Consider the following 57671-nt stretch of genomic DNA (forward strand, 5'->3'; position numbering starts at 1 on the left):
GAATGGTTAAAAGACCAGACAAGTAAGTTGGGTGTATTCAGTCAGCAGATGCCTGTTTTACATAAGTTTACCCGTCAAATGGTAGCGCTTTTGGATAGTGAGCCTACAGATGCATTTGCAGAACAGTTAAACACATTGATTGGTCATTACTTTGATAAGCTTAAAATGCTTATGAAAGGTGCCAAGGAGCGAAGAAAGCTGTTTGAGGGAATTTTGAATATCCTTTCTTCAATGGAGGCCTACCTGTATGATGCTGATAGCACCCGAATAGAGGCAAAACAGAAGCTTGAAGCAATTACACATGAGAATATCTTCTATTATGTGATTGCAGTATTGCACCACCCTGACTATCAAAGAATCTTTGCAAAGGAGTTAGTGGCTGTAGTGCCTCGTATTCCAATGCTGAAAGATTTTTGGAAATGGGCTGAAGCAGGTAAGTCATTGGCTGCTTTGTATCTGAACAAAGAAGGAGTACGACCTTATCCACTCCAAATTGAAGATGATATCAAAGGTGTTAGAGGTTTTAGGATCAAAGACAAAAAAGTACAGCTAGGAGATGGGGTACTGATCAGTGAGTTGCCAGAAGAAGTTTGGGATTTTAACTTTGGGGCTTCGAATATGTTAGAAAACCTGTTATTGCAATACCGTGAAAGAAAGCCTTTGGACAAGAGCTTGGCAACGTTTTATCAGGATAAACTGACAGAGCAGCGGCGCCATGAAATTGTGAGGTCTGTACAGCAGGTGTGCCAGTTACAGCAGGAGATCAAAAAGATATTGCCTGTTACCCTGTTTGAGGAAAAGAATAAAACCATTACGCTGAAGCGTAGAAAGGTTGGATAACAAAAAAGGAATGGAAATTATTACTTCCATTCCTTTTTTATTGGCTAATACAATGGTTGCTTAAGCCGCATTAGCTACTTCTTTTTCTTTTTCCTCTGTTTTACCAAACAGGGAGATTGCAGTCATTACAATGGCTGCTGTGAGTCCTAGTAATAGCATTGCTGCAGAAGGTTGTGCCAACCAGCTAAGTGACTCTTTTGCTGCACCTGTACCTCCTAAGCCTGGAGCCCTCATTCCTGAAAGTAACCAGAAAATGGAATAACCGAAGCCGCCCAATCCCAAGCATGCTGCACAAATTGCTCTATAAATTGAAGCAACACTCAGGAATGCCAAGACAGCTATAACAGCCAATGAGGCTGCACCAATCGCACCTCCATGCAAGTGAGCACGTTTGAAGTACGCCCAACTCTTACTTACAACGGCATTCATTTTAGCCTCATCTCCTTGGTATTGCTCTGTAAGAGCAGCTTTTCCTTCACTTTTAAGATAACCCTTCAAGTCATCTTCCATTGCGCCAAAAACACCGCCCATTCCAAATCCGAACAGAATGGTAAGCATACTCATCAGAATTCCTATTCTGACCTCTTTAAGTTTGTTGGTGATATGTGTTTGCATTGAGAATATTAGATTAGTTTTTTAATTGGTTATAAAAATTGGAAACTCAGATTTAGGATGAGTAGTTCATGTGTGGAAATTTACAAGCATCAGGAACTGATACTTCCACATGACCTTTTACTTTAGCCTGACACATCAGACGCTCATTTTCTTGAAGCCTACCCATTTCTCTGAAACGGATTTCAGCTTCTGATAGAGATGCAAAATTATCAGCGCCATCTTCAATAGTAGCTTTGCAGGAAGTACACCTCCCATTCCCACCGCAAGCATACATCCAGTCGATCATTTCTTCCTGAATGGCTTGAAGCGCATTTTCGTGCTGTTCAGCGACATTTACTTGTTTGTTATCTAAGTTCTTGATCAGTATTGATGGCATTGTTTGTCAATGTTTATAGGCTGATAAAAAGAATGAATTCAAGAAAATATAGCATTTATTGCAAGTTTGAACCCAAAAGTACAAAACATGACCCTATGTTTGCATACTATTTTGAGTATGTTTAGCATTAATAGAATAGAAACAAGTTGAAAAATTGAATTAAATTCTTTCAGAATTCCTATTTCATGGCACAGAGTATGTCTAGAATAGGATATAAGAGACTTGACTAATCACGAATTTTCCTATAATTGAACTTTAGGTAATTATCAGTAAGTTAGGCTTTTGAATTGCTGAAGTAAAATGCCAGTAGGTGTTCGAATCATGTAACCAGCCTATGATTTTTTACATAAAGAAGTAATTGTCGTATTATATTAACTGTTTGGAGAGCAATTAAACAGCATAAGTCTATGAACTTAAGACCAGATCTGACATCGATTAATCAATATGCAGATAAGTTTGCAAACACTGTTTGCGAACAGTTTTTTCAATCAAATTCAGAAATCACAGGGAAGCAGATTCTGGAGCTTACCGCTGCAGAACAGGTTAACCTGTTTGTTGTCAGAAGGATTTTTGAAACATGGCAGCAGGAAGCTGTTCGTATTCAAAGTCCATATTTCAACTTTGCAGATCCAGCAGTGAAGAAGGCATTCAGCCAGCTGATGAACGAACTTTCAAGAAACATTAGCATCAGTCGTGAACATTTTCAGCCTTTGCTGAAAGATGCTGTGCAGGATACATTAATGCTTTTAGTATCTCCTGCTGACTTCTATGCTACCTTCTTGAAAAACCAAGGTGAGGAAATCCCTGTAAAGCAGTACTTGAAGCCTCTGTTTTTGTATATCAAGCTTTATGGCCATATCTCAACAGCGATTATGTCTGAGATTGAAATGAGTACTGACAGAAATATTTCACTGGCAGCAGCATTGAAAATTGCTGCGCGTCATTGCCATACAGAAGTGGAAATTGCTGATGAGGTAATTGGACAGCTGAGTAGGGTAGTGTCTTTGGCTTTGCATACTATGTTTATTCAGGATGAAAGCTATGATGGAGTAGATCAAACTTCATCTACTGAAGAGGTACCATCAGCTTTGAACTTTGGTGCCAACTTTTTTGAAGCAGACGACCAGCCGGCTCCTAGTAAGCCAGTATCAGCTCCTGCACCTCAACAACCTGTGCAGCCTGTAAAAAAAGAGGAGACTGAAGAACATGATATCATAGATGAGTCTTTCCATCAGGTAGCGATTGACCCTCATGAGGAGCAAATCGTTCGCCAGTGGGCCAATGAAGTTTCCAGTGAGAATGACCATCAGGAGAGACGTACTGTTAGTCGTGAGGAGCCTAAAGAGGAATTCCCTTTTAAGGAGCCTGAGTATAAGTCGCCAGAATATGGCGCTCCATCGTTTGGTGAAAGAACAGCCGAAAAGCCTGAGCCAACAAAAGAATATACGCCAAGCTACCAGCAGGAAGAGTATGTTCCTGAAGTGCAACAGCCTGTTGCTGATCCAACACCAGAGGTAGATGAGAGCCAATTGCCACTTCATGAGCGTTTGTCAAGAAATTCATCTGTTCAGGAAAATAGGCCGTTGACCTTGCTGGAAAAGATTAGACAGGGACAGCAACCAAACCGTAAGGATTTTGCTAAATCAATTCCGCTGAACAAGAAGATTCTTTTCCAAACTGAACTGTTCGGTGGTAACCAACACGAATTGGATCATGCTATTCAGGTAATCAGTGAAAGTGAAGATTACCACTCAGCCTTGCAATTGCTGAAAGTTAACTATGCTAGAAAATATGCTTGGGATTTTACATCAGAAGCAACCGTAGAGTTTTTCGCTTTGGTAGATGAACAATTCTAATACAATAGATATTTAAATATGAAAGCCCTTGGAGCATCGCTTCAAGGGCTTTTTTATAGTAAAATAATTACAATGCTTACTTAGGTTGTGTAACAGGTAACATGATTTCGAAAACAGTATATGAGTTCGGGTTTTCAGTAGTTCTCAGTTGAGACTCTACTGCAATGATACCATGATGTTGCTGTACGATACCATATGAAATGGAGAGTCCTAGCCCTGTTCCTTCTCCTACATCTTTGGTCGTAAAGAAAGGCTCGAAAACCTTGTCTAGAATGGAACGGGGTATTCCCTGACCATTATCCTTGAACCTGATGCAAACTTTCTGGGCTCTGGAATTGTATAAAGTACTGATATAGATATGCCCATTTTCATCCTCAAGCGCCTGAATTGCATTATTGACAATATTCATAAATACCTGATTCAGTTTACCAGGTAAGCACTCGATTTTAGGTAAGTCGCCGTAATCTTTTTCAACCGTAATATTCTTTTTCCTGATTTTGTTGTTGAGGATGGTCAGGGTAGACTCAAGCCCTTCGTGAATGTCAGCAAGCTTAAAATCCTCTTCATCCATTCTTGAGAAGTTACGTAGCCCTTGTACGATATTCTTGGTTCGCTCAGCACCTTCCTCTATTCCTTTAATCAGGTCACTTAACTCTTGGATAATGACTTCCAGTTCAATTTTCTGAGAAAATGATTCAATGTCGGCTAGCTGTTGGTTGATGTTGCCATTGCTATCCAATGCTTTTACTCGGTTGATCAATTGAATCAAGTCATCCATATCTTCCTTCAGCGGTGTGATATTGGAGCTGACAAAGTTGATAGGGTTGTTGATCTCATGGGCGATACCGGCTGTCAATTGACCTAGAGAAGCCATCTTTTCAGAGTTGATCAACTGAGCTTGGGTTTGCTTCAGGTCTTTCAATACCTGATGCAAATGTTCATTGGTCATTTGAAGGCTTTCGGATTGTTGCCTTAGCTCTTCTTCTGATGTCTGAATCTCATTATAGGCATACTGCAATTCCTGTTTATCCTTTTCCCGTTCGCTTAACATCTTGTTAGCCATTTGAGATAAGGAGCGGAAATCATCATAAAACAATCTTTCCTCGTCAATTTTGACATGGTCCTTTGATGCCTTTTCAAAGAAGCGGGCAAACTCATTCAAACTTCTGCTGACGTTGTCGGTTACTCGCTTAATTTGCCACCATAATACAGCTATCAAAGCAATGGCAACCAGCACAATCTTTATGATATCTTTACTGACATTATTATTGAGTTCCTTTTTCTTTTCAGCGATGGCTACATCAAGTACATCGGTGTAAACACCGGCACCTACAACCCAATTCCATTCAGGAAAAATATTGATATAGGAAATTTTATTGACCAGTTCTTTCTGCTTAGGTCTTTGATACTTGTAGTAATAGAAAGATCCTTTGGAAAGCGACTTGGTATCTGCTATCAGCGTCTCATTACCATGATCGTCAAAGACAACAAAATTAGAGATGTCAATTGGGTTGTTGATCAGCACCCTGTTTTCTTGAAGGATAGAGTGGTTTCCCTCGTGTACAAAGATATAACCATCATCACCAAAGGAGATGGAAGCTAAACGTTCTAGGATACTGTGTTTGAGGTCGTGCTGTACATCGTCAAGGTATTCTCCTGTAATGATAAGTAAGTCGAGTGGTTCAAAATATTTGACAAATGAATATTTAGGGAAAACCTTGTCAGGGGCAGAGTTTGGCTTTTTCCAAAGGTAGCTGTGAAAGCCTTCTCCTTTTTCCTTGCCAATGCGAATCATTTCATCAATAAGGGCAAGTCCCTCTTTTGTGTGCACTTTGAATGTACTGGTCTCATTCAGCTCAGGGATGGTCTTGTTCAGGATGATTTCTTTGCTTGTACGTGCCAATACATAGTAGCCTCGTCCTTCGCTGAATTGAACAGAGGAGAGAGAGGTTTTGACAATATTTCTTAGCTCGTCGTCACTTTTCTTGCCATGATATTCCTTGTAAACATTATCCACAAGGTTATAGGCAATTTCAACCCGCTTTTGGAGTACAGCCCTTAGGTATTCAATATTTCGTTTTTGCTGATCTTTGATGTAGGCAATGGTATTGTCAACCTCTTCTTTGACCAACTTTTTTTGTCTTTCAACTAGATCGTATTGGAGTTGACCTGTTTCGTGCTGGAAGTTTCTAATTTCATTGATACTCCACATACCGACAATCAGTAAGATTGCAATACTTACAAGTGAAATCACTGGAATAAATACAGCACGGGTAAGTGTTTCTCCTTTTTTATTTCCTCTATCTATACTCATAGTTTGTTTGTCTTGCATCAGGTAGAGCAAATGGTCATGAAACGGGTGGGCATAAGTAGGAAATATTCGCAAAATGCCTTAATCAATTTAACCATTTATCCCTTAAAAGTACGTTGATGCTCTTCTGATTCTTGCTGTTTCGGCATATTTCCAAGTACTATAAAACTATTATGGACTTGACTTACAAAGTAGTTTGTAACTATACCAACCGAAGAACTGCTAACAAAATTATGTAAATATTATATAAATAATAGGGAATGTTTAAATAAGGATTGTGAAATAAAGAACTGTGTTGGAGGTGGATTTGTTGAAGCAACGTAAAAGCTGTACTTTTGCAGGCTATTATGGCTGAGGACATTCTCTGACAAAACGATATTACTTTGAAAGCGAGAACACTTAAGAAAAATAAAGTGAACATTATCACGCTCGGTTGTTCCAAAAACCTGGTGGATTCCGAAGTGATCATGACACAGCTGAAAGGCAACGATATTGAGGTAACACACGAAGCAGAAGATGATTCTGCCAATATTGTCCTGATTAATACCTGCGGTTTTATTGACAGCGCCAAACAAGAGTCTATTGATACGATTTTACGTTATGCACAAGCCAAGACAGAAGGCCTAGTGGATAAGGTATATGTTTCTGGTTGTTTGTCTGAGCGTTACAAGGAAGATCTGGTAAAAGATATTCCAGAGGTGGATGCATTTTTTGGCACAAGAGAAGTTCCAAACTTGCTGAAGGCACTGAATGCTGACTATAAGAAAGAGCTTTTGGGTGAGCGTCTGATTACTACAGACTCTCATTATGCTTACCTGAAAATTGCAGAAGGATGTGATAGACCATGTTCATTCTGTGCTATTCCATTGATGCGTGGTAAGCACGTTTCCACGCCGATCGAGACATTGGTTTCTCAGGCTGAAAACTTGGCTGCTAAAGGTGTGAAAGAGCTTTTGCTGATTGCACAGGATTCAACATACTATGGACTGGATCTTTATGGTAAGCGAAACCTTGCTGAGTTGCTTGAAAAGCTTTCTGAAGTGGAAGGAATTGAGTGGATCAGACTGCACTATGCATTCCCGACAGGGTTCCCTGAAGACATTTTGGATGTAATGGCTGAAAAGCCAAACATTTGTGCCTACTTGGATATTCCGTTGCAGCACGGTTCTACAAACATGTTGAAAATCATGCGCCGTGGTACTACCCGTGAGAAAACGGAAGCGCTGATTCACAAGATCCGTGAAAAGGTTCCAAATATTGCCATTCGTACGACACTTATCACTGGTCACCCTGGTGAGACAGAAGAGGACTTTGAAGAGATGTTGAGCTTTGTAGAGCGCATGAGATTTGAGCGTCTGGGTGTATTTACTTACTCTCATGAGGATAATACGCATGCGGGTACTATGGAAGACAATGTCCCTGAGGAAGTGAAGCAGGAGCGTGCCAATATGGTGATGGACTTGCAGGAAGGCATTTCAAGAGAGATTAACGAAGAGAAAATCGGGACAATACAGAAGGTTTTGTTTGACAGAATCGAAAGTGGCTACTATGTGGGGCGTACAGAGTTTGACTCTCCAGAGGTAGACAACGAAGTACTGGTACCTATTGAGGAGAATACTTATATCAGAATCGGTGATTTTGCTAACGTAAAAATTACAGATGCCTCGGAATTTGACCTTTATGGTGAACTTGTGGATTGATTCAATACTTGATATAAAAGTAAAAAGGGTTCTGGTTTAATTTCAGAACCCTTTTTTTATACCAGTTGGTTACACTCTCTTGTAAAATACATCCCCAGTAAGCTTAGTCTGATATTAGCAGGATAGAGGATCTCAGGTTCCTGCTCTGTAAGCCATTTGGATTGGTCAATCTTAGGTCTTGCATATTCAAGCAAGCCTAAACGGTGAATATTTTCCAAGGCGATTTCTGCATCCTGATAGGACATGTGCAATTCATTGACATACACTTGAAGAAAGAAAGCTTTATTGAAAAACGTACGTTCGTTGTTGAACTGAATGAAAGAGTCTTCAAACAGGAAGTCAAGCATCTTCAATTCTTCATAGGAAAGCTGTCTCAATAGCTCCATAAAAGTGTAATGACTCTTGATCTGATTGGTAGCAGTAACCGCATTGGCTAGTAGTACTGCCCATTTTTCCTGTACCCTTTCATCATATTCAAAGCTGCAATGTTCCAAGAACGCATTAAGCGTTTTCAGTTGAATTTTTCTGAGAGGTATCCCAAACTCTCTAATCAATTGCATGGTCCGTGTCAGAACGGTTTCCTGATTGTCTTCACGCCACTGAGCAAAAGAGTGAAATGTTCTTGAAGGAGCTTCAACGATGTTCTGAATAAAAATTAGTGACTGACTGCTTGGCATCGTATTATACAATTTGAATCCTAATGGAGGATAATTCCTGCAAACATAAACCTTTCTGAAGTATAATCAATTGAATGGTTTTGAAGTTTAAACTAAAACATTATATTGTGATAAATGACAATATTACACTTATCTACTGTAAATATTAAGATATGGAGCAAATAATAGGAATAACCCTCATCAGCATGCCTTTTATCTTTGCGGGAAGCCTTCTGTGGTTTATGGCTTCAGGAGGAAAAAAAGTAGAAGTCAAGCCAGTTCCAGTAAGGGTGAATGAAAATAACCCTTATCGTAAGTAATAATATTATAAAGCAGAATCTAACTGACTGCATACTAATCATACAGTTTTACAAGTCTGCCAACATCAAAAGCGAGCGTGAGACATTCACAGCTCGCTTTTTTTGTGTTTATTCAGCCAGAATTTTCTCAGTAATGGCTTTCATGACTTCAAACTTTCGATACCCAATTGTAATGGCATATAAAGTGTCGTTATGCATAAGGGCAATAGTCGGGAAACTTTTTACACCAATTTTCTCAACCCATAGAAACTCATCACGTGTTTCTTTTCTGATTTCATCCGAATTGAATAATGCGGAGAACTGTTCAAAGTCGACGCCATACTTCTCAACGATGGATTTATAGGTGGATAAGTCGTTGGTATCTTTTCCTTCAGCATAAAAAGCTTTCTGAACATCCTTGAAGAAAGAAAAAGACTGCTCTTCATTGAACATTCTGAAGGTGACAACCGCTCTGCAGGGCTTTTCTGTATCATAGACAAAGCTCTTCTCCGTGTTGAGTAGTTCAAAGTCAAAAGGCATTCCTGAAGATTCATGAACATGTACCCAGTGTTTTTTGACTTGCTGCTTGAGTGGTTGTCCCATTGGGGTAGTTTCGCCTCTTCTGAGTCCTCCTAAAGCTATTTTGAAGTCAAACTGGTCGCCAAAGTAATCCTTCAGCTTTTTTATTTCAGGGATGATACCATAACACCACGAGCACAGAGGGTCCCCAATATATAGTAAAGTGTTGTTTGCTATCATTTTTATCTCGTTTTGGTCAGACAGTTACCTATTAAAACAATTACAGTTACATCTTGTTCAATTTGCTATTCCTCAAAAGAGTTGTCGCCAGCAACTACAGCAGTGTCCTGAAGGTACTTATCCAGTATATTGTAAAGGTGGTCACGGATATTTGCCGCTTCATTGGCTAATGGAATCCCTTCCAGATACTGATGCAATGCCAATACAGTAGAACGGGGGATGTGCATTCGGTGTACCTTATGACCTTCCACCATACTGATGTTGAATTTGCTTTGATAAAGCTCAATGAAAAGCTGATGGTCAATACGGTCAGGCATTTCATAACGGTAGTGCGTAACGAAGTTAAGCAGCAAATTCTGAAGGAAACGGAACTCTGTAGCCGAAAGTTTGAGAAGCAGTTTTTTCATACGGATGTCAGTCGAATCTAATTTCAGACTCAAAAATAGAATAGGCAATTGTAAACAGTGTGGAAATGGCAAATAAAAAGCCTTGAAGAAACTGAACTCCTCAAGGCAATGTCTATCTAGTTTTGCTTTTCCAGCTTAGAATGGAATTCTTTCAGCAATCAATAAGATTGAGATACTGCCAGTCGCACCACTGATTAACATATTCCAGTCTCTTTCTGTCAGCCTAGCCAAGCCTACCAAGACAAAGTTGGCAAGGATTACAACCAAAACGATGGCAATTTGTCCCAGTTCCAAACCGATATTGAATGAAAGAAGTGGGAAAAGGATGCTTTCATTCTTGTCAATCATTGGTGAGAGGAAGTTGGAAAAGCCCAATCCGTGAATTAGTCCGAACAGTACCGTAATGATATAGCGGAGCTTGTTGCTTTGAGATCTCTGAATACTTCTGCCATAGGTATTGGCAGATGGAGAATTGTGGAAAATATTGCCAATGCCTGTCAGAAGGATCGTAACAGGAATCAAAAACTCTACCCATGCAGTATTAACCTGAACAAACTTAAGGGATGCCAATGCCAATGTGATGGAATGTCCTAGTGTAAAGGCTGTAACCAGAATCAGGATTTTCTTAGTATCTGTAAAATTGAAGACCGCCATCAATGCCATGATGAACAGAATATGGTCATATCCATTGACGTCTGTGATATGCTCAAGGCCAAGTTGAATGTAGATGCTAAGGGATGACATGTAGAGTTTTTGGAAAAGTGATAAATAATATTAAAATAATTAAATGCAATATAGTTAAAAATAGGTGTTACATCCTCTCTGAGTTTTGAAAAAAGGTTAATAAAGTTAGTGTTGGCAGATCAAAAAAAGAGAGAAACCAAAGGTGGCTTCTCTCCAAATTATTGAATTCAATACATTTAGCTTTTGGGAAACTTATAATATCAATCTCTTAGTTTATCCAGCAGCATGTTCAGCTGTTTAGCTTCCTCTTCTGAAAGGTTGTTGTAAATCCCAATCAGTGCTTGATACTGCTTGTCTACTGTTTCGAGAAGATCGAGACCAGCCTGTGAAATAATCACATCTACCAGTCTTCTGTCTGTTTTACAAGTTTCTCTTTCTACGAGTCCTTTTTTGCTAAGTCTGTCCACAAGTCGGGAAGTGTCAGACATCTTGTCAATCATTCTGTCCCGAATGATTGAAGTACTGATAGGGGAAGGGTATTGCCCTTTAAGAATACGCAGGATATTGAATTGCTGAAGTGTGATGTCAAACTGATTGAAGTAATCTTTCAGTTTGCCCATAGCCCAACCATGTGTGAAAGTCAGGTTTACACTGAGTTTTTGCCATTCATCCTTGAATTCTTTTTGCTTTATCTCCTTAGCAATTTCCATATCATCAAATCATTAAAAATAAAAAAGTAAGTGTAAGTAGTTGTTTCATATTTCTGGCAATCCGCTTGCGGAGAAAAATCCGAAGTTTGTTGACAATGAAGTTCTAATTAAAATACAAAGATTTGGTAAAGAATGTTTGCGAAGTGTCAACAAATGGCGTTGGAACAGTTATTCCTGCTCATCTGCATCCTTAACGATATAGACATCTTCTCCCGATCTTTTGAATAGGTATTTCTCTCTGGCAAACTTCTCAAGTTTGTCAGGGTCACTCGAAAGTTCTTTCATATTCTTCTCCAGTGCTTTGATCTCTTCTTCGTAATAGACCTTTTGTTCCTGAAGCCCCTTTTCTCGTTCTTTTAGGCGATTGATACTAAGCAGGTTGTTGTTGTCAAAAAAGGAAACCCATACTATGAAAAAAGTGCCAGTTATAACATAGATATTCTTCAAGTATTTGACATAAGGAGGTATTGGTTTGTTGCGTTTCATTTTCATTCTTAAAATGGGTTTCTGTGAAACAATTCAGACCTCCGGCTTTAAGGTTACCGGAGGTCTGTATTTTATACCATTGCTTCCGGTTACGGTTTAGATACCTGCTCCAGTTTTGAAAGTGACAGGTATTTGGTATGTATTGTTTTCTTGATCGACATCAGCCATACGACCTGAAGGATCTATTGTAGCTGACTTGACCGCTTTTCCTTTTACTTCAATTGTATAATGAGGGTGCGTCCAAGGCCAGTCTTCTTTTACTGTTCTGTTGATGCTTTCGTCCTCATTGGCTTTTTCGCCACGCATGATTTGCAGTGGGATATAGAACATTTCTGAGCTACCGTCTTCATACTCTACCAATAGGTCGATAGGCATTGGCATTTTACCTACTCTTTCAAGTGTGATGTAAGTATCATTTCCTTTGATATTCACATTTTTGATACCATAATCAATTGTTTTGGTTGTATAAACGAAGTACTCGTTGTACCAATCCAGTTCCAAGCCTGAAACTCTCTCCATGATGCGGATAAAGTCATTTGGATTAGGGTGCTTAAACTTCCATTCAGCATAATAACGCTTCATGCCTTCGTCAAAAGCTTTTTGACCAACTACGTAGCTCAATTGGTGCAAGTAAACAGCGCCTTTAGAGTAAGCAGCGATACCATAGTTACGGTTGGTATTGTAGTGGTCTGCATGTGTGCTTAGTGGTTCTTCCTCACCAGAGTCAACCAGATAGAAATAGTTTCTGTAAGAACCTGCATGAGTATCTTCTCCCATATCCAGCACATAACGGTCTACCTCATTGCCAACATAAGAGTTGAAACCCTCGTCCATCCATTCATGAAGACTCTCGTTTGTAGCAAGGATAAACTGGAACCAGCTGTGGATCAGTTCGTGTGTAGATACACCAACAAGGCTGTTGATATTACGCTGACCTGTAATCAAAGTCATCATACCGTACTCCATACCGCCGTCACCGCCTTGTACAAAGCTGTAAACATCATATGGGTAGTTACCAAGACGTGTATTCAGGTAAGCAAATACTTTGTCCATAAAACCAGGAAGCTGTTCCCACTCTTTGTCAATCCCTTGGTCTTTCTTCCAGAAGAAGTGCATTTCAGGACCGTTGGTAGCTTTTACCACCTTGTGGTTGTACTCAGGGTCTGCTGCCCAAGAGAAATCGTGCACGTTTGGTGCTTTGAAGTGCCATGTAAGCTTACCGTTTTTAGGAGAGCTTTCAGCATCACCATTGTATCCGTGGCCTACTTCTTTTGCATTTTGGATATAACCAGTTGAAGCTACTACATAGTCAGCGTTCATTGTCAGTTTCACATCGTAGTCACCCCAAGGAGAGTAGAACTCTCTACCAACGTAAGGGTCTGCATGCCATCCTTGGTAATCGTACTCAGCCAGTTTAGGGTACCATTGTGTCATTGAGTAAGCTACACCTTCGCTGCTGTTACGACCTGAACGACGAATCTGAACAGGTACCTGACCTTCAAATTCCATATTGAATGTTACTTTGCTATTCGGCATGATTGGCTTGTTCAACGTAACTTCCAGTACTGTACCTACTACTTGATACTGAATCGCCTTGCCATTTTGCTTAAGTGAAACGATTTTCTGGTAGCCAATTTCTTCAGGACTTAGCTTAGAAATTCTGTCACCAACTCTTCTGTCTGGATCTTTGATTGTTCTTGAACGAACATCCATCATACTGTTAGGCTGGAATGCATTGAAGTACAGGTGGTAGAATACCCTACTCAATGTGTCAGGAGAGTTGTTGGTATATACAATCTCTTGTTTTCCTGTGAAACGGTGTGTGTTTACATCCATATCCACTTCCATTGTGTAGTCAGCACGTTGCTGCCATCTGTCTGGTTGTGCGAATGCAACACTTACGATCAGTAAGGAGACAAGCGTAAAAAATGTTTTTCTCATGATTTATTTTTAATTGTTCCTGAAAAATTGACTAGCCACTTCCTGAATGAAACAGCAAGGTTTGGTTTAACTTGATTTAGTATCAGAAAATCAAAAATAAATAAAATTGTATGGAGGATAAATCCAAAACATAAGAAAGGTGAAAAAAATGGTTGTACGGATGGATAGCAGGATGAATAGCAAGACAGGATTGACAATAAAAAAAGGTTTTAGAAAACATTGAGTGTCTTCTAAAACCTTTTTTGCAAACAGTGTAAGCGCATCTTTTCCGAAGACCAGAAGCGAACTTATACCGTTACTTTATTTTTGTGACGCGAACAGCATTCATTCCTTTCAAACCTTTTTCAAGTTCGAAAGAAACTATATCTCCTTCGTCAATTTGGTCTATCAAGCCATTGACATGAACGAAATATTTTTCTTTTGTATCGCGCTCTTTGATAAATCCGAATCCTTTGTTGTGGTTGAAAAATTCAACCCTACCTGTCATTGTCGGGTCTTCGTCTTCTTCAGACTTTTGAGGAACGCCAATAGAGATTGATTCTGGATCAATTTCTTCTTTCTGAGATGGATCTGGCGGAGTGTCAACGATATTTCCATATTCGTCTACATATGCCATCATGCTCTCCAAGCTACCACCTTGTGAGTTGGCTTTGCGCTCTTCGCGTTTCTTTTCTTTTTCCTGACGTTTTTTCTGACGTTTTTTTTCTTTTTCTTTCTTGCTAAATGTTTCTTGAGATCTGCCCATGCAGTAAATGTTTAATTAAAAATTAATGAATAGATGAGAATGCAGCATCGCACTGCAATAGATTGAATACCTAAAATAGGAAAGGAACTTGGCAGGAATATCCGAAGGGGTTTGACCTGAGAAGTGCTTACTTGTTGGTACCTTATTTAGCAAAGGTACAATAATTAATTGGAACGACTCAATTTCCATCGTTTTTTACTGTTAAGAGACATCATTTTAGGTTTTTTGAAGTGCTTTGCTCTTGATTTTTTGCCGAAAGACTGATTAAACCAAGTATGGGACCCACCGCAAGGAAGACATATAGAAATTTTGCGTCAATAGTTTCATGGAGCAAACTGATCAGTTGTATGCTGACAATTGTAATGGCAAACCCAAGGCAGTTGACAATTGTAAGGGCGGTGCCTTTAGAGGACGCAGTGGCATTTTGAGCAACCAAGGTCGAAAACAGTGGTGAATCTGCAATGACGACTAGTCCCCAGAAAATAAGGAATGAGATTAGGACTGCACTTGAGTTCATGTAAAAGATAACAGGAGAGGTCAAGCAGCATAGGCAAGATAAAAGTAAGGCGTAAAATGCGGTTTTCTTAACTCCGACAGATTCAGAAATATATCCCCCAACCATACACGCCAGACCTCCCAACCCTATAATCAGAAAGGAAAGCAAAGGTATATTTAAAGCGCTTTCTGGGTGGACTTTTTGAAACGACTGAAGCATTACAGGAACAAACGCCCAAAATGCATATAACTCCCACATGTGTCCAAAATATCCAAATGCAGCAGATTGGAAGGGTTTGCTATTGAACACCTTGAAGAGTAAGGATAAATCTAGTTGCTGACTGCCAGACCTATAGGGACCATCAGGGACGAATAGTAACATCAGAACTCCACCCATGGCAGCTATTGCAGAGGTAAAGAATATGACAAATCGCCAAGGTAGGTCACCTGTAAAGTTTTTGAGTAGGTGAGGGAAGGCTGTTCCAAGTACTAATGCCCCGACCAAAAAACCTAACGACTTACCTAAGCCTTTTTGGAAATAATCGGCTGCTATTTTCATTCCTACTGGGTATATGCCCGCTAATGTAAAGCCCGTTAGAAACCGGATAATGAACAGGCTGCCAAAACTGTTTCCATCCCAAATAACGCCCAAGTTGAATATAGCTCCCAAGATAGCACAAACAAAGAACACCCGGGACGGAGAAAATCGATCAGCAATCGTCAAAAAGGCAAATACCAAGGTGCCTGAAATAAAGCCAAACTGTACAGCAGAAGTCAGATGTCCCAAGGCTTGGCTATCTAAGCCAAAGCTTTTCGATAAGTCGGTCATTACCCCATTTCCTGCAAACCAAAGGGAGGTACAACAGAATTGGGCTATCACAATTAAGGGTAATATCCATTTACGGTCTTTCATGGGAGCAGGAGTTTTCAACAAATACATATTGGGTCAATCTAATAATAATCCTATTGATGGTTTGTCAATAAGTAGCCACTTATTGGCAAATGAGATGGATTTAATCCCTTATTATATGTAAATAGCAGTTCAAGCTTTTTAACGTATATATTTTTTCGTTAGCTAAAATATAATAAATCCAATCAAAGAATTGTTTTCGATATTTTTCAATCAGCAAGTCAGCTGTGACTTTATTGAAAGCTATACATGTAGGAAAGTACAAAAACTATCAACCAAACAGACAATCAATGGATCAAGACAGAATCAAAAGCTTCAAAGAAGCACTGAGTGCCTCTCCCGATAACGAATACCTCAAGGTCATTCTGATTCAGGAGCTGATAAAGGAAGCCCAATACGACGAAGCTATCTCCATGCTGATTACACTGATTTCAAAAGATGAAACCAATTGGAAATACAAGTTGTGGCTGGGGAAATGCTACTTGGAGAAAGGTGACGTGAGTATTGCTTCAGTGATCTTGGAGGAATTGCTTCAACAGTATTCTGAAGAGGCGGAAGTATGGGTATTGCAAGCCAAACTCTATCTAAAAGAAGACGACTTGGTTAAAGCATCAAAAGCATATCAGCACGCTAAATCACTCAATGAGCAGGTAAGTGATAAAGCGTTGGAAGAAGCAGTTAAGATGCCTCAACACGGAGAAGCGGTTTCTGACAAATCTTTTGGGGAAGAAATTGAGGAAACGATTCTGTCCTCAGGAAAAGAGGGTAAAGTGACTTTTGAGCATGTAGGAGGAATGGAAAAGGAGAAGGAGGAAATCAGGGTCAAGATTATTCATCCACTGAAACATGGTGATTTGTATGCGGCTTATGGTAAGAAAATAGGCGGCGGAATTCTTCTTTATGGACCTCCAGGTTGTGGTAAGACGCATTTGGCAAGGGCAACAGCAGGAGAAATCAATGCCAACTTCCTTTCTGTAGGATTGAATGATATCCTTGACATGTACATCGGTAACAGTGAAAGAAACCTGCATAGGTATTTTGAAGAGGCAAGGGCTATGGCTCCTTGTGTACTGTTTTTTGATGAAGTAGATGCTTTGGGTGCAAGCAGAAGCGACTTGAAAACCTCAGCTGGTAGGAATTTGATCAATCAGTTTTTGTCTGAGTTGGATGGTGTACAGACCAATAATGATGGTGTCCTGATTTTAGGGGCAACAAATGCGCCTTGGCATCTGGATGCTGCATTTAGAAGACCAGGCAGGTTTGATCGAATTATTTTCGTGTCACCACCTGATGCGGCTGCAAGGGAAGACATTCTGAAGGTATCTCTGACAGGGAAGCCCGTAGGAGATATTGACTATGGCAAGATTGCCAAGAAAACAGATAACTATTCAGGTGCTGATATCGCTGCCTTGATTGATTTAGCTGTAGAAGATAAGATCAGAGAGGCGATGAAGTCGGGTGTACCTGACCCGCTGTCAACCAAAGACCTGTTAAGCCAACTGAAACAGGTGAAGCCATCTACTAAAGAGTGGTTTGTAACCGCCCGAAACTATGCGTTGTATGCCAATGAGTCGGGTATTTATGATGATATTTTACAGTACTTGAAGATTAAGAAATAAATAACCCATGGATGCTGCACAGAACCTGAAATACGCTCTTGTTTTAATAGAGCAGAACAAATTCAAAGAAGCAGAAAAGGAAGCAAGAGAAGCGATCTCAATAGAACCAGAGAATGTAGAGGCAATGCAGTTGCTGATACGGGCATTAGTAGGACAGGACAGAATTGTAGAAGCGCTGGAAGTGTCAGAAACAGCAGTGAGAACAGACCCAATGGATAGTTTCTCATTGTACCTGAAAGCAATTTGCCTTACAGCAGACCATCGTGAAAAGGAGGCCTTGAAAACGTTGGAGAATGCAATAGCCATTACGCCTTACTTTTCCCAGCTTTTTTCATTGAAAGCAGAGTTGTTGTATCAAAAAGCAGATTTTGAAGGTAGTCTGGAAGCTGCCAATAAAGGGCTGTCATTGGATGCAAGCTGTGTGGACTGTCTTAACTTCAGGGCTAGGGCGCTACATAAGTTAGACAGGCATGATGAGAGTTTTGAAACGGTGAAGGAAGCACTGAGTGAAGACCCTGAAAACAGCTTTACATTTATCAATATTGGTTACAACCAGTTGGAAAAAAGGCAGTATGCTGAAGCGCTTAAAAGTTTTGAGGAAGCTCTAAAGCTGGATCCTGAGTCAGAAATGGCTAAGAGGGGGATGAAAAATGCCATCAAAGCCCAGAATATATTCTATAGTTGGTGGCTGAGCTTTTCCTTTTGGCTCTCTAACCTCAAGCCCAGTGTAAGTTGGGGGATTCTGATTGGAGCCTATTTTCTGATGCTGATAATCAATCGAAATAAGGAGCATTTGACTTTTATAGAGCCTTTGCCTACAATCCTGGTTACGACCTATATGATATTTGCATTGGTTACTTGGCTGATATCACCTATCTCAAATTTGATGTTAAGGTTTCATCCAAGCGGGAAGTATCTATTGAGTGAAAAAGAAGTGAAACTATCCAATTGGACGGCTGTCTTGATAGTTATTGCTTTCGTTGGAGCAGTAGTTTGGGGGCTTTCTGCCAGTGCCTATTTCTATAATATTGGTTTTATACATATGTGCTGTGCCATTGCTTTTATCAAAGTGGTAGGGGATTTGACCATTGATGGCGCAGAGAGAAGAAACCGAAAGATCAGGCGGGCAGCAACAGTGTTAGGTATCTTGGTAGGGATAGTTAGCTTTTGTACTTTTCTGCTCCCAGCGTATGGTGGGCTAATATTTGACAAGGTAGCTTGGGTTTTTCTAGGATATCAGTTTTATAGTGGTTACCTGGATTGAGAAGTATTGAAATACTAAGATTCATAACCTAACTAAGCTTTTCCCGTTTAGATAGAGGCTAAGAATTAAAGTTTATGTTGTCAGGTATTGAGAATTGCTATGACAACTATTTTTTATCATAAATCAAAATACTATGACCCAAAAACCATCAAATGCATTCATAGCGGCTTCTTGGGCTGCACTTGTGATTGGTATGGTAGGCTATCTTGTAGGATTGTGGAGAGCAGAAATGGAACTGAATGAAAAAGGCTATTATTTTATAGTGCTTATGTTTGGTTTGTTTGCTGTAGTCTCAGTCCAAAAAAGTGTTAGGGATAAAATGGAAGGAATTCCTGTAACTGAAATATACTATGGTATCAGTTGGTTTTCGACCATTATTTCCATTGGATTACTGATAGTCGGATTATGGAACGCTACGTTATTGCCAAGTGAAAAAGGGTTTTATGCTTTTTCATTTTTGCTGTCGTTGTTTGGAGCCATAGCCGTACAAAAAAATACTCGGGACAGTGCTCAGTTACAGACTAAGCAGAAGGAAGACAAGATTACTTTTGAGTAAAATTGTTTTGAAACGCTCAGATCATATAACAGGAACGGAAGCTTATGGCTTCCGTTTTTTTGTGGGTCGAAATGAGGCTTTTGATATAACGAAATTGGTGTTTTGGAACCCCAAATAGGTTGGCTGTAGCATTGGTATATTAAGAATGTGTAAAAATTATATTTTCAGGTGATTTTGGTATGGTATTTTATATGTTAAATCAGCTACATGCTATAGCAAATAACAATCTAAAAGCTTAGAGATTACTACCTTACTTGTTTTATTGTATTGGACTAAACAAATGTAGGAGACTGTAATAAATTGTGTCAAAATAATAAGCTGTAGCAGTATATCATAGCTAAACTAACCATTGAAGGTTCATTATGGACATCACGAAAACACTTTACACACAAGTAGCTGATAGTGACCAACCTTTTCCTTACTGTCAAGTTCATTTCTGGAAGCAAAAATCACAGATGGACTTTATCTGGAAAGGAAAGGATATCTCTACTACTGAGATGAGGGAAGGACAATACCTTAGCCTTGAAGTCATGAATGGTCAGCATTTTCAATTTATGTTAATTGACTTAGCTGAATTCAATTGTAATTGGGTTTCAGAGTTGGAGTGGATTAAGGAAATGTGGTTTCCAGAACTGTCCAAAACAGGAGTGAAAAAAGTTGGCGTAGTAATGCCTGAAAACCTATTCAGTCAGATTGCTACTGAGCAATTTGCAGCAAGCTTTAAAAGCGTGTTTCCTGAGGTACAGTTATCCCTGTTTACATCTCGTATAAAAGCAGGACTGTGGTTAGTCTGAATTTCATTAAACAGGATTGCCAATTTTTTCATAAAGCGCCATTACGCTTTCCTTTATTTCTTTGTTGCTTGCATACAAAGCCCCTTTGTGGTTCATAAAGGTCGAGTCTCTTCGATTTAGTTCTAATTGCTCACCGAACATATCAGAAACTTCAGCATTTGCTTCTTTAAAAATGCAGGCAGAGGCAGCAAAATCCCATAAACTGCCACCACCTTCAGTAGGTTTGGGTAGTTTGAAATAGCAGGATGGAGCATATTCTAAAACCCAGCAGGCATTCATGGCAGCACCACCTTGTACTATGATGTTTGTATATTCGTATCCGAATGAACGACCTATCTGTGCTATACCCTCTTTATATACATCATACAGTTTGTGTTGAAGGAACCCTTTGTCTGTTACAAACGTGAAAGTATCTGTAGAGACATTGTGGGAACGCCAAGGAAGAGCATTGCGAAAAGCGCCATTACCTTTGATAGCATGAAAGAGTGTCTGACTATTAGGGTCGTAGATAACACCAATCATTGGAGTGCCTTCTTTGGAAACCAAAGCAATGGATACTGAGTAGCCAGCTACGGACTCTGTAAATGGTAAAGTACCGTCTAGAGGATCGATACACCAGAAAAAGTCTTTTTCGAGTCTGGATAAGTTGTCCTCACTTTCTTCCGTCAGTAAAGCCAAATCATATTGCTCACAGGTAGGATGCAGAACTTGAAGGATAAGCTCCTGACTTAAACGGTCAACCTCTGTGACGACTTGTGCGGCAAGGCTTTCTCCAGTTGTTTTCCTTTCTACTTTGAGCTGCTCACGAGAGTAGTTTGCAATAAAGTGACCTGCTTGAAAAGCGGCAGAGATTGCACATTGGCATAGCAAAAAAAGGTCTCTGTTGGTAAGTCTCATGATTTGGTGATTTATGCATTCAACTTTTCAATAACTTCTTGGGCGATTTGCTCGCTGTAACTGTTTATTTTCCAATGACCGGGACTCCAACCTTTCAAGAAGCGGTGAAAATCCGTCCAAGCAAACGGAAACATTTCATGCCAGTTACTTTCAAGGTCAGTAAAATTGATATTTATTCCTTTTGCCTTGATGGCACTTCTGAGTTGACGAAAATAATAATCCAGCAGTTTGCCTTCCATTGCCTCGCATTCATCCTCATTCAGACAGCTCCCGATAAAATAAGCAACGTCTTTCATTCCACAGCCTCCTCCTACATACTGGAAGTCCACAGCCGCAACATGTTTACCGTCTTGTGAAAAACAGAAGTTGGCAAGCTTGGCATCCCCATGTACAATTGTCTGAAAAGGAGATTCTCGAAGTACCTGATCTATGTGTGAAGCATTCGCTTTCAACTTTGAATCAGTCAAAGCTTGCAGTTCATCAGGTCGGGTATCCAGATGCCAATAGGTGCCTGTTTCCCAAAGGTTATCCGGTCTTTTTCCCATAAATGTGGCGTGGAAATAAGCTAGCCATTTGAGGCATGCTGCAATCTCATCCCAGCCAACAGCATGTTTTCTTGCAGGAAACCCCGCAGCATCCAAATCTTCCAATACGATCAATACTTCATCGCCCTGAGCTTCAAAAGCAAGACAATTAGGTATTTTGCAGTCATTGTCACAGAGGCTACTCCATTGCTGATACCAGGCCGTTTCAACCTGATAGGATTTAAGTTTTCGGTTATGGGAAATGTTGGTATTCCAACCACGAGGATGGTTATGTTCATTTGGGAGTTTGACGTGTTTTACCACAATACTATTGGTGGTAGCTCCTTCCAGTCCGTACCTGATAATTTGTCCATATCCACTCCATAATTGCTGTATCACTTCAATTTCAAAAAGATCAGTGGCACCAGTAGCCTTCAGAATAGTATTTTTAAAGTGATTGTTCATTATTAGCATTAATATGGTGGATAGAATTTACCGTTATGGATGACAAATATAGTAAATCGGACTGAACTGAAATTCTCTACTTTTCAGTATCAAGTCGATACTTTGTGTAAAGGATGATTATCTTTATCAATACAAAATCGATTTTAGGTAAAGACATCATTATATGGAAAAGCAGCTAGCAGAATTGCAGGAAGTAATTCCAAAGGCGGGTAAGCTTAATGAAAAAGTATCTCGCAGCGAAGTAGGGTGGCATGTAGACCATTCTTTAAAAGTATTGAACAACATCTGTTTGGAGTTAAAGAAATCTTCGCCAGAAGATTATAAGCCTAGTTTCAGTTTCAAAAAGTTATTAGTGCTTACACTGGGAAAAATACCAAGGGGTATTGCGAAAGCTCCCAAGGGGGTGCGTCCGCCAATGGAAATCAAAGAAGAGGAACTTTATATTCAGTTAGAAAATGCAAAGTCATTGTTAGATGAGATTAAGAGGCTTCCTGAAAAAAGTAATTTCGAACATCCTTATTTTGGAAGGCTTGACCTGAAAACATCAATCAAGTTTATGAGAATACATACAGAGCATCATCTTAAAATTATAAGAGATATTCTGACAAACTGATAGCGTTATTTTCTTGGAGGTATTTGTTTGGATTAGACAAAAAGGAAGCGGGAGTGAATTTTCTAAAAATTGATTATTTGGTGCATGGCAACCAAAAGCAGCAAGATGCATTTCGTGAGTTACAGAGTTTACGACTGTTTGAAGTACTGAAACCATATCATCCACTTTTGGCAGGGACCATCCCAATTAATATTGATATAAAGGATAGTGACCTAGATATCATATGTCAATGTAAAGAACATCAAAAGTTGATAGGACTGGTTACTGATACTTATGGTGAAATGCGTGGGTTTGAAGTAAATCAAAGAGTCAGGGATGGTATAGATTGTACGGTTATTAGGTTTTATGGTAAGCAATTTCTAATTGAAATATTTGCTCAGGATATTCCTTCCGAAGAGCAGCATGCTTTTCGTCATATGCTGATCGAAGACCAAATCTTAAAGATGAAGGGCGAGGATTTCAGACAGGAAGTTTTAAAACTAAAAGAAAGAGGTATTAAAACAGAGCCTGCATTTGTACAGCTTTTAGGGCTAAAGGGGGATCCTTACAAAGCATTGTTAGCTTGGAAAGTTGATTAAATATTTAGAAAAAAAAATCATTGTATGGTAGCATTTTTACATACGTCATCATCGCATATCAAACGATTTGACCTATTGCTTTCCCAAAATAATATTCAAACACCGGTTACACACTTTGTGAATGAGGAATTACTTCAATCGGCGCTTACAGATGGGAAAGTTGATCTTGAAGGGTTTCATGATCAGATAAACAGAATTAAGGAAAAAGGCTTTTTATCCATTGTTTGTACCTGCTCAACTTATGGGGTGGAGGCAGACAAGCTCGAAGGAGTAGAGAGAATTGACAGACCTGCGGTAGAATACCTGCTGCAGAATTATAAGAAAATAGTTGTTGCTTTTACTGCGAATGCTACTAAAGTTTCAACTTTGACACTTTTTAAGGAGGTTTCAGATTCATTAGGGATGGTCAGTCATATAGAATTTTGTGATTGCTCTGCTGCTTGGGCTCATTTTGAAAATGGTAATATGGAAGCATATGAACTTGCTATTGCAGATTTTATCAAGTCAGTAGCAGAGGAGGCTGATGCTGTATTTTTGGCTCAAGCATCAATGGAAGGTGCCAAGAAATACCTTACTACATTAAATATCGAAATCGTATCCAGTGCACTTTTGGGAGTACGGTATTTCTTGAAATAATTTTTTCTTTCAAATATTTAACATTACAGGAAACAAAATAATGTAATAAATTAAATGAAAGAAATAGTGAATGGAGGGGAGAGTGGAAATATTGAAAAGCCTCCGTTCAACGCTAAGCTAAACGGAGGCTCCTATTAGTTTTGATTATGCAATTGTCTTGATCAAGCCACCTTCGGCCTTGATACTTGACCCATTGATAGCGGCACTCAAAGGAGATGCAATAAAAGTGACTACATTGGCAATTTCCTGAGGCTTGATAAATCGTTGTAAAAGTGAGTCAGGCTCTGTTTCCTTAAAGAATTCTAAAACAAACTGCTCTTCAGTTTTACCTTGTACAGCAGCACTTTCCTTAAGCCACGCACTGACACCTTCTGTCATGGTTGGGCCGGGTAGTACGGAATTTACCGTAATGTCTTTGCCACTTCCTTTGGTAAGGTTAGCAAGTCCTCTCCCAATTACCAATTGAGCTCCTTTGGTCATAGAATAGTGCACCATACTTTCAAGACCTCTCATACCAGCTTCACTGGAGATATTGATAATTCTACCAAAATCACTGTCCAGCATTTTTGGGAAAAAATGACGACATAACCTGACTGTACTCAGTACATTCACTTCAAAAAAAGTTTTCCACTCTTGATCAGAAATCTCTTCAAAAGGTTTAGGGTTAAAAATCCCCATGTTATTGATCAGAATATCAAGTTTGCCAATTTTTTCAATTTCTTGAATAATCCGGTTAGCATCCACTTCATTTGACAAGTCTCCTTCTATGGCAAAAGCTTGTCCGAACTGAGAAAGTTCAGAGACTACCTCATCAGTATTATTTCGTCCATTGACTATTACTTTTGCGCCCTCTTTCAATAGCGTAATAGCGATCGCTTTTCCTATACCTTTGGTAGAGCCGCTTATAAAAGCGAGTTTACCATTCAATTGTAAGTCCATCTGAGAAACCTGGTTTAGAGAAGAGAATAATAAATGTACTGACTTCTTAACAGCCCTAACTTCTTGATAGTTTGAAAACGCAGCCATGCTGACTAAAATCAATTACCATCCCCAAGTTCCAGTACCACCTTTGAAAGGTCCCACAATGTCTTTTGTAATCCAGCCACCATAGAAGTCTCCTTCTTGTGCCCTTACCACTTCATCATTAACAGTGCATTTATCCATCATTGAAGGGTAAACGGCAACATGATTCTTGATCGTTTCAAATCCTTTGTTAGGATTAGGGTAGTACCAAGCTGCGTTCCGTATTTCAATACTTTCTCCCTGAATATGGTAATAGTGAGCAATGCCCTTGAATTCACAGTTTGAAGTTTTGTCGCTAGGGATCAGTATACCCGTTTTGAAATCTTCCACAGGAATATAGTATACAGGTGGATGGCTGGTTTCCAATACACGCCATGAACGGTTTGTATTGGCAATTTCCATTCCGTCAAAAAAGATTTTGATGTGTTTACTGACCCTTTCAGCAATAGGTGGACGAGGATAGTCCCAAACAGATTCTTGTCCAGCTTTTGGCTTGATTATTTTCATAAAGTATTAAAAAGCTGTTTATGAGAAATGTTTATAAAAATAAAGACCACCCTGAGTGGGTGGTCTGTTAAATACTAATGTGTTGATAGAGTTTATTGAGGAGAGGTGCCAGAGCAGATTGTAAGTTCGCAGAACGCAAACTGACTTTCTACACTTGTGTCATAGATTACAATGATATGTGCGCCTTCAGGAAGAGTACCAATAGATTCGTTTTCGAATACAGTTTGTTCGCCTTCAGTAGCTTCTCCTACATATTCTACAACATTGCCAATTAATATGATCTCATCTGATATTGGATCTCGATAACCAAGTTGGAATTGAAGTGTACTTGGAACATCACCTAAAAATGTTTCTTCAACATTATCAATGATATTAATTTTTAAAGTAACCTCATCATTGCTGTTACCTTCGCCTAAATCTATGATAACAGTTCCTTGATCTTCAAAATCATCATTAGAAGTTAACTTTTCACCTTCTTCCCCTACCAGTTCTTCAAAAACTTGGGTAGCAGTTAAAAGGTTATCTTTAATTGCCGGGAAGTTGGAACCAAATGGATTTGGAACCTCGTCATTGAGCCAATCATTTGTATTGACTCCATTAGTGAGGTTGTATAAAGGTAAGAAGTTATACCCATAGAAAGTAATTCCGCTCTCAACAACTTCTTCTATTGAAGTACCTGGGGTCAAGTATGTTCTACATTCTTCTTCTGATGTTGGGGTACAAATCAGTTCTCCTCCAAAGTGAACGGTAGGTACGGTTGCTTCTTCTTCATATTCACCATAACCAACTCCACCCAGTAGCTGTATCAGTTCTTCGTCAAAATAGTCAGCCCAAGTTGCTTCACCATCTCTGATATCACAGATCTGATCATAAGTAATGGAGAATTCAATCATTTGACTTTCAGTAGGCGTAATATTTTCCAGTTCAGAGAGTGGTTGCCCAGCCTCTTCGGCTACTTCAAACAATTCGATTTGAACTGTAAAGACTCCACCACAGTTACTTCCGTTATGAAATGCTAAGCAGAGGTAATCAGGGTTTCCATTACGGTTAACCAGTTGAGTAGAGGTTCCTTGCCAAGTGGCCCCATTACCTTCCTGAACCGCCCAAACTCTATCTCTAAAGATTACTTCTTCCCCACCACAAAGTACTCTACCTCTCATACTTGCCAGCTTGTGTTCATAACCTTCACAGTAGTTGGTGTAGAAGTAAAGTCTTTTTACCGAAACAGGTACATTGTTGGCAAAAAGGTAACCAAACTGACTAAGCATATCAGCATCATTGATACACAATACTTCAAGGTGCCAGTTCATTTTGGAGTTTTCTCTTACAACAAATGTATAATAGTCTTCTGAGCCATCAGACCCGTTTACAAAATCAGCATAAGCACCTGAGATAGGCAATGATGCTTTAATGATGTCTTGATCGGTTTGAAGACCTCCATTGTCACCGTTCTCTTCATAAATGATAAAACAAGTAAGAACATACTCTTCAGGTATCAGGGAAAGTCCTTCAACATAGAACTTCTGGATTTCGCCATCTGTGACTTCACTTGCCACAACAGGAAGCCAAACAGGGTCTAGGGCTACTCCGTCTGACTCCAAGACAATATAGGCCCAATACTCTGCATCAACCTGCAAGTCACATTCTCCAAATGTTTCCCTTACGCCATTGCCAACGATATTTCCATTGTTATTGATAATTTCGTCTGCAGCAACCCTTGCATTGGATAACATTGAGGTTGAGAATGAAAAGTCAATGGCTACTTTGTTTGAGTTGGGTGATTTAGACGGGGAGGCAATGTCATCTTCATTGTTCTGGCATCCAGAAAATACTACTAATAAGACTGTTAGTAGTAATAATAGATTAGAAATTTTTTTCATGGTTTTTAGCTAATTGAAAATGAGTTAAAATAAACTTACTTGTTAGGTGTTTTTTTGACTAAAAGGGGTGTTTTTATTTAGTCAAAAGGATTGAAAAGAAAGTAATGTATCAGTAAAAGTATCTGGTTAAACAGCCTTGAGAAGGGCTTTTTTTTGATTTTTGGGTGGGGTTATTTCCAAAAACTTTTATTTGAAACATTACGTTTCTAGCTTGATTTTTAATAATAATTTAGGGTTAAACAAAATGTAATTATTCGCTTTGTTATTAGTTTGTGATGTGAAGATACTGAAAGAAATTTAGTGTGTCTGTGTAAAAAAACGACAAAATATTATTTGTTTAGATGTTGATTTTATTTCTATATATGTCGTTTTTTCTTGTATATAAGGATGTGTGTTAGCCTCATAAGTTTAACAACAAAAGCCACTGGTATAGTGGCTTTTGTTGTTGATGAACATTAGTTTATTTATTGTGGTGTTGGGCAAATAGTTAGACCACAGAATGCGAAGCGTGTTTGACCTTGTCCTGTATCAGAAATGAAAACCAAGGTACTGTTAGCCATAGCCGGTACTGTGAAATTATCATAGACTGTGTAATCTCTGGTAACAGTATAATCTCTGAATGACATAGGCACAAGTGTAATAAACCCTGTTGTATTATCTCTATATCCTAAAGCAAAGCTTTGATATCCAGATGTATTTGAGAATAGATTGATCTCCAAAGAAACCTCTCTTGCAATATCTGTTGGTATTTGAGTGTCAAAGGCCAGTGTAGTGTAGTTTGCACTATACCCTTGATCTATTGGGTACTTCCCATCTACAGGCTCATCAAATACCATTGAAGCCATGATTGACATATCATATAGAGGGTCTTTATCTGCACCTGGAGGGCCATCGTAGCCTTCATTGTATAAGGTTTCAAAGTATAATTCCATATTGTCACCAGCATCATCATCATTTAGGCGCAAATCAACACTGTTAGCGTATTGTGTCTGTAAGCCTCCATAGATGTTGTTAATCATCATCATCATCGTCATCATCATCATCATCATCATCATCGTCATCATCGTCATCATCATCATCGTCATCATCATCGTCATCATCATCATCATCATCATCATCATCATCGTCATCATCATCGTCATCATCATCATCATCATCATCATCATCATCATCGTCATCATCATCATCATCGTCATCATCATCATCGTCATCATCATCGTCATCATCATCATCATCATCATCATCGTCATCGTCATCGTCATCATCATCGTCATCATCATCGTCATCATCATCATCGTCATCATCATCATCGTCATCATCACCTTGGCCATTACAGTTTAGGTCATAACCAAAATGCACTGTAGGAATCGTTACATCCTCCTCATATTCTCCAAATCCAACACCACCTAGTAATGCAATCTCATCAGAGCTTAAGATTCCTTCAAGTAACAGGTAATCAGCTAACAAAAGGTTGCCACTTCTAATATCACAAACCTGATCGTAAGTAATTGAGAATTCAATAACTTGATCCATAGTAGGTGTTATGTTATTCAGATCTGAGAAAGGTTGACCTGCTGTCTCTGCAATATCAAAAAGCTGGATTTGAACAGTAAAAGTCTCACATCCACTTCCATTATGAAATGGTAGGCAAAGGTAATCAGGATTGTTATTTCTGTTTACTAATTGGTAAGACGAGCCTTGCCAAGCACTTCCATTGTCTAATTCTATAGCCCAAACCCGATCTCTGAAGATGACATCCTCACCGCAAAGTACTCTACCTCTCATACTAGCCAATCTGTGTTCAAAGCCTGCGCAGAAGTTGGTATAGAAGTAAAGCCTTTTCACAGAAACAGGTACATTGTTGGCAAACAGGTAACCGAATTCACTAAGCATATCAGCGTCGTTGATACACAGTACTTCAAGATGCCAGTTCATTTTAGAATTTGCTCTTACAGTAAATGTATAGTAGTCTTCTGAACCGTCAGATCCATTTACAAAGTCAGCATAAGCGCCAGTGATAGGTAAAGAAGCCTTAATGTAGTCCTCGTCAGATTGAAGGCCATCTGTGTCTCCACTTTCTTCGTAAATTATGAAGCAGGACATGACATATTCATCTGGAATCAATGAAAGACCTTCTACATAGAATTTCTGAATTTCACCATCTGAGACTTGGCTAGCGACAACAGGTAGCCAGACAGTAGTGAAACTACCAGAGTGCTCCAATACTATATAAGCCCAGTATTCTCCATCTGCCTGCAAGTCACATTCTCCAAATGTTTCCCTTACACCATTACCAATAATATTTCCATTGTTATTGACAAATTCATCTGCGGCAACCCTTGCATTGGATAGGATTGAAGTGGAGAATGAAAAGTCAATGGCTACTTTGTCAGAGTTGAGTGATTTTGAAGGGGAGGCGATGTCATCATCATTGTTTTGACATCCAGTAAATACTACTAACAAGGCTGTCAGCAGCAGCAATAGATTAGAAATTTTTTTCATGGTTTTAGCTGATTAAAGCTAGGTTTAGGCTGTTAATTAATAATGATAATAAAGTGTACTTTCAATTATTCTTGGCTTGCGGCCATGTGCCTGCAAAACCAAGCACCTTGCAGGCCCAATGACCTGCTACAAAAAATTAGATAAAACAATCTGGTAAGACACGAAGAAGTGTCTTACTAATGTCTGATTTTAATTGTTTAGGAAAAGGAGTGTTTGATTGTTTTGAGTTTGAATTATGAAAAGGGCTAATTATTCGCTTTGTGTGTTTTATGATATAAAGATAGTAGTATCTGATTTGTAATGCTTTGTAAAAAAACGACAAAGTTTTTGAAGTGTATGTATATTGTTGTTTGAGTAGTTTCAAATTTGTTATGCATCTAATATAAGCGATTGTAATATGTGCTTTTGTGTATAATTGCGACAAATAAATTTCGAATGAAAAAATAAAGAGAAACCCCCTCCAATCAGTAGTGTGCTCGATTGGGAGGGGGGTATATGATTCTATTAAGTACTTAAATTATAAAGGGCTTGGACCCTGACCAGCCGGACATCCTACACCAAATGTTCCATTGTCAATAGGAGCATTATAGTAATTACACTTTAAGCCACCCTTAACTACGACTTCTTGCAAAATACATGACATAGGGATTGTTACCTCTTCAGTTATTTCACTGTACATTATGCCTAAATCACTACCTGAAATTGGCGTGTACATATCTATGTCAGTTTCAAAGCCTTCAAATTTAGGGAATTTTCCTGGGTCTGACTCCCAACCACTTCCTGTTTCATACTTTACAACGTATTTTTTATCTCCACAAATCACTTTAAAAGCAACGTATGAAATACCAGGAGTACAGTCATCTTCATTGCTGTCAGGTTTACAAATAGTTAAGATTAAGTCTCCATTACAATCTTTCAAGATGGCATTGATATCACCACCTTGTGATTCTTTGGTTGCGATAACCTCACCATCTTTCTTGAGTTTATAACCGAACCATCCTGACAGTCCTCTAGCCCAATATTTTAAGTATTCTTTTGTGACAGTACCGATTTTGTTGCTGGCTGCAGGACCACAGAAAAAGTCTTTGTAGTCACCTGCTGTTTCTTTTAATATAAACTCATAGCTGTTACCTATTCCTTCTAGGTGACCGTATTTGAAAGTGTAAGAAACCCATGCTTCAGTAGGAACTGACGGATAGCATCCTAGTTCTACTTTATAGTTTGTATTCTCATTCTTTTCAAGGATAATTTTGAACTTGAATTTTCTACCAATCCACTCACTAGCACCATTTGAAGATTTATATACCTCAGCAACACCAAATAGTTTTTTATTGTCACCATCAACTTGCAAGAATGATTTACCTTCAACAGCTTTCAAATCAAGTTTCTCTCCTTGAACATCGAATAAAGTGAACAAATGGTCTGCACTTCCTACTTTACATCCCGGAGTGAACATATCAGGGATTTGGTAAGTTGTTGCTTCGCATAGACGGTATGTCTCAAATTCAGGATCTTCGCAAGGGTCCATTCCTAGCTCACCTTCATCACAAGCGTCAGAGTTGTAGTGGCCTATACCAGTGCGGTCGTCTCCATTTGGATAGTAGGTAAGGTCAAGCGTTGCAAGGTCAAACTTCTTGTCCCTGATTTCACAGATCTCATCGAAGGTAAACATCTGTTCAAAATCCCATTTTTTGTCAGTAAGTTTTGGTCCAAGGACAAGTTGGCCATCTGCGCTGGGACTTTTTCCGTAGGTATTGAATCTGATAATAAATTTACAATCGTCAGAGGCATGAACAGGTAAACAAAGAAAGTCTGGATTTTTGTAATCATCTACCAGTTGAGAACCACCATTACCAACTGGAATGGAGAAAACTTTGTCACTAAAAATTACTTCTTCTTGAGCATCACCGCATATTCTTGCTACTTCACCATAGAGGCCTGCTACTTGGTGGATGTTTTCTTCATCGCAATAGTTTGCGAAAAAGTAAACACGCTTAATTGGCACAGGCTCAAAGTGAAAAAAAATGTATCCGTAGTTTGATAGTACATCTTCTTCACCTAGGCAAAGTACTTCGAGGCTTAAGTGGTTCTTACCTCTTTCGAATACGTCAAAATTGAGTTCATTCTGAACGAAATCAGCATAAGGGCTATCTCCAAGCGGCAACAACATGATCGGTTCATAAGAACCGTCATCTTGCTTCTCTTTTACAACAAACAAAGATATATCATAGTTGCCAGGAGGAAGCGCAAGCCCTTTTAGAGAATATTTATCACCATTTAGTCTGTCAATTTCTAGTTCAAATACTCTGTCAGTAAATGTTAGACCTAAGCAAACCTTATAGTTTTCTAGGTGTTCCAAGTCAATTAAGTTTTCACATTCTCCGAAGTAAGGAGCTGGTGTTGCCGTTCTGGCATTTGAAAGACTTCCTGTTGAGAAGGAAAGTTCTACGGGTACGCTTGACGGTGAAGCCGCATCGTCTTCTTGGTTGTTACATGCTGTAAATGCTACCAGCAGTGAAGCTAGTAGTAAATACAAGTTTCTGAAGTTTTTCATTGTGTAATTAGAATTGGTTCTGTAGAAATTATAATTGAATTGTATTGATTGGTAAGTAATGGTTGTTTAGTTATTTACACTTTTTGGTCAGGCTAATCAGGTTACTGTTTTCAGTAAGTATACAAACCTCATCATATGTCAAATGGAATTGGAAGGTGGCTTCGGGGCTGACGCCATCTAAGTGATTAAGATCAGTGTTATATGGATAAGCTTTTACAGTGATTCGGAATTTGTCATTACAATCATCATGGACTGTGAGGCATATAAAGTCATCTTCCAGTTTTGATCCACCGTTTGTAGCTACTGCATTAGCCTTATCTTCTGATACCACTTCTGGCGTTTTGTCTTCTGTACATAACCTTTCAACTTTACCAGTGATAGAGGCTACTTGGTAATTCCCATTTTCGTCACAGTAATTGGCAAAGGCATATACCTTTTTTACTCTTACAGGTTTGTCTTCTTTATACATGTATCCATAGTCGGATAATGGGATATCTTCTTTTTTACAGATAACCTGAATATCTAAAAACGAATCTTCTTGTTCTTTGACTTTCAGTTCATATTCGTTTGGGATTTGATCTGACAATTCCTTTGCGAACATATGGCCAGACGAGGGCATTACCATAGCTTCTGAATAAGAACCACCATCTAGCTTTTTTACTAAAATGAAACTGGTTATGGTATAGTTGGCAGGTTCCAGTTCAAAGGTTTCAAGTATAAATTTGTCGTTATCTCTCTTTGTGATATTTAGTTCTTTATAAACAATGCTGTCATCTGCTTTAAGGATATTTACCAAGGCTTTGTATTGATTAATATTAGTCTCAGAATAGTCACAACCACTTGTGAGACTAGTTGCAGTATTGGTAGAGTCACTCAAAGCTGTAATGTCAGCAAGTGAAAAACTTATTGTAATTAATGATTGAATAGGAGGAGTTGGGTTCGGTATTTCTGCTACAAGATCTTCTTTGTGGCATCCGCATAAAAAAAGAAAGAGTAAGAAGAAATAAGCTTTAACCATGTTACTAATATTCAAATACTGATGTGTTTTCATGGTTGAATTGGTCAAGGAAGTAGGTTCATTAAGATGAAAACTTCACATCATCTTGTCTGTATAGGTAGGTGTATTAGTGTGATTAGTTTTAGTTGATTAAAGAAAAACTTCCAGCCCTAAAGTAGCCTTTCTGACTGGAAGTTATTTATGTCAATAAGTCAATGGATTATTCAGGGTTGTGGTTGATTGGTACAGTAATCAGACCGTTACAATCTTTCATAATGGCATTTACATCACCTCTACCTTCAGATGTTCCATAACGAGTAGTTAAAGACCACTTGAACCAACCTGAGATACCATAAGCCCAATACTTGTTATAGTTTGTGTCGCTTACGATACCAATCTTGTTGCTGGCACCTGCACCGCACAAGAATTTAGAATATGGATCTTCTGTGATGATAAACTCTTTGGAGTCACTTTTTAGCGTAGTCTCAACAAGTTTGTATCTATCCCAATCCTCATAAGGCTGAGGTAAATAGCAGCTTAACTCCAGTTTTTTGTAATCAGAGTCAATAAGTTTCAGTTTCATTCTGAAAGCAAATATACCATCTACTTTATTGTCTTTTTCTTTTACATATCCCTCTATGATTTTAAATGTAACTTCTCTGTCATAAATCATTTCAGTTTTCTTTGTTACAGTAACTCCGCACTCATTATCACCTTTATAAGCAATGAAGTTCAGGTTTCCTTGGTCTTTGAAGTTTAGGATTGTAAGCAGGTGATCAGCATCGTTACCTTCACATTTTACATTATAATCACATGCTTCTACTGTACCTCTTGTAGCCTCAAGCAAGCAGATAGGTTCGCCTTCACAAGTGCCTAACTCTCCTTCGTCACAAGCATCAGGGTTTACGTGTACAACTCCAATGTTGTCACTGTTTGGAAAGTAGTTGACATCCATTCCAAATGCTTCTTTGAATTTATCTCTTAGGTCAGTTGCTTGACGGTCTCTGACTTTACAAACTTCTTCATAAGTTAGGTCAATATGGTACGATTCAAGAGGCTCAACTTGTGAATAAGCTTCGCTGAATGAATTATCGCTGCCTACATAGCCTTCCATAACAGGGTAAGTGTAAATCCAGATTTCAAATCCTTCATCACAACCGTCATGTACAGGCAAACATAAGAAATCAGGATTGCCCCATTTGTCAACCAATTGCGAACCACCGTTACCTACAGGCTTCGAGAAAACTTTATCAACATAGATGATTTCACCATCACACTTTCTCTTTACAATACCTTTCATGCCTGCGACTTGGTGCTTGTTGTTTTCGTCACAGTAGTTTGTAAAGAAGTATATGCGTTTGATAGGAATTGGCTCGAAATGGAAAAAGATATAACCATAGTTTGACAGTACATCTTCTTCTCCAAGACAAAGTACTTCAAGGTTTAAATGGTTCTTACCTCTTTCGAATACGTCAAAATTGAGATCATTCTGAACGAAATCAGCATAAGGGCTATCTCCAAGCGGCAACAACATGATCGGTTCATAAGTACCGTCACCTTGCTTCTCTTTTACAATAAACAGAGATATATCATAGTTGCCTGGAGCAAGATCAAGTCCTTTAAGAGAATACTTATCACCATTTACTCTGTCGATTTCTAGTTCAAATACTTTGTCAGTAAATGTTAGGCCCAAGCAAACCTTATAGTTTTCTAGGTGCTCCAAGTCAATCAAGTTGTCACACTCTCCAAAATGATACTCTTTTGTAGTGGTTCTAGCGTTGGAAAGGTCTGCTGCTGAGAATGTGAGTTCTACAGGAATACTTGATGGGTTCGCAGCATCATCTTCCTTCTGACAGGATGTAAAGGCTACCAGCAATGCAGCTAATAGCAACATTAGGTTTGAAATTTTTTTCATTTTAAATAATTGTAATTGGTTTGGTTGAAATGATAATTGAATAGTAATAGTTAGTGCAAAAGCACAGTTTGTTAGAAATACCTATTCTTTAACAGGTTATTCTGAATTGGAATTTTGGATATTAAAGAAAGGTAGGTAGCAGTGTTTGTTGGTGTGTTTTGGCTTCTGGTTAAAAGTTTAGTGGAACAATCGTTTAATTATTTGAATTGGTTGATTTCAGTAATGCTAGTTGTAAGAATATATCCAAATGTAAGAGGATCCAGATTGGGCACCATTGTAAAAAAACGACGAATGCAGGGTGTTATGATTTGTTAAATTCAAAACACTTTGTTTAGAACTGATTTCGTAGAAAAACTGTCGCTTTTTTACAGTAATGCCTCAAAAAATGGGGTTTTTATTTATGCAATAACGGGGGATAAAAAAAACGGCAATAAGCCGTTTTCCTAAAAATCATCTTCTACTATTTCCTTTACCCTGCCTACAGTACCATCGTCCAGTCTTACCTTGATGCCATGAGGGTGGTTGGGTGATTTGGTCAGGATTGCTTTTACAATTCCTTCAGTCAGCTCGCCTGTTCTTTGATCCTGTTTCTGAACAACTCTGACGAGCATTCCTTCCTTGATATTTTTTCTTACAGTTCCGTCCACTTTAATACAGGTTTTGTTACCAATACTGCAATTTCAGAAATTCTGAATAAGCCCAAAGGAATAGTTGGAATTTGGCAAGTAGGTTTTGTGGCGTTTTTTGATTTAAAATGGCTTTTAATGACCTTAAAAGTGTGATTTGGTGAGGATTGTCAATAGTGTTGTTGATGGTTGTTATTCTTTAATTTTTTTTAAAAATAATCATATTTTTTTCTTGACTGACTCCATTTCGTGTACTTTATTGCTACTGCAAACAACGAACAAAAGTGCTGATCAGCTAAGTTTGAAGTTGCTTTATTTGTGGTGTTTTAGGCTCTGAATCTTCTGTGTTGTACTGGGGGGCCGTGAACTGTTGTTTTGAAGATTCGCAGTCTGACTTGTAAACCTTAAAACTTCAAAAGGTCATGAAAAAAATAACAAACTGGGATGAACTTAAAGATGTCCTGAAAGGTGGTGAGTGGGATGTTGATTGTGTAATTGAAAGAGTTGGGGAGGATAGAATGCCATTCTATATTGGACAGTTTTCAAAGAAAGAAAAATTGGAGCCAACTTTTGTTGAATTGAGTCAGCACTTCGGGGATTGTATGAAGCACTGTGAGGGAAGTCACCTTACCTTACATTAATCAATAAATAGGACAAGTCTTTCTGAATACTTAATATAGAAAAAGACCTTTGACTGCATGTAAATGAAGTATGCAGCCTAAAGGTCTTTTTTGTTTTACAGGTTGTGTCCCATTTCATCATATGAATCTTCAGGGGCATCAAGCCTAATATTGATGATAGGTTTCTGGACTGCCAAGTTATTTGGATATGAAACCTGATTGCCACGCTCATCAAGAATCCTGACGTTGAAAAGGTTGATGTCAATTACTTCCCCTTCAATTGAGTTATCCCCATCCTGAATTCTGATTTTTTCTCCAATTTTAAAAGGGTAGTTGAAAAACAGTACCAAAGAAGCTGTGATATTGCTTAATATTGACCATGAAGCAAAGAATGCTACACCTATTACGGTGAAAAAAGAAACAAAATATACGGACAGACCATGGAAGGAGACTTCCCAGATAATAGCTACTATCGTTATAGTCAAGACAAATAGAAGAAAATCACTTGTCTTGCGGACGTATGTTTGCCTTTTGAGGGAATAGTTGTGCCTTTCGACATAAGTGCCGATTAATCTTCGGGTTAAAAACCTTAATAAAAGTGACAGCCCTAAAGCCAAAGCTGTAAGTATAATCTGAATGTCGGTAGTACTCATATTTGTATTTTGTTTTTGAAAAGCAAATATAGTATTTATGCCGCTTTGGAAAGCTTATGGTATCGTAATTTCAACTTGATATTCTATGCAAACTTCACCTCAGATTCAATTAATAAATTATAGCCGCGAAAACTATACGGAGCTTCAGACTGATAGCACCGAAGAAATTGTCAACTCACTCAATCAGAACGGAGGATTGGTGCATTGGGTGAATATCCAGACCTTGGATAGACATGTGGTTAAGGCTGCTGAAAAGATCTTCAAGTTCCATCAACTGACTACAGAGGATATTCTAAATACCAATCACTTACCCAAGTTGGATGTATTTGAAGACCATTGTTTCCTGATTATGAAAATCTTTACCTATTCTGAAGGGAAGAAAAGGTTTGACTATGAGCATGTTGGTGTATTGCTGTTTGAAGACAGCCTTTTGCTGCTTCAGGAATATCCGGGAGATATTTTTGATACGGTAAGACTAAAGATCAAAGAGGGGAGTGGCAGTATCCGAAAAGGTAAGTCAGATTATCTGTTCTATGTGCTAATAGATACTTTGGTAGATCATTACCTCGAGATTATGGAAGAAATGAGGGAACGCGCTGAGCGGATGGAAAACAGTCTGCTGGAAGGGGAGGATTCTGTTACGCTGAACGAGATTATCAAGATGAAGCGGCAGATGAACCGTATGCGAAAGTTTACTTTTCCACTTATTACAGAGGTTAAAAAGATCAAGACAGAGCCTCCAAGCTTTTTTGATAAGTCCACACTCACTTATATGGAAGATGTCTTTGACCATCTTTACTTGTTGAACACGAACTTTGAGTACTTGCGAGAGCGACTGATGGACTTGATCAACCTGTATCATTATAAGCTAAGCGAAAACACCAACCAGGTAATGAAAGTACTTACCGTGGTTTCAACGATTTTTATTCCGATCACTTTTGTGGCAGGTCTGTATGGAATGAATTTCCAAGATATGCCTGAGCTTGGATGGAAGTATGGCTATCCAGCCGCAATGGGAGTGATGGCTGCTATTGCGGGAGGAATGATCTACTATATGAGGCGCAAAGGTTGGATGTAAGTAAAAAGGCTTGAATGGTTTTCTCATTCAAGCCTTTTTATTTTAATGTGAGTGATGGATTAGGATTATTTCGTCCTTTAGGGCAGAATATGGCAATGGGATGAATCTCATAGCTATTTTATAAAACCCTTTCAGGACAAAGTATGTCAACGATTGACTTTAGTCCATCGTCGTGTAAATGATATTTTCAGCCCTGAAAGTGTAGCATAATCCGTAGTTCACGTTACTTTAATGTCCTATATCATATTCCTTTAGCTTATTGTAAAGGGTTTTTCGGTCAATTTTAAGCAATTCTGCTGCCTTGCTTTTATTTCCATCACAGGCTTTCAAGGCATTTTGGATGGCGATTTTCTCAGCATGTTCAGTGGCTGATTTCAAATCAGGGCCAGGTATGTTGTCTGAAAGGGTAGAGGCCATAGCTGAACTGTCTGTCATTTCGAAAGGTAACACATCCTTTGGTATCTCTTTTCCTTCTGTAAGCAATGTTGCCCTTCGGATAACGTTTCTCAACTCTCTCAGGTTACCCGGCCAAGGATAAGCCATAAATACCCTGATTACTTCTTCTGAAAATGATTCTACATTGCTACCCACATCCTTGTTTGCTTGCTCGAGGAAGAAATGGGCATAATGCATAATGTCATCAGGCCTTTCCCTTAAAGGTGGGATATGGAAGCTAAATTCATTGATACGATGGTAAAGGTCTTCACGGAAACTACCTTCATGAGACTCTTGTAACAGGTCTTCGTTGGTGGCCGCAATAATCCGCACATCAATCTCAATAGATTGTTGTCCTCCTACTTTGGTAAAAACCCGCTCCTGTATTACTCTCAAAAGCTTGACCTGTACCTGATAGTCGAGGTTACCGATTTCATCCAAGAATATTGTTCCTCCGTTTGCTCGCTCAAAGCAACCGGTATGGTTCCTTACCGCTCCTGTAAAAGCACCTTTTTCATGTCCAAACAGCTCGCTGCTGGCCAACTCCTTGGTAAGGGCTCCACAGTCAACTGCAACAAATGGTTGGTTGCGTCTATTGGAGGCATCATGAATACTTCGTGCTAGGTATTCTTTACCACTACCAGTTTCTCCTTCTATCAGTACAGAGAGATCAGTAGGCCCTACTTTATCGACATGCTTCATCAACCTCTCCATATCCTGACTTCGCCCTTTAATGTAGTTCTTGTGAAGAGGGCTTTCTGTCTCTACATTTTTGGCAGAAGTAAGCGCACTGTTGATTGACGCCAGTATTTCATCAGGGTAAATAGGCTTGGAAACGTAGTCATTAGCTCCTTGCTTGATGGATTGTACCGCCAGCTTCACATCCGAAAAACCAGTCATGATAATACATTTCAGGTCTTCCTGAATTTTGCGGAGGTTACGGAGCAATTCAAGGCCGTCCCCATCCGGAAGTCGGAAGTCAATCATTGCCAAGTCATAGCGAGCATGTATTAACGCTTTTTGTGCTTCAATACCTGAAGAATAGGCAGCAGTCTGAAACCCTTTTTTTTGTAAAAACCGCTCCATCAGCTGGCAAATATTAATATCATCGTCAATTATCAGGATAGAGCGCGTATTCGTGTTCTGTGTTTTATTGGTCATATTGTCAACCTCCTTGAATAGGTATAGTATAAAGCTTTTGGATTCCGTAATAGGTACGGTATTATTTAAACTTACAACAAATTAACAGTGTATAAATGTTGCTTGTTTAAGAAAAAACAAATTTGTGTGAACTGCGAGCTTAGTCAATCCAAGATGACCGTGTGATCAAATCAAATAAAAAAGGAAGCACACGACTAGGTGTGTGCCTCCTCAGTATGAGCTACATTATTGGTACTGCCCTAAAGCAGTCGATCGGTGTCACTTTTCCTGTTTTTCTCAATGCTAGTATGTCCGCCAATACCTGCATCACCCATTCCATAAGTTTCAGAAGGCATTGTACCAGTTCTTGATTCAGTCAGGTTGTACACTGGTATACTGGTAGCTTCTCTAACAGAAACCCAGTCATTCAGAGGCATACCTGGAACTGATCCAACCTGATCAACGGTATATTTCAGGAACAGCTTCATAAATCCATCCACTTCCCTGACAGCCAAAGACCTGTATGGGAAAGCCCTACATAGCTCTATATTGTCCTTTACATTGACTACGACGTGTGAGATCAAACCTGAAGTCGGGTTGACTGCCAAGTCGACAACACGCCCTACCATATAATTATCTGCTGAAAATACATCACGGTCCATTATTTCACTGGCCTTGATGAGAAATGACTCTTTCATAGCTGTAGCATTTTAAATTGTGGTGTTTGTTTATTTCAAGAAACTTCTCAGCATCCAGATATATTTTTCATGGACACCGAGCCTGTTGGTCAGGAGGTCGGCAGTTGCCTCATCATCCATGTATGAAGCTGCTTCGGTAATGCCTCTAGCAGTTCTTACCAATGTTTCATGACTGTTTACCAAGTCCTGAATCATTTCTGCTGCACCCCACTCACTATTACCTGACCTGATTTGTGTAAGCTCTGAGAAAGCACCCAGTGAACCTGGCGCAATAAATCCTAGTGCCCTGATTCTTTCGGCTATCTCATCAATCGCTTCAAACATCTCGTTATATTGTTCCTCTGTCAGTTCGTGGATCTGTTTGAACATAGGCCCCGTAACATTCCAGTGGTAGTTGTGTGTCTTGATCATTAAGGCGTAGGTATCTGCCAACAGATGTGACAATCCGGTAGCGACACGTTTACGGTCGGGTTTTTTCAATCCAATATTTACATCTTTTTGTAAGTCAGCATTTTTCTCCTTCACCATATCTTTCGATGTCATATTTTCAGTGTAATTCATAATCTGTGTTTTTAGGTTTAAATAATTAATTGTGTACACCTGTATATATGAAAAAAGCATTCCATGTGGCAGGAATGCTTCAGAAGCCCCAAAATCGGGGGATATGTGTGTATTTGGGTACACACCTGTTGAGATGTTTCAACAAGCGGCTAACGTTTTTTGAGAAAACTGATGTAGAAAGTGGTACCTACACCAAGTTCTGACTCCAGCTTTATTTTGCCTCTGTTTCGGTTGATAATCCTTTTGACCAAAGGTAGCCCGAGCCCTGTGCTTGAGCCTTTTTTAGCTTCTTTTCCAAGTGTCTTGAACAGTTCAAAAATATCATTGAAGTGTTTTTTGTCAATTCCAGACCCGTTGTCCTCAATTTTAAGGACGGTGTACTGTTCCTGCTCCTCGGCGGCAATGTTGATGACCGTGAGTTCCTTGTCTCCATACTTGATGGCATTGCTTAGCAGGTTGCGTATTACTTGGGTAAGGGCAGTTCTATCAAACTTGACTTCAGGCAGGTTTTCGATATTGAGTTTTACTGTTTCATCAACGGGTAATACAGGCAGGACTTCGTCAATGACGCTATTAAGATCCAGCAATTCGGTTACATCTTCATGAACGGCAGACTTTGCATAATCAAGCAGGTCGTAAATCATCTTTTTCATTCTTTCTGCCGCATCCTTTATCATGACGTACATCTCTCCAACTTCCCCCGTGAGGATATCCTTGTGGAATGACTCCATCATGCCTGTTGCCATAAAGATGACATTGAGTGGCGATTTGAGTTCATGGGATACAATGCGGGCAAAGTCATTCAGCTCCTTGTTTTGGTTGGAGAGTCTGGCTACCAGTTCTGTCAGTTGCTTGTTTACTTCACGAAGGTGGTCTTCCTTTTCAAATAGGCGACCGTTCAGCTCTTTCAGGCGTTCATTCTGTTTTGAAAGTTCTCTTAATGGTTTCTCCTTGACAAAGGTGTTGATCGCAGCTGTCCCCAAATGATCTGTCAACTCATTGATGGCGCGGATTTCGTCCAACCATAATCCGGGGTTTTGCTGATACTCTTCTTCCAGATAATAAATCAGAATGTTTTTTAAGGAAAACATAAAGTAAGAAGCTTCTTGAATGGGGAGTCCCATGTTGATACGCTGGCGGGTAATCTTGAGAATAACCCCACGCATTTGCTCATAGATTTTTTCTTTCCCGTTGGGTTGTGAGAAAGTCTCAATGATTAGGTCAAGCAATTCCTCAGAGTCTTTCTCGAATTGCTGGCGTATATCCATGGAAGCATCCTCATCATATGAGTTGAGCTGTGTATTGGCCCATTCAACAATAATTTCCTCTCTATTTTCTTTTAAGATCTTAAGCGTTCTGAGTTTCATTTCCGGTTTGCCTGATAGTATATGCTGAATATGTAGAAAACAAAAAAAGAGGTATGATTGATCATACCTCCAATATTAATTTAGGGCAGAATAAACTGATTAAAAACTATTGGCATTCAGATTAGCAATTTTTAATAGTTTGACCGCCTGATATAAACTTATTTACGATTTTTTACCACCGATGTTCATGTCCTTGTATTTCCGTTCCTCATCAAGGACTTTTTCCAAACGTTCTTGAATGCTGTCCATGGACATGTTGAATTCATTTTCCATCTGATCCCAATTGATGCGGTTATCATCACCAAATGTTTTGATTTTGTCTCTCAGTTCAGTGTTCTGTTCCCGAAGGTCTTTCAGGTTGTTCTGTAGGTTTTCAGTATGTTCACTGAGGTGTGCTTCGAGTTCATCAATTTGGTTGTCGATGCTGTCCAGCCTTGTGTTGAGTTGGTTGAACATGATGGCACGTTCTTGCGTGACAAACTTTTCAATCATGGAAACGGCTTCTCTGACTTCTTTTTTTACCTGATCTTCCGTGATTTGTTCAGATGCGATTTCACTTTCATCTTTCACTACTCCTTCATTAGAATAGTATTCCTCTTTTGTAATGACCAAAGTATTGGGAGCGGTATCTTCAGCTGTTTTTAGGGACTTGTCCAGTTCATATCCTCTAGTAATGACTTCTAGGTCTTTGTCGTCCATTTCAGTACCTCTGGAGGTAACCTGTTCCTTATCGAGTTCAAGGCTTTCCTGTCTTACCTTATCGTTTGGGCTGTCGCAGGCAAATAGTGCTGACATGATCAGCAGACTGAATACATAAGTAATATTTTTCATGGCTTCTTAGGAGTTTTTTGTGGTTCATAATAGTGGTTTAAGGAAATGATGTAATAGTGGGAAAGGCTATCGGGCAATGAGTAATAACCTAGCGGCAAAAGCACGGCACCGATAGCGGAACACAAAGATGTACTTGTTGAAATAGATTTCGGTCAGTCAGTCTGACGGAATCCCAGATTCATGGCGCTTTAGATCAAACAGCTTTCCAAGTCTTACAGATATCATATTGAACAGTGACTTGATAATTGTGTTGCTCGAGATGTCTTTGTGAGCATCCATGACTTGCTTGAAAGTTTCAAAGTTATCCCTCTCCATTTCTGAACAAATGTCGATGAAAGTTTCATCTGTTCTGTCTTTGAGCATATCTGAGTACTTGAGCCACATTCTTTCCAATATATTGTCAATATCTTCCAGATGAACCGGTACTCCACCATGGTCCCGAATCAGTTCGTTAATCCTGTTTCTCATTTCCTGACATTCTTCAGCCCATTTGGAGGTGACTTCCTGTACAGTGGCACTGCTTGTCAGTTTAGAGATGTCTTTGTACATGGCTGCTGAATTGTTGCAGGCGCCTGCCATTTTCCGGAGAGCTCTAGCAGTTGTTTGATCTTCCATAGCTGTATAAGTTATAAGTTTGGTTTTTGGGTGTTGTTCCTTGAAAACAACCTGATATGTATAAATCAATGCTATCGTTTCAGGGTAAAGGGTACCTTGAAACGATAGCGGTTAATTTTTACTAGTATCTGAGAATGGCACACATTCGGGTGTGATTCACAGGCATTTGTCGGTCATCTACCATGTAGACTTTACCTCCATTGTTAATGGTGTTGATGATCGCCATATGCGAAAGGTTTTCTGCGTCACTTGGATCACTAACCTTTGATTTGGAAGCTGGAGATACTGAGTGGGTTTTCTCTTCATAATATCCGAAGATATCTTTTGATGTCTTGTTGATCAGTAGTGCCTCAACACGTCCGTCCAATGCTTTAGGTAATGAGTTCCATACACCTGCGGTGGTTTTACCTTTGGTTTGCAACTTTTTGTAGTTTCGCAAGATACTTAGCTTGCCTGTGTCCAATACTGGCTGGAGTACTCGCAAGGCTTTTTCATGTAGTACTGTACGGTTGACACCTTCATGGTTACCTGTAATAAACCTTTTATGTACATGCGGGTAGCTACAGATTTTCATAAAACTGCTGGCAACATTTGGTGTTGCAGCAATCACCAGTGGCGCATCCTCATCATGAAGCATTTTCATCATGCCTTTATCAACTTCTCTTAAGAAGTTTTCCAGTTCAATTTCTTTGTAATCCTTGTTCTTGCCTTGACCATGATAGACTGTACCGCCTGAGCTGTGGTGCTGCAAGCTTCTTTCTTTCTCGGTAAAGCGTTCTGTTTCTGCAAGCCTTTGAGGCATTATATCTTCTATATAGACATCAGCAATACTATATCGAGTTCCCTCAAAGAACTTAACATTGTTCTGATTCAGGCTAAGAATGAAAAATCTGCATACACCATTGATAAGAGGTATCAAAGGTGTCAGGTACAACCTGTCACTCATATAAGTCATTTCTTCCGTCTCAATAGGCAGGGTGTGGAAGGTCATCATCTTAGAGGTTCTGAAAATGACCAGACAGTCAGATAGGTGGTGCCATAGTACATGATCGTCAAGCAATGCTACAACAGGTTCCATAAACTGTTCACGCTCCTTGTTGTCCAATCCTTTTTGGTCGAGCATTTTTTCCACTTTTTTTAGCTGGTTTCTCAATCGTATTTTTCCTTCTCCTTCAAGCACTCTCTTACCTGCCCTTGAAGTTGGGATATAAATCGTCATACAAAGCTTGTCTCTGATTTTTGCTAGTTCTTTAAATTTGTTCTCACTGAAAAGTTTCATAGTAGTAGTTGTTTTTGAGTTTAATAGTCTATTTATATTATTGATAGTCAAATAAATGTGCCATTTGTGGGATGTGGGGATAAACCCGATTTGACGGTATGTGGATGTGTTGGTAGGTACACAAGTGTGGTGTGTTTTCCACATTGGTTTCAGTAAATGAAAAAAGACCGTCCTAAGTGACGGCCTTAATATTTATGGATTGAAATTATCGTTTTAGTTCTCAATTTTTTGGTTGACAGATCCATTGAGCATGGATTTCAATTTCTCACCGCCCTTAATGCCAAAATCCAAAGTACGGATAGGGAATGGGATCGTAATATCGTGCTCATTAAAAGCCTTATGAATTTCTATGATAGCGTTATGTCTTGCGTGCAGAAAGCTTCTTACCGTATTTTGGGCAAGCCAAAACCTTATCGTAAAGTTGATGGAGCTATCTCCAAAGGCGTCGTAATATAATTCCACTTTCCTGTCAGGATCACGCTCTTCCACTTTGTTGACTGCTTCGATGGCTACTCTTGCCGCTTTTTCAAGGTCGTCACCATAAGAGACACCCACGGGAATGTCTACCCTTCTTTCTCCGAAACTCGAAAAATTAATAATGGCATTCTGTAGCACCTCTTTGGCAGGCATGATGACTTCTTGCCCCTGTAAAGTATGCAAGTGTACTGATCGGAGACTGATTCTGCGGATATGACCAGTTTGACCATTCAGCTCAACAAAGTTTCCTTCCCTGAAAGGTTTCCTGAATGCGATGATCACTCCTGAGATAAAGTTGGTGGCAATGTCCTGAAAAGCAAAACTGATAGCCAAACCAACGATACCGGCACCTGCTAACAGTGAGGTGACGGTCTTGTCAAGCTGCATGATGCTTAAGGCGACGAAAACCCCTGCAATCATGATGATAATGTAAAAGATATTGATAATGAGTCCGCCAATTTCCTGATCAAACTTAAAGCGCTGCAATATATTTTTGGTGGCAGAGTGAAAGCCTCTAGCGAGAAAGTAAAACATGAGGACCACCAAACAGGCGACAACGAAGTTTGGTAAAATCAAGATGGCAGATTCCAGCCATGAGTTTAGTTTTTCTAGTAGTAAGTCGTATGCCTGTTCTATGCTCTTCATATCGATTAGGTTTGGGTTGTTACATTTCAATTATTTCTTCCACTGTCGCTTTTAGTTCCTCCAGCTCAAAAGGTTTGGGCACAAAGGTGTCACCTCCAGCAGAGAGTGCTTCTTCAATGTCTGTTTCAGATGCCGCGCCACTGATGACAATGATCTTGGCGTCAGGCTGCTGTTCCTTAATTTCTGGTATATGAGGAGTACTTTTACCTTCCTGTAGATGTACATCCATGATTACAAGATCATAATCATGGTTCGTGAGGTGTTTCATGCCCTCTTGAATGGACGAGGCAGTGTCTGTGAACAACTCCATCCGAGTGAAGAACATTTGTAGTAGCCTACAGATATAATCCTCATCGTCTATTACCAGAAGGCGAGGAGACGTTTTCATGGTCTTAACTGCTTTTCTGGTTAAAAATAAGAATAGGTACAGCGACCTTATTGCTGACATCATCAATTACGTCCTCATACACGAATTTGTCAAGGAATCGCTGTAGCAGATTTTTGGAAGTCTTGTAGCAGACGACAAGGTCAGCATTGTGTATCCTTACATAATCAGTGACTGACTGTGCCACATGTTCTGAAACAATGACATGTAAGTCTTCTACAATTGGTTTCAGGTCAGGTCTTTCCATAAGACCATGTGTAAACTGTTTTCGTTGTTCCAGTGCCTCATCATCGCTGGATTCACTTACATGCAAGACCTGAATCTGAGACTGGAAAGGCGCTACGAGCCTGACCAACTTGGAAAGTACCTCAAAGTCTTGGTCTTCATAATCGGTCAGGTAAAGGGTATTCTTGATAGGACTGTAATGTGCTGAGTCAGGAATTACCCAAATCGGTACCTCAACCTCTTCCCATAAGGTGTCATGGCTGCTGCTGAACAGCTTTTCAAGCCAGTCCTTATTCTGCCTTTGTCCCATTACAATATAGGCAACATCCTGATTATGGCTTCTGTTTTTAAGAAAGTCATTGACAAACCCGTATTCGATGGTATAGTCATCTACGGCATGGTGAGACGGAGTGGACTCATTGATGGAAGTAATAAACTGGTTCATACGGCTTTCGGCAATATGAATGTCTTCTTGTACACGTGGGTATTCCATTTCTGGGGTATAAACAGGAACATAAGCTCGAACGTAAGAAACGTAGGTGTTGGCATTCAGTAAATGCACAAGCTCGACATGCATTTGCAATGATTCAGCTAGCCGCATAGCATAAGCTGTGGCATTGGCAGACTCTTTAGAGAAATCTGTAGGTACAATGATCTTTTTCATATTCTCAGGTTGCTTTAGGTGGGAAATCGATTTCTGATATGTGCTTTTTAAACAAGAAGAAATGTGCCATTGACCAAATAGGTTATTTTATCCTTAGTTGAGGATGAAAAGTGAGGGAATATTTCAACAGCGTGTGGTGCTGGTTCTACAAAAAATAAGCTTAAAAAATCACTAAAAAATAGCAAACCAAGTGTTTAACAGTAAACGTATTTTTTCTTCTCAGAAAATTAAAATCAAGTGAAGAACTTTTTATTGTGATATTCCATTTTTATAGCTAAATCGGGCACCGAAACTAGGCCTTTCTACCCTTACTTTTTTGTATCACAAATTCAGGTTGATCAGTAGTAGGTTTACCATCCAGAAGTTGACTTTAAGGGAGGAGAGAAGTATTTGGGTGATAATGGTTCCATTTTTTATAAATTTTTAAAATACTTATAAATTGGAATAAAATATTGATTTTTTGGAAGTTCCTGTTATAATGTAAGGAGCGTTAAAAAGGAAGTTGTCAGGTTTTTAAGACAACATTGGACAATCCTTTTATATATTTTTTTATTGCTATAAATGCTGATTTGTCTGTAAGCAAATTATTAAATGAAAAAAGTGACAAGAAAAGCGGAAAAAGTACTGATCGGAAGTACAGATCATGTTGATATTCCGCAACTACATTTACAAGACATTGCCTGTAAAATTGATACAGGAGCTGAGACATCAGCAATTCACTGTCATAAGGTGAAGCTGATCGAACGGGAAGGGCAAGAACTTATTTGTTTTGAATTGCTGGATCCTGAACATCGGCAGTACAATGGAAAAGTCTTTACCACAAGCAACTTTAAGGAGCGGAAAGTAAAAAATACTTCAGGTAGTGCCGAATATCGCTATGTGATCACTGCAGAAGTGGTAATCTTCGGAAAGGCATATACGACAGAGTTTACCTTAGCAGACCGAGAACGCATGAAGTTCCCAATTTTGCTAGGAAAACGTCTACTGAAGAAGAATTTCTTGGTTGATGTGTCAAAAGACAATTTATCTTTCAAACAAAAAAACAATCACGACTCCGAAAAATGAAAATTGCTGTATTGTCAAGGGGTAAAAACCTTTACTCAACGAAAAGATTACTGGAAGCTATTGAGGCGGCGGGACATGAATCAATGCTGATTGACCATACACGAGGCTATATGGTGATGGAAAGTGGTGAGCCACATGTTTACCTTGGTGCTGAACAGGTAAAAGATGTGGATGCTATTATTCCTCGAATTGGTACTTCTGTGACATTTTATGGAAGTGCTATGATCAGGCAATTTGAAATGCAGAAGGTGTACACTACACTTGGCTCATTGGCACTGGTAAGGTCAAGAGATAAGCTGAGAAGTATGCAAATTCTGTCAAAGCATGGTATTGGCATCCCGAAAACCGCTTTTGCAAAGCATCCTTCTGATATAGAGAGCCTTATTCAGCATGTAGGTGGTGTTCCACTGATCATTAAGCTGTTGGAAGGAACTCAAGGACTGGGTGTAGTTTTGGCAGAGACCAAAAGTGCTGCCAAGTCTGTAATGGAAGCTTTCTATGGGGTGAAAGCCAACATTATCGTACAAGAGTTTATCAAGGAAGCAAAAGGTGCTGACTTGCGTGCTTTTGTGGTTGGTAATGAAGTGGTTGGGGCCATGAAACGTCAAGGGAAAGAAGGTGAATTCCGTTCAAACCTGCACAGAGGTGGCGCTGGAGAACTTGTAAAACTGACAAGAGCAGAGAAGTCTGCTGCTGTGAAAGCGGCAAAGGCTTTAGGACTGTCTATTGCAGGTGTGGATATGCTACGTTCTTCTCGTGGTCCATTGATTATTGAGGTAAACTCTTCTCCAGGACTGGAAGGTATTGAAACCGTAACAGGAAACGATATTGCTGGAAAAATCGTCAAGTTTATCGAGGAGAACATCCATAAAGATGAGCGATCGAAAAAAGATAAAGTTGGGGTGTAACCTATGCTGATTTCATGGTACAGCCATGTCAATGACAACAGAACAGTTGGTTGTTAAGCTTCAGGAGAGGTTTGATGACCGCCTTTTTGAGGTACTTGTCAGACAACAAGAGCATATTATCAGAAGGCAGTGCTTAAGAATGGTTGGAGATGCTGATACGGATGATCTTTTTCAGGAAATCTCCATTTCCATGTTTTTACATATCAATTCACTCCGGAACCCTGCCAGCTTTCCATTTTGGCTGAAAAAGACCGTAGCGAATGCTTGTGTCGATCGTATTCGGATACGAAAGAAATTGGCAAACTTTACTATAGAAGCGTTTACGGATATAGTAGAGGAGGAAGGAGAGGATGAGTGTGTAGAGGAGTTATTTATCTCAATGGACGACTTGCCTAAGTTGTTAGGTCAACTTTCAGCGGAAGATCGACAAATCTTGGAGATGAAATATATTCAGAAAAAGACGATCAGGGAGATCCAGTCATTGACAGATGCTAAAGAAAGTACTGTGAAAATGCGACTGAAGAGATCAAGGCAAAAGTTACAATATCTCAAACTGAAAATGCTGGGGCAGTAGCTCCAGCATTTTCTTTTATAACTCCTGAATTGTAAAGAGACTAAAAGTCACCTCCATCGTTGAACTCTTGCTCAAGTTCAGCTTCCTCAGGGCCGGGGAAAGTTTCCTGTTTCACTTTTTCACCATCTTTAGTGATGTAAAGCAAAAACCTGTTGGTGTAGTCACTACCCATCAGGAGTATCTTATCGGTTTTTGTAACCTTGTATACAGTTGTAATAGTGCCACTTTCGAAAGCATCCTCAAACAACATCATGGTGTTTTCTGGTGTATCATCTTCACTGATCATTAACCCTTGCTCCAGTAATTTTCCATCACTTGAGAACTTTGCATAACCTTCTTGCTGGCCTTCTTCAAAACAAACGAAATACGTTTTGCCATCACCAAACCACTCGTACGGTTCAGCATTTTTGTGAAGAGAAGCGAATGCTTTCAGAACGGGAGCAGGAACATTGTTCTCTGCAAATGCAGCGCCCAGTCCTACCAGAACCAGCGCAAGCGTCAGAATTGTTTGTTTCAGAATGCTTTTCATATCTGTATTATTTTCAGATATGACGGAGAAACAGGAAAAGGTCACATCACTTTTGAAAAAAAAATTATTTCCGCCTGATACTGTCCTGTATTCTTTTGATGAGCAATGCAGTAATTCGTTTTTTTAGCTCACTTTCATGGGAAAGGTAAAATTCAAGCTCATTTTCATTCAAATGCCCTATTACACTGCCAATCAGGATGTTTTTAAGCGTGCTGTCTTTTTTGAGTGCATTCTCAGCAAAGTCCATTCGTTGACTGTCAGATTGCTGTTGAAGGTCAATGCCAAAATGATCCAAATAGTGGTAGTAAAGCTTTATGATTGTATGATGCAGTTCCTTGAGGATAGGGCGTAGTGTTTCTCCTTGAAAAGCCTCTATTTCACCAGCTGTCTCAGGTGAAAAGTAAACCTTTTGTCTTGGGGTATCTTTTTTCATAATACTGTACTTCAGAGATTGTACTTTTAGGTAGGAACTAAAGGCACCCGAAAATGTTGATGAAAAAAAAAGCAACCATGCTATGTGGTTGCTTTTCTGAGTATCTATAACCAATGATTTTTTATATGTAAATCGTTTGAACAGGTTGCTGAGTTGACTTTTTGTATTTGTAATACCTGCTCTGACGAGGGTCTTCTTCTACAATTACGACAGGTTCTTCTCGAAGTGCCAGTTGTCTTAACCTGTCTACACGTTCAGTTGTGGCAGGGTGAGAACTTAACCAGTTGTAAGTGCTAGGCTTATAGGTTGGTAGTAACATTCTGATCAATTGATTTGCCTGCATCAGTTCCAGTTTTTGGAGTGCTTTAGCTAAACCTTCTGGATCTCCTGTTAGCTGTGCAGCTCCAAGGTCAGCTTCAAATTCTCTTGTTCTGGACAAAGCCATCTGTATCATTTTATTGATACTGGGTGCTGCCAACAACAACAGAATTGCCCACCAAGAGATTGACACGTATCCAAATAGCCATAGTGGGAAGTTTAGGAAAAGCATTACACGACCTGCAAAGGATAGAGATCGAGTCATGCCTCCAGCCAATGCAGCAATGGTTTTGATACGGATATCATTGTTGCGGATATGGCTGATCTCATGGGCCAATACACCATTCAACTCTCTTCTGTCCAGTATCTCCAAAAGTCCTTGCGTCATAGCTATGGAAGGATTGGACTTCGTGCCGATAGCAAATGCGTTTGGCTGCGGAGAAGGAATCCAATATAAAGATGGTATATTCTGTAGATGAGCTTTTGCAGAAAGCGCTTCAACCATTCTGAAAAGTTCAGGAGCCTCATGAGGGTGTAGCGGTCTTGCGTTGTTTGCTTTTAATGTAAGTTTGGGCGAAAACTTGGGAGCAAGTAATAATGCTGTTCCTCCGAGCATCATGGCAAGTAATAGTCCATTTTCCCCTAAAAGCAGGTGACCTAATAATGCCAACAATGCGAAGATGACCCCAAAGTAAAGAGAGGTATGAAGTAGGTTTCTAAGTTTTTGATATATAAATAAGTCCTTTTTCATAGTTGTTACCGATTTTGCTCTAATGGATCATGGTCAATCCATATTCCATCTTTAATTACCGATAAAAACCAGCTTGAGTTGCGTCATTTTGACATATGTTACCTTAAAAAATACAAAACAATGTCAAAATGACTGAATTTTAGATCAAAGGTTGATCTGTTCCGAGAAGTGAGGCATTGAGGAATCCAGCGACTTCTTCTAGCGTATCAAAAGCCAAACCTCCGTTTTTAATGATCATGATTTTGGTTTTTTCTAGTGACTTGATCTGATGGGAGGTAAAAGTAGTTAGACCATCTTGAAGCAAGAAGCAGAAGATTGTTTTTTCAGGATGTTTATTGGAGTCATCTACTGCTTCAGCAATAGAATAGATTCCATCCATTTTTGGTGTGATAACGTATAGGCAATAATCACATATTTCTCTTTCCCTTAGCTCTATCTGATAAGCCTCTTCATCCCACTCCTTGATAACAGGGTTGAAGTAATCTATTACCAACATGGGGATCAGTTCCTCTCGCCAACTTGAATTATTGACTGTCCCACCCAAAAATACTTTCATAAAAGGTAGTTCGTTTAAAATGCTTGCTAGTTATTAGTTTTTGAATGCAGCCTACTCAGTGGAAGGCTGCATCCTCTGATTTTGGGCAATAAAGGTTTCAATTTTATGTGCTCAAAATCAGTTCAATCGTTTTTGCTGATTGTGAAAGATTTCTTCCTTTTCACGGGTAATATCTTTTACACCTTGACTCCACTGTGTATTGACAGATTGCTTTTTAGTGGACCCAGCCTGAGAGATACGCCATTTCTGGTTTTCCATATTCAGCAGGTTCTCAATTTTCTCTACAAATTTAGGGAAAGCATCATCCTCATCATATGGCTCTGTTTTCGTCATGTACAGGTATTTTTCCTGATTGAGCGCTTCAGCCGTTGCCCGATATTCTTTCCACAGTTTGTGATGTTCTCCCAGTTCCAAGAGTTTGTTCATTATAACGACAATAACGCCACCAATTGTTGCTAGTATTTGTAACATGGTGGAGATTTTAAAGTTGTCATCACCAAAGATTGGTTGATCAGTAAAGGAGCTTGTGCTGAACGTGATAATGACTGGCACCGAAGAAGCAATCAGGAATTCAATTTTCTTGAGTAGCTCATATCGGTTTTTATGAAAAGTACTCTTGCGATCAAAGTATGTTATCTGTCCGTCAGGTCCATCCAGCCGCTCATTAATATAAATATCATCAGTAAGCAGAGGTGCTTGACGCGAAAGGGGTTGCATGTTCTTGGCAGCACCTTCATATTGTTCTCTCTTGTAGGACGCTTCCGATATGTTTACTTCTGTATCATGTTCAATGCTTTCTTCATGCGTTCTTTTTATATCTGGAGAATTGGTTTCAGCGTTTAGAATTTTTTGTTTCTCAGTACTCATAGAGTTAGTTGGGTTATGTAGCAGAAATTAAAATTATGATTAGCTAAATTTTATGTGGGCTTCTTATGGCATACCAAAATCTGCGTGAGTTTTAGTAACATTCTATGTTTTGGTGTTAATAGGTGATTCACGCTGCTTGATACAATTGAAATCTCCTCAAAGGAAAGCCCCATTTAAGTGTGACAAATTAATATAAAAAATCAGTTTTGGTAAGCAAGGAGGAATTTTTTGCATTTTTCAGTAAGGCTTCCCAATTTAAACCCCGAAATGTTACTTTCTGATTTGATTAATTATAGAATATGGGGGTGTAGTCTTGCAATACCTGATTCCATTATTTTGCATTAAGTAGATATGTAAAAGTGGTTGGCCATGATTCTTAAGTATAGTAACGTGTCAACGGATTTTTTTAGCCCTTTAAAATAGCTACTGACTAAACTGACATGCAGATTTCTAAAAACAGCTTTTCCCTTTCCAAAGGGATGTTTATTTCATATGGCAAAAATGAAAGCTTGCTTTTAGCTGCACGCCTTCACCAATATTTTACGCTCTTGCAGGATGAAACGTATTCAGGAGCGTGGTTTGAACCTGTCAACAGGCCTGCGGATATTACTTTTTCGGAGTGGAGTCATGAAAGTATTGCATCTGCACAAAACTTTGTGTTTATCATTTCCCCTGATGCTTTAAGAACCCCTGAATGTATCGAGGTCTTGGCTTATGCCATAAAACTAGGCAAACGAATTGTCCCTGTATTGCATATCAATCCTACTGAAGATGATTGGAACGCTTTGGTGGAGGAATGCAAACGGGATGGGAAAACTCATCAGGCAACATTATTTGGTGAGGCAATTGATTTTCTGAGAAACCATTCCCAGTGGGTTGATGCTGAAGAAGAGGTTGATACAGAAGCCTTGGCAAAGTGGCTTGCTAACTATGAAAACCAGTGGGAGCAGCATCAGGACCTAGCGTATCTGCGACAGTGGGAGGCCCCGTCAAGTGTAAATCTGTCAGAAAAGGTTTTAAAGCAGCTTCAGCAAATATTTCAATCAGGTGCTGATCTGGTCAATATGCATACTGAGATCTTGAAGCAAGGGCTAGAGTGGTTGGCTTTTGATAAGGAAGAGACGTATCTCTTGGCAGGGAATGTACAAGTGGATGATTGGGTAGAGAAAGTTAGAGATTGGCAGGGAGAATACTGTTGTACATTGTCAGATCTGCATATTGAGTATATCAATGCCAGTAAGAAGTATATGAATGGAAATAGGGCAGACCTTTTTGTATGCTATGCTAACAATGATCTCAAGGAAATGAGGGAGGTTCAGCGATATTTGCAAACACATTTGCTCACTACTTGGACAGATGTAGATGATATTGGGAAAGGAACCGTTTATAAAGAAGAGATACTAAAGGGGATTGAAAATGCTAGGACAATATTGTTGTTGCTTACATCATCTTCTCTTAAATCAAAATATTGTCAGGAAGAGGTAGAGTATGCTGCCTCATTGGGCAAGAAGATATTTACATATCCTATTGAGGACATTTCTGTAGTGTCTTTACCGAATTGGCTCGATCAGCTACAACAAACTTTACTTGAGAGTACAGATGAGTTGTTGTTAAAGCTAAAGGGCTTAAAAGCACCCGAAGCGATTAATGATACTGAACAGGGTACGGGATCGCACTCAGGCAGGAAGTTTGAGGAGCAAGCGCAGGAGAATGAAATTCTAATAAATGAAAGCGATAAGAGCTTGATTACAATGGCTGAAAAAGACCAAAAGACGAATAAGAAGCTGAAAGGGCTGTTGGTCGCTTCATCGGTATTGATGTTTGCGGCAACTTCAGGGTGTCTGTATACATGGCTTCAGAAGGAAAATGCTGAGAAGGGGTTGTTAGCTGCTGAGGAGGCTAAAAATGCTGCTGTTCAACAAAAGTTGAAAGCTGAACAGGCTTTACTAGTAGCTGAGAATGCACAAAAGGAAGCCGAAAATGCCAAATCAGAGGCAGAGCGTCTGTTTGCAATTGCAGAACAGGAAAAGCAGTTGGCATTAAATAAAGCACAAAAAGCACAAAGGGATAAAAACGCTGCATTGTATCAAAAGGAGCAGGTACAGGCTGAGGTGGCTTCTTTGACTGAGTTACTTCAAAAAGCGAAAGAGCAAGTAGAGGAGAAGAAGGAAGAAGCGATTGTCGCTCAGGAAGTGGTAGATAACAAAACCTTGGACGCTGAAGCAGCGGCTAAGGAAGCCATGGTTAATCAGTTACTTTATTTGCATCATCAAGCATTGGTAGATGCTCAAGACCATACGAAGGCAATGCGTATTGCTGAGGCGGCTTATTTTATGGGAAGTGATGTGAAGGGAGTTGAAGCAGCTGTGCTGGAATCGGCTAAGAGCATTTATGCACAACAGCCATTTAGAAAGGCATCTTTCAAGCAACACCGAAAAGCGGTTAGTCAAGTACTGATCTCACCTGATGGTTCTGAAGTTCTCTCCCTTGATAAAGATGGTGTAGCAGTAAGGTGGAATTTCAATGGTGTACTACAGGCTGAGTTGGCATATACGGGTGAGAATATTCGTCAAGTAATGTGGTCGCCTGATAGTGAGAAAATACTGATGGAACTTGAAGGGGAAAACAGGCGTACTCGTGTCATTATGGTTTTAAGAGATGGTCAACTTTATGGAGCGTATCAGGGTACATGGCCTGCCGCTTTCTCAAAGGATGGAAAGTATTTGGTGATGGCCAATGATAAGTCGGGTGGAAGCTACTGTTACAATTTGAAGGAAAGTAAGTCTACAAAGCTGAAACATGCAGGTAACCCTATCAGCTTTAACTTCTCTGAAAGCGGTAATCAGTTGGAAATACTCCTTGAGAAAGAAATTCGGGTATGGGATCTCAACAGTAATGAGTTAGTATCAAAAGAAAGCGTTCATCGGAAGACAGCAGGCAAAAAGGATCCAATAGCAGAGAAGGTTGATGTGCTATTGAGAAGAGGTAGCTGGAATGCAGGAGAACAATATATGTCTGCCACCATTGAGGAAGCAGCGCTGAAGGAAAAGCTTTCAAACTGGAAAAATAAGTCAGGTAAAAAGAATGCATTTTTCATGCAGCTGGATAAGTTGGAACCATATGACCATTTTGTGCTTTCAACGGATAGAAAGCGTCTGATGGCGTGGAACAATGAACATCTGGTAGTGGTAGATGACAAAGAAAGAGAGTGGCATTTACCTTACAAAGTTCAGTCAGCAGCCTTGAGTGTAGATGGAACCAAGCTTTTGACAAACCAGTCCGGAAATCAGCAAATTGCGCTATGGGACTTGGAAAATGGAACAGTAGGCGATTTGTTGAGTGAAGGTATCGAACATATTTACAGGTCTCCATCTGGTAAATTCACCTTGGCAGTAAATAAAGAATTTCAGATCAAAGGTTTTGACTTTGAAGGAAATGCATTGTTTGCAAGTGACCTGAACCGATTTGAGCGAGTGTTGTTCTCTTCTGATGAGCAGTGGGCGATGTTTGCGGAAGGTGATACGGAAGCAGCCAATAAATCACAGGTAATGAATTTGGAAACTGGGAAGGTGATGCCTTATGTCGCAGAAGAACATGGTGCATTGAAATTCAAATTACCAGAGGCATATACTGACATTGTAATTGAAAGAGAGTATAACATGCTTAAGATATTTGAGCAAAAGAAAGAAGTGGCGTTTTTAGAATTCTCCATTCCTGTATATGAAGCAGCCTTGACTCCAAACCGTGACTACCTGATGGTATGTACTGATGCTGGTTTGCTTTACAGGTATCCATTCTCTAAGCAGTCAGTTATCATGTCTTTGCAGGATAAGTCAATCGAAGAGCTTCAATAAAAGCAAGTACTTAGCTAATTAAAAAGCGGTCTTTCAGTTAACCTTGAAAGACCGCTTTTTTGTCCTTAAGAATTTATTACCAGTGCTTATTGATTTTCATAACCATGCACTGACCTGGTTCTAGCCTTGCAGATACCCAACTGTCATGGAAGGTATAGTGAATGCTTGAAAGGTGGTCGTAATAACTGTTGTTGTATGTACCTTCAATGTGCAGGTAAAACTCTTCCGAATGGCTGAAATTGGTATTGGCAACTATCAGTAATGAGACATGTTGTTGCCAAGGGTCAAACCGTTCAAAAGCGATGACGTGTCCAAACCCACCATGAGGACGGTGTATTTTGATAGAATGTTCATTACCATTGGCAATAAAGTTTTCCCCTTCAGGCAGTAAGTTGCTGTTGTA

The 57671-nt window shown here is 39.4% G+C and carries 56 protein-coding genes (2 of these 56 cut by a window edge); 16 read left to right on the forward strand and 40 right to left on the reverse strand.

All coding sequences use genetic code 11. The annotated features are described in order from the left end of the window. A protein-coding gene (locus V6R21_RS12430) for a type ISP restriction/modification enzyme (protein WP_334243939.1) crosses the window boundary here: on the forward strand, positions 1-840 show its end. 1767 nt of this gene lie to the left of the window's left edge; the window shows 840 of its 2607 coding nt (coding positions 1768-2607); its start codon lies beyond the left edge, outside the window; the stop codon is at positions 838-840. A 60-nt stretch (positions 841-900) separates the two neighbouring features. Here V6R21_RS12430 and V6R21_RS12435 read toward each other — a convergent pair whose 3' ends face one another. Both V6R21_RS12435 and V6R21_RS12440 read right to left on the reverse strand, forming a co-directional pair. Further along, positions 901-1455, reverse strand: a complete 555-nt coding sequence (locus tag V6R21_RS12435; protein WP_334243940.1) for a hypothetical protein — start codon at positions 1453-1455, stop codon at positions 901-903. A gap of 52 nt (positions 1456-1507) precedes the next feature. Continuing rightward, positions 1508-1831, reverse strand: coding sequence for a 2Fe-2S iron-sulfur cluster-binding protein (locus V6R21_RS12440; RefSeq protein ID WP_334243941.1), 324 nt, complete (start codon positions 1829-1831; stop codon positions 1508-1510). 407 nt (positions 1832-2238) lie between these two features. On the opposite strand from V6R21_RS12440, the gene V6R21_RS12445 reads away from it, so the two are divergent. Continuing rightward, positions 2239-3687: a hypothetical protein gene (locus V6R21_RS12445; RefSeq protein ID WP_334243942.1), complete on the forward strand. Its 1449-nt coding sequence runs from the start codon at positions 2239-2241 to the stop codon at positions 3685-3687. A gap of 76 nt (positions 3688-3763) precedes the next feature. Here V6R21_RS12445 and V6R21_RS12450 read toward each other — a convergent pair whose 3' ends face one another. Then, complete coding sequence (locus tag V6R21_RS12450; protein ID WP_334243943.1) at positions 3764-6001, reverse strand: sensor histidine kinase; 2238 nt, start codon at positions 5999-6001, stop codon at positions 3764-3766. A 380-nt stretch (positions 6002-6381) separates the two neighbouring features. Between V6R21_RS12450 and rimO the strand changes: the two genes are divergently transcribed. Further along, complete coding sequence (gene rimO, locus V6R21_RS12455; protein ID WP_334243944.1) at positions 6382-7698, forward strand: 30S ribosomal protein S12 methylthiotransferase RimO; 1317 nt, start codon at positions 6382-6384, stop codon at positions 7696-7698. Positions 7699-7754: 56 nt separating this feature from the next. Here the strand turns inward: rimO and V6R21_RS12460 are convergent, their stop codons facing one another. The 9 genes from V6R21_RS12460 to V6R21_RS12500 form a co-directional block, all read right to left on the reverse strand. Continuing rightward, complete coding sequence (locus V6R21_RS12460) at positions 7755-8375, reverse strand: Abi-alpha family protein (protein WP_334243945.1); 621 nt, start codon at positions 8373-8375, stop codon at positions 7755-7757. Between the two features lie 407 nt (positions 8376-8782). Beyond that, complete coding sequence (locus V6R21_RS12465; RefSeq protein ID WP_334243946.1) at positions 8783-9412, reverse strand: DsbA family protein; 630 nt, start codon at positions 9410-9412, stop codon at positions 8783-8785. Between the two features lie 65 nt (positions 9413-9477). Continuing rightward, on the reverse strand, positions 9478-9819 hold the full coding sequence (locus V6R21_RS12470; protein ID WP_334243947.1) for a hypothetical protein: 342 nt from the start codon (positions 9817-9819) through the stop codon (positions 9478-9480). Between the two features lie 135 nt (positions 9820-9954). After that, entirely contained in the window at positions 9955-10563 is a 609-nt protein-coding gene (locus V6R21_RS12475) for a HupE/UreJ family protein (protein ID WP_334243948.1), read from the reverse strand. 200 nt (positions 10564-10763) lie between these two features. Then, positions 10764-11213, reverse strand: coding sequence for a MarR family winged helix-turn-helix transcriptional regulator (locus V6R21_RS12480; protein WP_334243949.1), 450 nt, complete (start codon positions 11211-11213; stop codon positions 10764-10766). A gap of 168 nt (positions 11214-11381) precedes the next feature. Further along, entirely contained in the window at positions 11382-11705 is a 324-nt protein-coding gene (locus V6R21_RS12485) for an FtsB family cell division protein (protein ID WP_334243950.1), read from the reverse strand. Between the two features lie 90 nt (positions 11706-11795). Further along, positions 11796-13640 carry a M1 family metallopeptidase gene (locus V6R21_RS12490; protein ID WP_334243951.1) on the reverse strand — a complete coding sequence of 615 codons (1845 nt, stop codon included), beginning with the start codon at positions 13638-13640 and terminating at the stop codon, positions 11796-11798. 295 nt (positions 13641-13935) lie between these two features. Then, positions 13936-14385 carry a cold-shock protein gene (locus V6R21_RS12495; protein WP_334243952.1) on the reverse strand — a complete coding sequence of 150 codons (450 nt, stop codon included), beginning with the start codon at positions 14383-14385 and terminating at the stop codon, positions 13936-13938. Between the two features lie 211 nt (positions 14386-14596). Continuing rightward, positions 14597-15793: an MFS transporter gene (locus V6R21_RS12500; protein ID WP_334243953.1), complete on the reverse strand. Its 1197-nt coding sequence runs from the start codon at positions 15791-15793 to the stop codon at positions 14597-14599. A gap of 287 nt (positions 15794-16080) precedes the next feature. On the opposite strand from V6R21_RS12500, the gene V6R21_RS12505 reads away from it, so the two are divergent. The 4 genes from V6R21_RS12505 to V6R21_RS12520 all read left to right on the forward strand — a co-directional run bounded on the left by V6R21_RS12505 (position 16081) and on the right by V6R21_RS12520 (position 20023). Then, positions 16081-17409: an AAA family ATPase gene (locus V6R21_RS12505; RefSeq protein ID WP_334243954.1), complete on the forward strand. Its 1329-nt coding sequence runs from the start codon at positions 16081-16083 to the stop codon at positions 17407-17409. A 7-nt stretch (positions 17410-17416) separates the two neighbouring features. Beyond that, positions 17417-18673, forward strand: coding sequence for a tetratricopeptide repeat protein (locus V6R21_RS12510; RefSeq protein ID WP_334243955.1), 1257 nt, complete (start codon positions 17417-17419; stop codon positions 18671-18673). A gap of 133 nt (positions 18674-18806) precedes the next feature. Next, on the forward strand, positions 18807-19229 hold the full coding sequence (yiaA, locus tag V6R21_RS12515; protein ID WP_334243956.1) for an inner membrane protein YiaA: 423 nt from the start codon (positions 18807-18809) through the stop codon (positions 19227-19229). A 362-nt stretch (positions 19230-19591) separates the two neighbouring features. Further along, entirely contained in the window at positions 19592-20023 is a 432-nt protein-coding gene (locus V6R21_RS12520; protein ID WP_334243957.1) for a hypothetical protein, read from the forward strand. A gap of 6 nt (positions 20024-20029) precedes the next feature. On the opposite strand, the gene V6R21_RS12525 is transcribed toward V6R21_RS12520, so the two are convergent. Continuing rightward, positions 20030-20920, reverse strand: coding sequence for an inositol monophosphatase family protein (locus tag V6R21_RS12525; protein WP_334243958.1), 891 nt, complete (start codon positions 20918-20920; stop codon positions 20030-20032). Between the two features lie 11 nt (positions 20921-20931). Continuing rightward, entirely contained in the window at positions 20932-21909 is a 978-nt protein-coding gene (locus tag V6R21_RS12530) for an oxidoreductase family protein (RefSeq protein WP_334243959.1), read from the reverse strand. Between the two features lie 163 nt (positions 21910-22072). Here V6R21_RS12530 and V6R21_RS12535 point away from each other — a divergent pair, with 163 nt between their 5' ends. Genes V6R21_RS12535 through V6R21_RS12545 form a run of 3 tightly spaced genes read left to right on the forward strand, consistent with a single transcriptional unit; the run spans position 22073 to position 23736 of the window. Then, complete coding sequence (locus V6R21_RS12535; protein WP_334243960.1) at positions 22073-22522, forward strand: hypothetical protein; 450 nt, start codon at positions 22073-22075, stop codon at positions 22520-22522. A 53-nt stretch (positions 22523-22575) separates the two neighbouring features. Next, complete coding sequence (locus V6R21_RS12540; RefSeq protein ID WP_334243961.1) at positions 22576-23100, forward strand: DUF4269 domain-containing protein; 525 nt, start codon at positions 22576-22578, stop codon at positions 23098-23100. Between the two features lie 24 nt (positions 23101-23124). Next, positions 23125-23736: a hypothetical protein gene (locus tag V6R21_RS12545; RefSeq protein ID WP_334243962.1), complete on the forward strand. Its 612-nt coding sequence runs from the start codon at positions 23125-23127 to the stop codon at positions 23734-23736. A 144-nt stretch (positions 23737-23880) separates the two neighbouring features. Here the strand turns inward: V6R21_RS12545 and V6R21_RS12550 are convergent, their stop codons facing one another. The 9 genes from V6R21_RS12550 to V6R21_RS12590 all read right to left on the reverse strand — a co-directional run bounded on the left by V6R21_RS12550 (position 23881) and on the right by V6R21_RS12590 (position 35761). Beyond that, positions 23881-24675 carry an SDR family NAD(P)-dependent oxidoreductase gene (locus V6R21_RS12550; RefSeq protein ID WP_334243963.1) on the reverse strand — a complete coding sequence of 265 codons (795 nt, stop codon included), beginning with the start codon at positions 24673-24675 and terminating at the stop codon, positions 23881-23883. Positions 24676-24777: 102 nt separating this feature from the next. Beyond that, positions 24778-25266 carry a DUF427 domain-containing protein gene (locus V6R21_RS12555; protein WP_334243964.1) on the reverse strand — a complete coding sequence of 163 codons (489 nt, stop codon included), beginning with the start codon at positions 25264-25266 and terminating at the stop codon, positions 24778-24780. A 92-nt stretch (positions 25267-25358) separates the two neighbouring features. Beyond that, positions 25359-27146, reverse strand: coding sequence for a hypothetical protein (locus tag V6R21_RS12560; RefSeq protein ID WP_334243965.1), 1788 nt, complete (start codon positions 27144-27146; stop codon positions 25359-25361). Positions 27147-27610: 464 nt separating this feature from the next. Continuing rightward, on the reverse strand, positions 27611-28237 hold the full coding sequence (locus V6R21_RS12565) for a hypothetical protein (protein ID WP_334243966.1): 627 nt from the start codon (positions 28235-28237) through the stop codon (positions 27611-27613). Continuing rightward, entirely contained in the window at positions 28158-29648 is a 1491-nt protein-coding gene (locus V6R21_RS12570) for a hypothetical protein (protein WP_334243967.1), read from the reverse strand. The genes V6R21_RS12565 and V6R21_RS12570 overlap by 80 nt, the downstream gene beginning before the upstream one ends. Before the next feature lie 517 nt (positions 29649-30165). After that, positions 30166-32202 (reverse strand): hypothetical protein, encoded by a 2037-nt coding sequence (locus V6R21_RS12575; RefSeq protein ID WP_334243968.1) that lies wholly within the window; start codon positions 32200-32202, stop codon positions 30166-30168. 70 nt (positions 32203-32272) lie between these two features. Beyond that, positions 32273-33253 carry a hypothetical protein gene (locus V6R21_RS12580; protein WP_334243969.1) on the reverse strand — a complete coding sequence of 327 codons (981 nt, stop codon included), beginning with the start codon at positions 33251-33253 and terminating at the stop codon, positions 32273-32275. 166 nt (positions 33254-33419) lie between these two features. Continuing rightward, positions 33420-35114, reverse strand: a complete 1695-nt coding sequence (locus V6R21_RS12585) for a hypothetical protein (protein WP_334243970.1) — start codon at positions 35112-35114, stop codon at positions 33420-33422. A 443-nt stretch (positions 35115-35557) separates the two neighbouring features. Beyond that, on the reverse strand, positions 35558-35761 hold the full coding sequence (locus tag V6R21_RS12590) for a YwbE family protein (RefSeq protein WP_334243971.1): 204 nt from the start codon (positions 35759-35761) through the stop codon (positions 35558-35560). Positions 35762-36162: 401 nt separating this feature from the next. Here V6R21_RS12590 and V6R21_RS12595 point away from each other — a divergent pair, with 401 nt between their 5' ends. Then, positions 36163-36381: a hypothetical protein gene (locus V6R21_RS12595; RefSeq protein ID WP_334243972.1), complete on the forward strand. Its 219-nt coding sequence runs from the start codon at positions 36163-36165 to the stop codon at positions 36379-36381. A gap of 95 nt (positions 36382-36476) precedes the next feature. On the opposite strand, the gene V6R21_RS12600 is transcribed toward V6R21_RS12595, so the two are convergent. Then, on the reverse strand, positions 36477-37013 hold the full coding sequence (locus V6R21_RS12600; RefSeq protein WP_334243973.1) for a mechanosensitive ion channel domain-containing protein: 537 nt from the start codon (positions 37011-37013) through the stop codon (positions 36477-36479). A gap of 85 nt (positions 37014-37098) precedes the next feature. Between V6R21_RS12600 and corA the strand changes: the two genes are divergently transcribed. Further along, on the forward strand, positions 37099-38091 hold the full coding sequence (gene corA / locus V6R21_RS12605) for a magnesium/cobalt transporter CorA (RefSeq protein ID WP_334243974.1): 993 nt from the start codon (positions 37099-37101) through the stop codon (positions 38089-38091). Between the two features lie 228 nt (positions 38092-38319). Here corA and V6R21_RS12610 read toward each other — a convergent pair whose 3' ends face one another. From V6R21_RS12610 to V6R21_RS12655, 10 genes are all read right to left on the reverse strand, one after another. After that, positions 38320-39687, reverse strand: coding sequence for a sigma-54-dependent transcriptional regulator (locus V6R21_RS12610; RefSeq protein WP_334243975.1), 1368 nt, complete (start codon positions 39685-39687; stop codon positions 38320-38322). Between the two features lie 239 nt (positions 39688-39926). Next, on the reverse strand, positions 39927-40364 hold the full coding sequence (locus V6R21_RS12615; protein ID WP_334243976.1) for a PRC-barrel domain-containing protein: 438 nt from the start codon (positions 40362-40364) through the stop codon (positions 39927-39929). Between the two features lie 30 nt (positions 40365-40394). Beyond that, the gene (locus V6R21_RS12620) at positions 40395-40925 is read right to left on the reverse strand and encodes a Dps family protein (RefSeq protein WP_334243977.1); all 531 of its coding nucleotides are present in this window, start codon (positions 40923-40925) and stop codon (positions 40395-40397) included. A 149-nt stretch (positions 40926-41074) separates the two neighbouring features. After that, positions 41075-42292, reverse strand: coding sequence for a sensor histidine kinase (locus tag V6R21_RS12625; protein ID WP_334243978.1), 1218 nt, complete (start codon positions 42290-42292; stop codon positions 41075-41077). 162 nt (positions 42293-42454) lie between these two features. Then, complete coding sequence (locus tag V6R21_RS12630; RefSeq protein ID WP_334243979.1) at positions 42455-43123, reverse strand: hypothetical protein; 669 nt, start codon at positions 43121-43123, stop codon at positions 42455-42457. 156 nt (positions 43124-43279) lie between these two features. Then, a complete protein-coding gene (locus V6R21_RS12635; protein WP_334243980.1) occupies positions 43280-43738 on the reverse strand; it encodes a DUF2383 domain-containing protein in 459 nt (152 codons plus the stop codon). A gap of 121 nt (positions 43739-43859) precedes the next feature. Further along, the gene (locus V6R21_RS12640; protein WP_334243981.1) at positions 43860-45017 is read right to left on the reverse strand and encodes a baeRF7 domain-containing protein; all 1158 of its coding nucleotides are present in this window, start codon (positions 45015-45017) and stop codon (positions 43860-43862) included. A 213-nt stretch (positions 45018-45230) separates the two neighbouring features. Continuing rightward, the gene (locus V6R21_RS12645; protein ID WP_334243982.1) at positions 45231-46139 is read right to left on the reverse strand and encodes a mechanosensitive ion channel family protein; all 909 of its coding nucleotides are present in this window, start codon (positions 46137-46139) and stop codon (positions 45231-45233) included. 19 nt (positions 46140-46158) lie between these two features. Next, complete coding sequence (locus V6R21_RS12650) at positions 46159-46527, reverse strand: response regulator (RefSeq protein WP_334243983.1); 369 nt, start codon at positions 46525-46527, stop codon at positions 46159-46161. A 4-nt stretch (positions 46528-46531) separates the two neighbouring features. Next, complete coding sequence (locus V6R21_RS12655; protein WP_334243984.1) at positions 46532-47413, reverse strand: universal stress protein; 882 nt, start codon at positions 47411-47413, stop codon at positions 46532-46534. Between the two features lie 591 nt (positions 47414-48004). On the opposite strand from V6R21_RS12655, the gene V6R21_RS12660 reads away from it, so the two are divergent. Genes V6R21_RS12660 through V6R21_RS12670 form a run of 3 tightly spaced genes read left to right on the forward strand, consistent with a single transcriptional unit; the run spans position 48005 to position 49960 of the window. Next, the gene (locus V6R21_RS12660) at positions 48005-48478 is read left to right on the forward strand and encodes an ATP-dependent zinc protease family protein (protein ID WP_334243985.1); all 474 of its coding nucleotides are present in this window, start codon (positions 48005-48007) and stop codon (positions 48476-48478) included. After that, positions 48475-49386 carry a 30S ribosomal protein S6--L-glutamate ligase gene (gene rimK / locus V6R21_RS12665; RefSeq protein ID WP_334243986.1) on the forward strand — a complete coding sequence of 304 codons (912 nt, stop codon included), beginning with the start codon at positions 48475-48477 and terminating at the stop codon, positions 49384-49386. Before V6R21_RS12660 ends, rimK begins: the two co-directional genes overlap by 4 nt. Positions 49387-49411: 25 nt before the next feature. Continuing rightward, the gene (locus tag V6R21_RS12670; RefSeq protein ID WP_334243987.1) at positions 49412-49960 is read left to right on the forward strand and encodes an RNA polymerase sigma factor; all 549 of its coding nucleotides are present in this window, start codon (positions 49412-49414) and stop codon (positions 49958-49960) included. Positions 49961-50000: 40 nt separating this feature from the next. Here V6R21_RS12670 and V6R21_RS12675 read toward each other — a convergent pair whose 3' ends face one another. The 5 genes from V6R21_RS12675 to V6R21_RS12695 all read right to left on the reverse strand — a co-directional run bounded on the left by V6R21_RS12675 (position 50001) and on the right by V6R21_RS12695 (position 53414). Then, complete coding sequence (locus tag V6R21_RS12675) at positions 50001-50489, reverse strand: hypothetical protein (protein ID WP_334243988.1); 489 nt, start codon at positions 50487-50489, stop codon at positions 50001-50003. Positions 50490-50553: 64 nt separating this feature from the next. Further along, positions 50554-50922 carry a hypothetical protein gene (locus tag V6R21_RS12680; protein ID WP_334243989.1) on the reverse strand — a complete coding sequence of 123 codons (369 nt, stop codon included), beginning with the start codon at positions 50920-50922 and terminating at the stop codon, positions 50554-50556. Between the two features lie 121 nt (positions 50923-51043). Continuing rightward, positions 51044-51991, reverse strand: coding sequence for a zinc metalloprotease HtpX (locus tag V6R21_RS12685; protein WP_334243990.1), 948 nt, complete (start codon positions 51989-51991; stop codon positions 51044-51046). A 139-nt stretch (positions 51992-52130) separates the two neighbouring features. After that, a complete protein-coding gene (locus tag V6R21_RS12690; protein WP_334243991.1) occupies positions 52131-52547 on the reverse strand; it encodes a nucleoside 2-deoxyribosyltransferase domain-containing protein in 417 nt (138 codons plus the stop codon). Positions 52548-52664: 117 nt separating this feature from the next. Further along, entirely contained in the window at positions 52665-53414 is a 750-nt protein-coding gene (locus V6R21_RS12695; protein ID WP_334243992.1) for a DUF4231 domain-containing protein, read from the reverse strand. 440 nt (positions 53415-53854) lie between these two features. On the opposite strand from V6R21_RS12695, the gene V6R21_RS12700 reads away from it, so the two are divergent. Next, complete coding sequence (locus V6R21_RS12700; protein ID WP_334243993.1) at positions 53855-57268, forward strand: TIR domain-containing protein; 3414 nt, start codon at positions 53855-53857, stop codon at positions 57266-57268. 76 nt (positions 57269-57344) lie between these two features. Here the strand turns inward: V6R21_RS12700 and V6R21_RS12705 are convergent, their stop codons facing one another. Next, positions 57345-57671 carry the end of an alpha-amylase family glycosyl hydrolase gene (locus V6R21_RS12705; protein WP_334243994.1) on the reverse strand. It continues 1677 nt past the right edge of the window, so the window shows 327 of its 2004 coding nt (coding positions 1678-2004); the start codon falls outside the window, past its right edge; the stop codon is at positions 57345-57347.

The sequence above is a fragment of the Limibacter armeniacum genome, from assembly GCF_036880985.1.
Classification (GTDB): domain Bacteria; phylum Bacteroidota; class Bacteroidia; order Cytophagales; family Flammeovirgaceae; genus Limibacter; species Limibacter armeniacum.

Bases quoted from the DNA above. Each gene is read 5' to 3' on its own strand.
- V6R21_RS12435 (WP_334243940.1), bottom strand. From the start codon at position 1,455: ATGCAAACACATATCACCAACAAACTTAAAGAGGTCAGAATAGGAATT.
- V6R21_RS12440 (WP_334243941.1), bottom strand. From the start codon at position 1,831: ATGCCATCAATACTGATCAAGAACTTAGATAACAAACAAGTAAATGTC.
- V6R21_RS12445 (WP_334243942.1), top strand. From the start codon at position 2,239: ATGAACTTAAGACCAGATCTGACATCGATTAATCAATATGCAGATAAG.
- V6R21_RS12450 (WP_334243943.1), bottom strand. From the start codon at position 6,001: ATGAGTATAGATAGAGGAAATAAAAAAGGAGAAACACTTACCCGTGCT.
- V6R21_RS12460 (WP_334243945.1), bottom strand. From the start codon at position 8,375: ATGCCAAGCAGTCAGTCACTAATTTTTATTCAGAACATCGTTGAAGCT.
- V6R21_RS12465 (WP_334243946.1), bottom strand. From the start codon at position 9,412: ATGATAGCAAACAACACTTTACTATATATTGGGGACCCTCTGTGCTCG.
- V6R21_RS12470 (WP_334243947.1), bottom strand. From the start codon at position 9,819: ATGAAAAAACTGCTTCTCAAACTTTCGGCTACAGAGTTCCGTTTCCTT.
- V6R21_RS12475 (WP_334243948.1), bottom strand. From the start codon at position 10,563: ATGTCATCCCTTAGCATCTACATTCAACTTGGCCTTGAGCATATCACA.
- V6R21_RS12480 (WP_334243949.1), bottom strand. From the start codon at position 11,213: ATGGAAATTGCTAAGGAGATAAAGCAAAAAGAATTCAAGGATGAATGG.
- V6R21_RS12485 (WP_334243950.1), bottom strand. From the start codon at position 11,705: ATGAAAATGAAACGCAACAAACCAATACCTCCTTATGTCAAATACTTG.
- V6R21_RS12490 (WP_334243951.1), bottom strand. From the start codon at position 13,640: ATGAGAAAAACATTTTTTACGCTTGTCTCCTTACTGATCGTAAGTGTT.
- V6R21_RS12495 (WP_334243952.1), bottom strand. From the start codon at position 14,385: ATGGGCAGATCTCAAGAAACATTTAGCAAGAAAGAAAAAGAAAAAAAA.
- V6R21_RS12500 (WP_334243953.1), bottom strand. From the start codon at position 15,793: ATGAAAGACCGTAAATGGATATTACCCTTAATTGTGATAGCCCAATTC.
- V6R21_RS12505 (WP_334243954.1), top strand. From the start codon at position 16,081: ATGGATCAAGACAGAATCAAAAGCTTCAAAGAAGCACTGAGTGCCTCT.
- V6R21_RS12510 (WP_334243955.1), top strand. From the start codon at position 17,417: ATGGATGCTGCACAGAACCTGAAATACGCTCTTGTTTTAATAGAGCAG.
- yiaA (WP_334243956.1), top strand. From the start codon at position 18,807: ATGACCCAAAAACCATCAAATGCATTCATAGCGGCTTCTTGGGCTGCA.
- V6R21_RS12520 (WP_334243957.1), top strand. From the start codon at position 19,592: ATGGACATCACGAAAACACTTTACACACAAGTAGCTGATAGTGACCAA.
- V6R21_RS12525 (WP_334243958.1), bottom strand. From the start codon at position 20,920: ATGAGACTTACCAACAGAGACCTTTTTTTGCTATGCCAATGTGCAATC.
- V6R21_RS12530 (WP_334243959.1), bottom strand. From the start codon at position 21,909: ATGAACAATCACTTTAAAAATACTATTCTGAAGGCTACTGGTGCCACT.
- V6R21_RS12535 (WP_334243960.1), top strand. From the start codon at position 22,073: ATGGAAAAGCAGCTAGCAGAATTGCAGGAAGTAATTCCAAAGGCGGGT.
- V6R21_RS12545 (WP_334243962.1), top strand. From the start codon at position 23,125: ATGGTAGCATTTTTACATACGTCATCATCGCATATCAAACGATTTGAC.
- V6R21_RS12550 (WP_334243963.1), bottom strand. From the start codon at position 24,675: ATGGACTTACAATTGAATGGTAAACTCGCTTTTATAAGCGGCTCTACC.
- V6R21_RS12555 (WP_334243964.1), bottom strand. From the start codon at position 25,266: ATGAAAATAATCAAGCCAAAAGCTGGACAAGAATCTGTTTGGGACTAT.
- V6R21_RS12560 (WP_334243965.1), bottom strand. From the start codon at position 27,146: ATGAAAAAAATTTCTAATCTATTATTACTACTAACAGTCTTATTAGTA.
- V6R21_RS12565 (WP_334243966.1), bottom strand. From the start codon at position 28,237: ATGATGATGACGATGATGATGATGACGATGATGACGATGATGATGATG.
- V6R21_RS12570 (WP_334243967.1), bottom strand. From the start codon at position 29,648: ATGAAAAAAATTTCTAATCTATTGCTGCTGCTGACAGCCTTGTTAGTA.
- V6R21_RS12575 (WP_334243968.1), bottom strand. From the start codon at position 32,202: ATGAAAAACTTCAGAAACTTGTATTTACTACTAGCTTCACTGCTGGTA.
- V6R21_RS12580 (WP_334243969.1), bottom strand. From the start codon at position 33,253: ATGAAAACACATCAGTATTTGAATATTAGTAACATGGTTAAAGCTTAT.
- V6R21_RS12585 (WP_334243970.1), bottom strand. From the start codon at position 35,114: ATGAAAAAAATTTCAAACCTAATGTTGCTATTAGCTGCATTGCTGGTA.
- V6R21_RS12595 (WP_334243972.1), top strand. From the start codon at position 36,163: ATGAAAAAAATAACAAACTGGGATGAACTTAAAGATGTCCTGAAAGGT.
- V6R21_RS12600 (WP_334243973.1), bottom strand. From the start codon at position 37,013: ATGAGTACTACCGACATTCAGATTATACTTACAGCTTTGGCTTTAGGG.
- corA (WP_334243974.1), top strand. From the start codon at position 37,099: ATGCAAACTTCACCTCAGATTCAATTAATAAATTATAGCCGCGAAAAC.
- V6R21_RS12610 (WP_334243975.1), bottom strand. From the start codon at position 39,687: ATGACCAATAAAACACAGAACACGAATACGCGCTCTATCCTGATAATT.
- V6R21_RS12615 (WP_334243976.1), bottom strand. From the start codon at position 40,364: ATGAAAGAGTCATTTCTCATCAAGGCCAGTGAAATAATGGACCGTGAT.
- V6R21_RS12620 (WP_334243977.1), bottom strand. From the start codon at position 40,925: ATGAATTACACTGAAAATATGACATCGAAAGATATGGTGAAGGAGAAA.
- V6R21_RS12625 (WP_334243978.1), bottom strand. From the start codon at position 42,292: ATGAAACTCAGAACGCTTAAGATCTTAAAAGAAAATAGAGAGGAAATT.
- V6R21_RS12630 (WP_334243979.1), bottom strand. From the start codon at position 43,123: ATGAAAAATATTACTTATGTATTCAGTCTGCTGATCATGTCAGCACTA.
- V6R21_RS12635 (WP_334243980.1), bottom strand. From the start codon at position 43,738: ATGGAAGATCAAACAACTGCTAGAGCTCTCCGGAAAATGGCAGGCGCC.
- V6R21_RS12640 (WP_334243981.1), bottom strand. From the start codon at position 45,017: ATGAAACTTTTCAGTGAGAACAAATTTAAAGAACTAGCAAAAATCAGA.
- V6R21_RS12645 (WP_334243982.1), bottom strand. From the start codon at position 46,139: ATGAAGAGCATAGAACAGGCATACGACTTACTACTAGAAAAACTAAAC.
- V6R21_RS12650 (WP_334243983.1), bottom strand. From the start codon at position 46,527: ATGAAAACGTCTCCTCGCCTTCTGGTAATAGACGATGAGGATTATATC.
- V6R21_RS12655 (WP_334243984.1), bottom strand. From the start codon at position 47,413: ATGAAAAAGATCATTGTACCTACAGATTTCTCTAAAGAGTCTGCCAAT.
- V6R21_RS12660 (WP_334243985.1), top strand. From the start codon at position 48,005: ATGAAAAAAGTGACAAGAAAAGCGGAAAAAGTACTGATCGGAAGTACA.
- rimK (WP_334243986.1), top strand. From the start codon at position 48,475: ATGAAAATTGCTGTATTGTCAAGGGGTAAAAACCTTTACTCAACGAAA.
- V6R21_RS12670 (WP_334243987.1), top strand. From the start codon at position 49,412: ATGTCAATGACAACAGAACAGTTGGTTGTTAAGCTTCAGGAGAGGTTT.
- V6R21_RS12675 (WP_334243988.1), bottom strand. From the start codon at position 50,489: ATGAAAAGCATTCTGAAACAAACAATTCTGACGCTTGCGCTGGTTCTG.
- V6R21_RS12680 (WP_334243989.1), bottom strand. From the start codon at position 50,922: ATGAAAAAAGATACCCCAAGACAAAAGGTTTACTTTTCACCTGAGACA.
- V6R21_RS12685 (WP_334243990.1), bottom strand. From the start codon at position 51,991: ATGAAAAAGGACTTATTTATATATCAAAAACTTAGAAACCTACTTCAT.
- V6R21_RS12690 (WP_334243991.1), bottom strand. From the start codon at position 52,547: ATGAAAGTATTTTTGGGTGGGACAGTCAATAATTCAAGTTGGCGAGAG.
- V6R21_RS12695 (WP_334243992.1), bottom strand. From the start codon at position 53,414: ATGAGTACTGAGAAACAAAAAATTCTAAACGCTGAAACCAATTCTCCA.
- V6R21_RS12700 (WP_334243993.1), top strand. From the start codon at position 53,855: ATGCAGATTTCTAAAAACAGCTTTTCCCTTTCCAAAGGGATGTTTATT.